Origin of the sequence: Acinetobacter sp. WCHAc010052, assembly GCF_002165295.2 — a bacterium.
Taxonomy (GTDB): Bacteria; Pseudomonadota; Gammaproteobacteria; order Pseudomonadales; family Moraxellaceae; genus Acinetobacter; species Acinetobacter chinensis.
On sequence record NZ_CP032143.1, the window covers coordinates 1,841,453 to 1,897,639 of the forward strand.

Below are 56,187 nucleotides of genomic sequence, written 5' to 3' on the forward strand. Positions count from 1 at the left end.
AGAACAAAGTCTGTGACTGCAGCAATATCAACAACTGCTGCACCCTCGCCGTTATACAACCGAGCCCACCTAGCCGTGCCAGCTTTGACAGCAACACCCGCTTCGGTTGCATGAAGTACAACTGCTGAGTCAGTTAATTCCTTAAAGCATGGTTTTGGAAAAGCCAAAGTTAGAAGTTTGTCTGCATCTGAAACTGATTCTGCAGTGCTCCCAGGCTTTATTGAATCAAAAAAAACCAGGGTTGCATTTGCGTCTCCGTGGTCTAAGTAGCTTGCAAGCCCTTGCAGCATCGTGACACTTGCTGCTATAGATGGTCTGCTCATTTTGGCACCACATTATCCTGAATAACTGCATTAAAAAGTCGCTTTGGGTGATGAGCAACCAGAAATTTATCTTCTTTATCGCGAACTGTTAGCTGGTAACTGCCATTCAAATCCGTGATTGCCTGACCAACCAGTGTTGCATCGCTACGTGCAAACAGTCGCACCAGCACACCGGCTGTATTCACATAGTTGGTCTTGATCACGCCCTTTACTTTGAATGATTGGACTGCAGTCTTGGGCGGCAAAAATGAGCGATTATTCGAAAGAACTTTTAATTGCATAATCAATCCTTTAATTCAAAAAAGAAACTTGAGATATTTGTATTGGCACCTATTAGGCTGTTAATCTCAACAAAATGATTTCCATTTGAATGCCTGAATACCTGTTGTGTATATACCCCCATTCTATTAGAAACATGTTGTCTCGATTGAAGGGCAATATGTACAAACGGCAACTCACCCTCTACAACCCCATCACTCTGCCTGGCAAAGGGAATTCTTAATAGACTAACTCCGGTCGTATCATCGAAAATATGTACCGGAGATATGCCACTCCCTGTTGGGTATTGGCCGGCATAGGGAAGTAAAGGAGTGATTCCTGTGCTGATACCCACACCGGTGCTGTCGGCAAGCAACTTACAATCAGAACGGAAATCATTCAGCAACCCGCCTGGATATAGAAACGTACTGTTGATATCCTGATAGTTGCCTGCAGCACTGCGCTTAAGATTTCCACAAAGCAGGTAATTAAAAGAGTTTTCAGTAAAACTTTGATATTTACCAAAATATTGGCAGACTGCACTTTTATTAGGGTTTGCTCCAGCCGGTGCACTGGCTGCACATAAATAAAAACCTTCATCATTACCGATGATCGACCAGGTGTGATTTCCCGCACTTCCAGAACTCAGGTGTGTGCTCACTCCTTGCGCCCAACACCCATAAACCACTTTAGCCCAGCCTGGTACAGCAGCACTTCCGGATCCAGACAACTGCCAGTTCTGATTCGGATTAGCTGCATCATATGGACATTGCAAACCAACAATCGTATTGATGTCTGTCATCTCAAATGCAATACCGACATTACAGATTTTTGCGTAGCTCGCAGACCAACCGGTCCAGAGATTATCATCAAAGATGTAGTACATTGCATTTTCAGGATTTAATGATTTATAAGCACGCTTAAATGCACCATCTGTAAATGCAATTTCATAACCTAGGGGTGCAACTTTTGCAGTGATTGTGCCTGAAGCTGTTTTTGCTCCAGGTAGTTTCTCAACAAAAGTCAGGCTATTAGACTGTGTTGTGTCTACACGAAACCGGCCATTGAATGCACTATCCGATCCTCCCTGGATCATCAGAATTTGACCGGGTTTAAAATTATGCGTCAGATTAAATGAGGCGGTAATAACGCCTTCATTATTTGCTACCAGGGTTGCAACAGCCTGACTGCCATATCCATTTACCAGAACTGCATCAAGTAGGGCGACCAATGCCCCCTGGCTGCTGATAAGTTGAGGTGCATTAGTATTTCCGTCAAATGTAAATTGAACACTTTTGCTTGTCGCCATGTTTTCATACTCATAAAAAAGACCGCATAAAGCGGCCATATCTGATTCAACTTTTAGATTACCCGGTCAATGTCACCGCGCAGCATGATCTGAAACTTGTCAGATATAACTGATGGTTCAGATTGTTTAACCGTCCGGATGCACCAGACAGGGAAATTAGCAGCAACAGTATTGAAGCGAAGTACATTTCCACTCACCCATCCTGCGCCCCATCCCTCTTTTTTGATCGTGAAATACGGAGCACCTGTAACCGGATTTGGTGGTGAGTAATCTGACATTGTAGTTCCGCGAATTGTTAGTTCACCGGTGTATTCGCCGATACACTTAAATGAGGTTGTATCAGTAGTAAATACAATAGCCCAGCGTTCCTGAATTGCACCCTGATTTGTGATGGCAATCGGGTATAGGGCATCATTGTAGTTTGCAGAAATTGCAGCGCCCGTGGGTTCGTCTGCCCAGATGCTATTCCACGTCTGCTGTACAAATTTACCCGTATAGCGTGACTGCATTTCACCAATCACCAAGGCTGTTCCAACAATTGTATTTTCAGCTTCGTAGTTGTGAGTCACTGGCTTTGTAAATGTGATTTGACCATTGATCTGAACATCACGAATTAAACCCATGTCCTGATAGCGATACTTTGCCTTGAATGGTGGGACCAAGGCATTTACAGCAAAATCACCGTTCAGTGTGAATTTACCGTAATCATAATCCACCACATACATGTCAAATGGGACTTTAACCCCGGCTGAATCTTCAAGCTCACACCAGGAAATCCGCTGATCTGGCAGACTGTAAGTTTTGCCCGCCACATGATCCAGCAAGTCCATTGATTTACTTGAGCTCACGATACCAATCCCACCGACACGGAAAATCGGCACACGCCCATCAAGTGGTAAACGGGTAGCAGACAACCCAAGGATCTCTGAATCGAGTGGGATATAAGTGTATGCCACGGCGTTATAACGTACAGAGTCCGGAAGCACCCACACCGGCACATTGACGTAACTTTTTTCCCCATCACTATATTCAAGTAATGGGTCATACCATTGCTGAGAAATAATTTCCGATCGATTAACTTCCGTCATTTCAGTTTTTGTGTAGAAGTAAATGTCTACAAAACCTGTGATGTAATTGATTCGACCGTGCGCCTGCACCGTTTCAATCACGCCATCTTCATTAAACCGGAGTGTCAGCTGACCATGAGCAACCGAAGCAATAACAACGGTCAGTGACCCTGGTCGTATCGGTACCACAGGGGTTCTGAAGCTGACATGGTTAATTGGCGGCAGATCAGTTGTAGTAATCAGCGATTCCAGTTTTAACGTATTGGCTACCCCCGGTGTCCATGATGCCAGCTCAATTTCACCACTACCATAATGGATCTGCCCCGAGCTAATTCCACTACCATTGCCTGGATCTACATTTCTTAAAACAGTCCCGGTGTTATCTACAAAAGTTTCATTTCCGAGCTTAAAACGTACAGATTTCGAGAGAATCTGCTCATTGAAACCGTATGTAAGATCAAACTTAAGCGAATCAGCCTGCTTAGTGTGTGTGCCACTGTTCACATCGGCTGAGTCCCGATAATGAGCTTTAATACCATTGGTTGGTGTAAAAGTTCGATATTCAGTTTGAGCAACATCAATATTGCTTGGTTGAGCCTGATAAATTGTCATAAGTGCTTATCCTGATACATATCCTGCCCATGGATTGCTGACCGGCTTGTATGTTGTTGTGTATTTTGGATTCAGAATATTTCCACCACCACTTGTACCGCCTGCTGAGGCAGAAAGTTCAAAACCTGTAACCGGCTTGGTGTAGAAGTAATTACTGTTGATTTTTGGCGATGCAACCACTTCACCGGTGCTGTAGTTGATGCTGCCCTGTTCATCACCAAAAGCATCAAGCAGCTTTCCACTGCCATCGTCACTCACTAAAAGAATCAAACTGTCATCAAGCATGGAGGTTAGTGGAATCTCAATCGTTACAGAGTTTGGTTTGATTGCTGCACCAGTTCCGATCGTAAATCTGATTTCATGAGCCTGGTTTGGGATGACCTGTTGAACTTCCTGAACCAGTCCTGCACCGTAATCGAATTCAAACTCAAACGATGTGCCTTTTTGTGGTAATAAGTTTGGTATTAAGCAACCTTTTCCGGTTGCATAGTTAATGAACCCTTTAGCATCACCGCTGAATTGCCCTTTGCTATCAGATGTCGCTGTTTTAGACACACCCTCAAGCATCCATGTGGCTTTAACACCCACCGCCACACCAGTCTTTCCAAGATCGAACTCAATCTTTGCAGGTAGAACCGGCAAACTGGATCTGACAAATGTTGCAATCGGCGTACCCCATAACAACAAGATCGGCGTATCCACATCAGGCAAGGCACCTGTGGTCAAAAGCCATGAACCGGTGCTGTAATCAATTCGACCCGAGCCGAATGACGTACTCACACCTTTAAGCTGCCCTGAGCCATCATCTTTGAGCTCATAAAATTTACCCTGGGACATATATGAAATACTCAGACTGCCTGGAGCAGGTGCCGGAACAAGCACACCTGTCCAATTTAAAGACTGGGTTTGTTGAGTCACAGGAAGCGAATAAGACTGAAAATACTGGTTGGGTGCAGATGCCGGCTTAAACGTCAGATTGACTGTAGCCCAGCCTGAACCTGCAGATGCCGTCCACTGAATAAGTCCTCGCTGGTAGTCAATTGTCCCAACCTGCAGACCTGAAGAGTTCTTCAGTAATCCACCCTGATCTGTAATCAAACTGCCAAACAGAGAAAATGACACACTGCCAGGCATCACACCAGACCCAATGTACATATTCTGGCTTGTTCCAACCGTCACGGTGAGACTTACAGTAATCGTGCCATCATTGCCTGGTACCAGCGCAATACCCTCACCAGCGGCATTCACATCAATAATCGGTGTTTCGGTTTGAGCGGACGGAATCAACTGAGTGAACATGCTCTCAGCATTTACAGTGAAGTCACCAACACTGATATCAGATGCCAGTGCGACAGATGAGTAATATTCCCCCGTATCAGCAACAATGGACTCACGTACAATCGTTAAAGACTTTCCATTGTTGTACCAGTCTTTTGCGGACAATCCCTGGTAATCCTGATCCAAAGGATCATTGATCGTGTATGTGACAACTTTGTACTCAATCTGCTTGCCATCAATCATCATTGATGCAATTCGTGTGTCCACCTTAGTGATACGCAAATACTGTTCATGCTGAAGTGGCTTACCCTCATTTGAAACAAGAACAATCGTCTCACCCACGGCGCTCTCGGCTTCAGATGGAAACATGGCCACCTGCAGTGTCTTCATACCCTGCCAGTGGGTGTCGAGTGGTGTTCCTGCGACCTGTGCGCCTTTAGCCAAATAGTTTTCAACTCGGTTCTGCGCAGATTTTCGCTGATCAGTCCATGACTTTGTACTGAATAACAGTGCTGAAACATTTGGGTCTTTTGGGTTTTCAGAGATGAAGACTGTCGCACCCATCAGCTTGTCGGTGTCAGCTGTTGTCACTGCTGGGAATATCTTTCGCATCGACACATCACCCATAGTTCGGTCCATTTCAGAAATGTCATCGAACAGGTTGTTGCTCTGACCATCTACAATGACCTGACCTGAATATTTGCCACCACCATCTGGGTTGTCTGTCAGTCGTTCCGACTTATAGATCACAAGATCCTTTGTTTCAATTGCCATTTTCTAACTCCAGGAGCCGCATTGTGATGTTGAAATAATCCTGCTCAGACACAGCAGGAATGTCTTTCACCGGCTTTGCTTCAAGCGCACCCGCTTCATGATTAAAAATCACAGTAAAAGTGCGTTTATCGTGTGGCCACTCGAACTGAATCAGAAACTTTTCCTGTGTCGTAGACCATTCATACAGGATTCTTAGATTCAGAAGTTTGATCCAGCCCATCGACCTGTCAGCCGGTTCCAATGTTATTGGTCTGCCGGACTTCTTTTTCCCCTCCTGAACAATCAGGGTTCCGTCAATAGCACGCTCCTGTTTCTGCTCAATCGGCTTCCACGAGAATTCATCAGTCCATAAAAAACCGTCTTCGATTGAGACGGTTTCAGATGTTTTTATACGGGTAATTTTCATTAAGTCCTCTTTTTAATCGTACCGAGCTGAGCCAGCATTTTTTCAAGTGAATCCTCAGCACCAGGATCTCCGTAAAGTGTGACATTTTCCCCACCGATGCTGATCTGATATGCCACTGATCTGGAGGTATCAGCCTCCGGCACCTTGTAGTTCGGTGACGCAATAGCAGGCTCAGAGTAATCAGGTTTTGGTGCTTTAGAACCGTTCGATGCAAGTGCGCTACCTCCGGTCAAATTACGCAGCAACTCATTCACTTTGTTTGTACCGTGCTGTGTGGTCTGTCCTTTTGCAGATGCATTATTGAACTCCTGCTCAATCATTTTCATCAGCGCCGGGTTACCTGCTTTACCCAAACTTTGAGATTTAGCATCACGGTCAGCACTCATTGCCTGAGACCAGATCGAGCCTGCCAGCCGCTCAGCTTCGTCATCGCTATAACCCATACTTTTAATCTGAGAAACGACCTCTCCTTTGTTGTATGAGTCATAGTTATAGATGCCGTTGCTGAGTGATTCGCCTTGCCGCTTCATCTCCTTATTCCACTCATCACGTGCTTTCGCAATAGCTGCTTTCCATGCATCAGATGCGCTTACAGCTTCTTCACGTGCAACACGTCCTGCATGCTTATAACCATCACCGATGCGCTCCGCTGAGTGTCTGACGCGGGTATTTGCTTCAGACAGCTCATCCATTGATTTGACTGAGGCTTTGCCGGTGGAGTCGATTTCGACCGCTAGACCATGACTTGCAGCCTTGGCTTGCGCAGCTGCAATTTGTGCCTTATCCCCTGATGCAATCGCAGCATTGAGCATGGTGGTGTAAGCCTGCTTAATACCATCGGCAGTAGCTTGTCCGCTCTTGCTTACAACTTCAAAATTTCTTTTGGCGCTTTCTGCTGCTTCATTAAGTTGCTCTTTGGTTTTTATTCCAAGTGCATTAAACGCCGCAATTGCAGGGTTTAGCGCATTAGGTAACTGCTGTGCTTTTTTCTCAATTAATCCGAGTCCTAAAGCCACCTGTTCGCCAGTGACTAAACCTTGTTTCTCAAGCTCAAGTAGTTTTGCTTTCGCATAATCCAGTTCTGCGCGTGTCTGAGCTGTATCTATAGCTTTGTTAAGATTGGATGCCAATGCCAATCCGGTATCAATGCCTTTTTGCTTGTATAGGTCAAGGTTACCAAGAATGACCTGTACATCATTGGATGCAGATTGAAAAGCAAGTGAGAATTTACCCTGCAACTGCTCTGTACTTAGACCGGTACGCTCCAATGCGGCTTTCAACACAGCTTCGGTTAGCGCTGCTGTTTTTTCTGCCTCTTTTGAAGTGCCGGCAAATGCTGCACGAGCATTGGTTTCAAATACAAGTAGATCTTTTCCATTTAGCGCCTTACCTAGCGCCAACTGAAGTTCATCACCAGTTATTTTCCCTTGATCCTTAAGCATAATTAATGCTGTAACAGCATCATTTATCCCTTTCGTGGAATCAAACTTCATAGCCTGTGAGATTTTATCCAGGGCGTCTTTTGTTGGCTCACCCTTTTTAATAATCTCGTCAAACTCGGTGACAAGCTGCTTCGATGCTTCTGTCAGCTGGTAAGTCTTGTCACGTGCCTTTTCTGCTGCAGCAGCCTGCTCTGCTTTAATTTCAGCTGAAACTTTTGCTCGCGCGGCTTCCAGTAACTGCTGCTGTTCGAGCTTTTCAAGCGCCTTGCCATAACCTCCCGCTTTAGCTATGGCTTCTCCAAGCCACGTCCCAAATGGAACTGCAACCGTACCCACCAAAACACCTACAGCGGTAACCGCCACACCAAGTGCCCCCAGTCTACTTATCAGGGTAGTTACCGATCCCCCCGTAGCGGCCATTGATGTGACTGAAGAAGCTGAACTTGCGGCAAGCTGGGTTTTAGCGGTCGCTGCGCCACGCGTAGCTGCCGCATTCGCCAACTGAGCTTGTGTATTGGCAACAACTGCCGTAGTTTCCTGTGCAATTGCAACTGATGCAGCTCTTACGCCGGCAGCCTTATCCAGGAAGACCTTCGCAATATTGAAAGCCTTATAAGCAATAAATGCCTGCCCCGCCAACATTAATGTAGAAACAATTGTGTCCAGGTTTTCAGCTACAAATTTGATTGCTTCTGCAACCTTAGCACTTGCACCTGTAGCAGCATCCGCCTCACCTATATAAACAGTCCATGCTGTCTTAAGATTTTCAATTGAGGCGCCAATGGTGGTTGGGAATTTGTTAAACTCCTCTGTGATTCTTTCAGACTGACTTAGTAGCGCCTGAGTAACTACATCAGTTGTCAGCTTGCCCTGTCCCGCTAGTTCTCTAAGTTCACCGGTGGTTACTCCCAACCCATCCGCCATAGCTTGCGCCAATCTTGGGGATTGCTCCATCATGGAGTTGAACTCATCACCACGCAAAACACCAGAACCGAGTGCCTGATTTAGCTGAGTAATCGCAGCTTCATTTGACGCTGCTGATCCACCACCCACCTGAATTGCTTTGTTAATGGTTTCGGTCAGGGCGAGCGCCTGTCCCTGAGTCCACTTCATCTCCTGACCAATTTTAGTCAGTCTAGAGTAAAGCTCACCCGTGGCCACGAGATTTGACCTGCTCTCAATTGCCACTCTGGTCACATCATTCATGGCCTGCTCAAGGTTGCCATGATCTCCAATTGCAATATTGACTCGTGCTGATAAGTTCTTGTATTCATCAGCTGTCTGAGCAATCTCCATGGCGGATGTACCAATACCAAGTGCAGCCAAAGCACCTGTTAAAGCTGAGAATCCAGTTTTAAGACCCCGAACTTCCTGACTTGCCTGCTCAGCAATTGATCTTGTCTGGCTTAACTCTTTATTGGTTTCTGCTATCTCAGTATCCAGTTTACCAATTTGAGCTGATGTTTCACCTGATTCATCACCAAGCTCATCTACAGAGCTGGAAGCTGATTCGGCAGCATTACTATAAGCATCAAATGCAATCCTGACCTGCTTTACACCTACCTCAAGCTCCCTGACTTCTTGTTGTGCATTCTGAATATCAGCCGGAGTGGCATTGGTGGCAGAAAGATAATTCAAGTGCAAGCGGGCTTGTTTAAGGTCATCCTGCAACCCCTTTAATGCCTGCTCACCATATACACCAAACTGTTTTAAATTATTTCCACTCAGCTGTGCATCATCACCAATACCTTCAAGCGCACTTGACGCATTGGATAGCTCCTGTACCAACTGACTGACTTTTAGTTTGATTTCAGATGGGATTAAATTACCAATTTGAGCTGATGTTTCACCTGAAGCAATTTTCAGCTTTTCTGCTTCACTTTCTATTGCCTTAAATAGATGCTTAGTAGTCTCTTCGGATTGTTTAGCAGCGGAGATTAACCCCTTACTATCACCATCAAGTACTAATTTAAATGTTAAGTTTTTACCTGACATCAGAGACCTCAAAATAATAATTTAAATGCGCTCATAGATGCGCAGGCATAAAAAAACCGACCTTATTCGGGTCGGTTTAATGGATTAATTGGTTTTTGATTATCATCCACTTATTCTCCATACAAGCAGAGCTATGGCAGTAATTACAGTGCCAAGACTTGCAAGTATTAATGATGTCGATTTTCCAATTGCCATAATGATGGCAACCCTTCCTGCATCCTGTTCGCTCATTTTACCCTCTATACTAATACCGGGTTTGGTGTTAAGATTTTCCTCAGATTGATTCATTAATAGTTAACCCTCCTTGACTGTTAATTAAAACCTCAGTGTTGGCGCACTGGGGTTTTTGCTTTTCTGAACCACTGTATCGGTCTGAGTTCAAAATTAAATGTGGAAATGCTTCCTAAAATTCAGGCATAAAAAAACCGTCAATTACGACGGTTCAGTTATTCCTATTTGTATGGAAAGGCTTTAAGGCACACATTGAGTTGTCATGTGAGGATAGCTCCTCTCTTATAAGCGTAACTCTAAATTAATTTTCTTCTCTTATGAGTGTAGCTCTATTACAAACCGCTGCGAATGAATTTCCTTACCTACTTAAGCGATAAGCCAAATCAGGAAAAAAACTACAACCAAACCAACAATAATATTTAAAATTGGACTTGAGTTGCCTTGTCCTGAACTGGATCTGTCATTTTGTTTGGCATGTGGCTTATACGAGGAAAATGACAAACCGGTACCGGGAGCACTCACTGTGCTCCTTGTACCTTTTTTGCTGATGTTCACTTTTGCACCGCGCCCACCTAGCGATACACTGCTTACACCTTTTTTACCAACATTCAATCTGATCCCGGGTGCAATTTTAAAACTTTTCCTGAATCTAAAACTCATATCTATGCCTTTCCACAAACCTTTTTAGATTGACTGACCGATCCATCATTACAAACAAACTTTGTCCCCTGACAATGGCTTATACCGCCCTTTTTACCCGAACATGGTTGACGTCCTTTTCCGGCCTCAACGATAGTTGAAGCGGATAGAGCCAATAAACTTAGAAACAAAACCTTTTTCATTAAAATCCCCTTGTAATTATAAAGTTGAATAATATTTATAACTTAAAATGTATATTTTTCAATCAATAATTACAGGCATCAAAAATTTCATAAAAAACCACTCCGAAGAGTGGTTACTTTTTGAGATCACTTTCAGTAAGCGGGCTTTCTTTCCACCTTAATGCGAGTAGCTCAAGATCTTTATAATAAGTAGCTTTTTGAGATTTGCTTCTTAAGTGAGTGACGGCAGGATTTACAACCTCCCACAGTTTAATCATGCTTGTGCAGTGCAATCGCTTAAAAAGCACTTCATCCATCAGGCAAGTGTTAACACCAATTGCATAAAATTCATGCCTATTTAGCACATGCATTAGATGGCGCCTAACATTTGACTCTTCATCTGTGAGCTTACTTGACTCGAATTCACATAGTTCCGAAAGAGATGTACAAGGTTCGCGTTTATACTTAATATAAAAATCCTCTTTGGATACCCCTAAAAACTTGTATGGCTCTTTATCAAAATTTAATGTAATTGTCTTGGATCTAGCTAATTCTATATCACTATTATCTTTCAAAATCGTATCGAGCGTAGCTCTTTCTCTAGACCTATCTCTTGTAGATTGAATAGTGTTGAAGGCAATGTAAGCAGAAATTGCAATTACAAGTAACTGGAAGAACAGCAACCAATCTGAAATTCCCCACTCTTTAAATTCATAAAAGCTAATCACGTCAGGCAGTGTGATTATTAAAACTATTAAAAAAGCAGACAACGCAAATATAAACGTTAGCCTGCTTTGTACTTCTTTATCTTTAAAAAATGGATTAGCCATCCCAACCTTCACGACACTTGCAACCTACTGAAATATGATTTTTTTTGAATAATATTTTCTTCATAATATAACCCCTTAGATCGGTGAATTCGACACAATGATCGGTGATACTGAAATAATATTCCAATAAGAATATATGATCAAGAAAATATAACCATTAAGTATATTGTTTTACCCGATGTATCAAAGTGCAAACCCTCATTTACCTAACCTTGCAATTGCCCAACAAACTTCTCAAACCCCTTCCTGTCTGCATGCTGAGCACAGCGAATCACATTGGACATTGCTCTGAGTTTTGAGCTGTACTCTTTTTGAGCAGCTTTCAGATATGCAGCAAATGCCCCGTAAGTCATATTCATGATGCTTTCAGGAGAATGACCTGCACTCACTAGCAACTGAAACGAATCGAACCATGTGTAATCATCAGCAGGTATAAACTGTGATTTCCGTACCCGCTTTTCTTTCTTGAAGTATGCTGTATTGATTGTCAGCATTGCTCTGATCAACCCGAGCAGATCATCACTGCTGAATAGATCCTCTGCCACAACACCACATACCATGGACAAAGACATAATGACAGCAAGCCCATTGGTTTCTAAAAGCGTTGTCAAAATTTCATCTGAATAATTTTCACTTTCTAAAGATGCTTTGATCAGCTTTGCATGGGCATCCCACAGATCAAACTCTTTCATTTGAATTTGTCGAACTTCAATATCTCCAACAAAGGCACTACGGTTCGCTGCAATAAAAAAATCATTCATGATGGAATCTCAAAAAAAGACAGGCACAAAAAAAGACGCTTATGCGCCTGTATTCTTTGTACCTGCTATGTTTAGGCTGCCACAGAGAAACGTTCAATATGGCCAAAGATACTCAACTCGGCATCATTTGCTTTTGAAATATCTGCAAGGCATTCACCTTCAAAGTCATAACTTGCAAAATCTTCATGGATTAAGTCGAATTCAGTTTCTGGTGAAAGTTCCAATCGCCACAGTGTTACAGCAACCTTGTCACCACTGAATGTGTCAACACCTTTGAAAAAGAATCGGTATACCTGTCCGATCTCTGTAGCAATACTGGTTCGATTGACAGCGCCTGACTGCCCAGACCACTTCACATCAGTACTGGCTTCATTAAAAATAACAGTGCCGAATACTGCATCCAGATTATATTTATCTGCTGTAATTTCAGCATCAGCAGGACCTTTAAACACCACATCAGATAAATTACGAATTCCGAGGTCGATCATCTCCCCGGCTTTGACTGCACCCAACGCTGTTTCAGTGATTGTAGCTTCTGGTACCGCCAGTGTTTTACCACTAAGCACCATTGCCAGGTTTTCTTTAGTCACTTCTTCCAAAGTCCCACTTACAGCTACACCTGTTTGCTTACGCAGTACAGCATCTTTAGCACGCAAACCTGTTTTGGATTCAAAGTGGTCCGTTGAATCAGATGTTATTTTCAGCTGAAGTTCAGGAGTGTTACCGACAGAGCGTAAAGCCGATGGCTCGCCATTTATCATTTTTGCCAAAAATAACTCACCCTGCAACGAGATTAATTCGGGTTTATTCGACATCGGTTTTCACCTCTTTTTCTGTTTTTGCGGGTACTGCTTGCTTAGCCTTGGCTGGTGTATCAGGCACATCTTCAATCACCTTGATAACACCACGCTGCAATAGATCCTGAATTTGAATATCGCTTAAACCGCCAACGATATCACCCTTACCAAAACGCCCTACGGGTTGCAGGGCGGTATATTGTTTTGCCATGAATGGCTCCTATATGAAAAATGAAGATTCAAAAACCATTGTGATGTAAACACACGTTGGGGAAAATTCCTCACCAATTCGCACCAGGGATAACGGACGTGTACTTGACTCAGGCTTCCATCCGCTCAGGAGCTTTATTACGCTTGAAGCCAGTTCCCCGGCTTTATCGATTGCCTTGGATCCATCTGATAATTGTGCTGCAGCATGCCGCTCAACAATTGTGATATCCCACTCCTGTTTCAATGCATTCACTCCTCCACGACCTGCATCATCCGCTTTGCGTATACGCAGATAGTTCACATGCGCACACGGGGTAAACTGAGATAATTCAGAAGTACTCCCAATGTTGATTGGTGTGTAAACCTTTTTGAATTCCAGGATTTCTTCAAGTTTTTTTGCGATTTCAGCCCTTACAGCAAAAAAATTACTCATCAAATATCACTCCCTCAATAGAGTTCAAGATACTTTGCTCCTCATCTTCAGTGATACCAAGCCATGGACGACGCGGCACATTGACAGAATAGGCTTTGCCCATTGATTCCTGCATAAAATTGGAGCGACTGCGTTTAACGAAGCGATTCCCTATTTCACCGGTGCGTAGGTTTTGACGGAAATAAGTTTTTCTTACTCCTGCCTCATGCTTAATCACACCACCAAAATGATGAATTGGACCATAAACAACATTGGTGCCAATTTCGACTCCATTCGGAAGTACGTTGTGAGTTACTGAATTCATCAACCTGGATGTATCCCGCAATGTAGTACCGCCCTTTCTCATAACTCTGATTGAGAGTGGCCATTTACCCTCCAGACCCTCCCCGCCAATCCAACGTGAGCGAATACCCTCAGTGACAATACTCCCGATATCATCAAAAAGTTCATTCTTTCTTTGGTCAAAATCTGACAGGTTTTTTAGTATTGCCAGAACAGGAGAATCACCATCAACTTCAATTGAAATTGCGACTCCACTCATCTACGCCTCACTTGATGCCAGGCATCATATCAAGCACCGCATCACCAAATACCCCGCCACGATACGTAGATCCAATTGGCATGGTACTTGGTTTATTTGCGGGTTCATCTTCAATGATTTCATTTGTCTGTTCGGACTGAATCTGGAGATGAGCTTTGTTATCTGCAACACGCTTTAAGAATGCAATTGCATCCTCATAGCGCTGACGAACTTCTTCTGTTGGTTGCTGAAAGTACAAACGATAGCGTGCAATATCGCACGCCATACGCTTTAAATTGCTTGGAGTGCTGTTGAGTGGCAAAGAATAACGACCACCAATGTGGCCGTTAATCTCCTCTGTGGCATCCTGAATTGCATCATTGACAGAACTGCCTGATGGCAACATTTCCTTCAATTGCTCAATTTCAGCTCCAAACCGAGCCAACAGATCAGCTTCAGTCGCATACATGGCATCACCTACTTAGATTCAGCAGCAGCTTTTTTCGCTTCAGCTGTGGCTTTTTTCAACGCGGCTTCCGATGTGGCCAAGGCTTTTTCAAGTTCTGCCACCTTCGCTTTGAGTTCAGCATTTTCCTGATCAGTCACAACCTTTTCATCCGTCATCGACTTATTTGCTGAAACCAAATCGGCATTTGCTTTTTCAAGTTCTGCCAGTCGCGCAGCTGCTCCATCTGCCTTTTGCTCCTGAGGCTCTTGATATTCCTCAATAGCCCCAGATGCTAAAAGGGCTTGAAGTTGGATTTCTTCAAGCCCTTTAATTTCCTGCCCTGGTCGAAAATGACCAATCGATTGTCTTGCAATGTACTTTGGCATTTATGCCTCCTTATACGAAACCACGTCCGCCGACCAAGCCGTTTTTGTTATTGGGAATGGCGAGTGGAGAAGATTCAGCAAGTAGATGGATACTTGATGGGTTCTTTTTCTGATCTTGGGTTAAGAAAAACTCAAGAGCCTGTCCAAATGCTTCTAAATTTTGAATTGCACAGTGCGCGATCCAACCATTTGCATCGTTAATCATGCCAAAGAAATCCTCAGGAATGAAACGACCCGCTGCACCATCCATATTATGCGCAACGTCATAAGTCCAGATTTCAATGTTATCGATAGCACCACGGAACTGCGGCTTATCTTTATGGTCGAATGATGGTGTGAGTGGCACACTAATGCCTGCATACGGCGCAATAAACTTAGCTTTGAATGCTGCATCCTGATTTAACACGTTAAAGACTTTTGAACTGGTTAAAATCATGTTTGGAGATGCACCACCATGCTCAATAGACAAGTCAATCATGGCTTGCATGTCGTCCATTGGCTTAGCACCAGCTTGCCCCCATTTGACCAGTGGTGAGAAGTTGCACGCAGGATTGCGGTCATAATCCACCTCATACACTGGGAAATCCGCAGATGCGAAAGTGGTTTTTCCGTAAAGCAGTACATCACGTGCAATGAGCAGCTTTCGGTTTTCGATAGACTGGCGCAAGTACAATGCTTTTTGCGCCTGATCAATGAGAAGTAAATCAGCATCACTTAAACGGTTCGATCCTGTTGCAATCACGCCAAATTTACGCAATTGAGAAACCAGTGCAGAGTTTTGCAAATCCGCAGGTGTCACAGTCATCATTGGTTTCAAATATGCTGGGTTTACAAACTTCACTTTACCAGACTCACCAACTTTAATTGGTCGAGCACCAGCAGTAGGTGTCACAAATGGCGCCAACGGAGTTGCTGTGTTTAACTCACCCACTGGCACTACAGTTTTGTTATATGACACACGCTGTGGGAAGAAGCGATCAATCAACCATGTATCTACTTTTTTCGTTGTATCAGTGAGCAAAACAAGTTGCGGCACATCAAGTAATTCAACAGGCGCACCCTGAAATTCAAATGTCTGACCCATATTTAGCTCCCCACTACTTTACGCAGTTCAATTTTGTTAGTTAATGCCTGTGCGCGAACCGCATCATATTGAGCGGTAGTTAATGGAGTTCCATTCACTGTAACCACTGCAATATCGAATGCCCCCTGCACATAAACCGGCATTTCCAGATTGTTGTTCGAATGGTATGTAGACTGCTCAGCAGTAAAATCTGACAAAGCAATCACATTCCAATCACCCACCTCACCCTCGGTAACGGTCGGGTGGTCTGCCAGGTTATCTTTTCCGACTTTTAATAAATCACCACGCTTATATGCTGTGGCAGTTTTAACTTTGGCGTTCTCTGTTCGTACACCATCACCAACTACAAGTTGAGTAGTGGTAATTGTCTGAGTGATTGTGCCCATTATTGTTTTGCTCCTTGTTGAGCTGCAGCAAATTGACTGAATGCCCGGTCTAAAGCCGAACCTTGCTGATTACCCTGACCCTGCTGCCCACCATTCGCCTGGTGAGTAAACAGATGGGCAAATGCAGGATTAACACCCGGTGCAGGTGGGACTGCAGGAGCCGGAGGTTGATTACCCACCGAGAACTGCTTTAATTGCTGAGTCATAAATGCAAAAGAGTTGTCATCCATATCTGTGTAGGATTTCTTTTCATCTGCACTGAACTGCTTATTCAAAGTTGTTTCGAGCGACTTAATGTCATCTTCACGCTTTGCAGCTTTAAATTGCTTAAGATCAGCCAATGCTGCATCACGCTCTGTTTCAGCCTGCTTTTGCGCAGCCTGGGCTTTTTCTAATTCGGTCACATCTGTGTCCTCTTGTTGATTAACCTTGCCGGCACCTGCAGAAAATGCATTTACCGAAGTTGTTCGATCCGCACCTGTTGAGCAGATCGTAAATTCACGGATACGGTTATTTCGAAATACTGCGACCGGTCCGGTGAATGTCTGCCCATTTACGACAACATTTACCCCTTGCCCGACTTCTTCAACAGAGCCGGGATCAATGAACATGGACATCTGAAACGGATAACCATCATCTGCATCATCCACAACCTCCTTTGCTTTTGAATTCCGCAGGAAGTTGCCACTGACTGTGATGTTTTGGTTGATGCCAACCTCTTTGACAACACCCACTCGGCTGGTACTGAAGTGCTCTTCCAGTAAAGGGGTTGGGGTTGGAATTTCAATTCCTTCAAGATCGAAAACAACACCATTTCTACCCCAGAACCAGTGGCCATCAACACGACCACCACCGTATGCAGTCCCTTTAAAGGTTCGCTTCTTTTCTCCCTCGGCCTGAGGAACTATGTCCACAGCAGAAAGTGAAAAAAGGTACTTACCTTGTTCTTCACTTGGATCTGACATTTTTCATGCTCCATAAAAAAACCGCCCTTCCGGACGGTTCGTTAATTATCAACTCACTCAGCTTCTTCAGCTCTTTCTTTCCACTTGTTTAAAATATCATCTGGCCAACGCCCTTTATGCTTAATCTGCACTGTACCACCAGAACCAATCTTCAATCCAAGCTCACCCAGCTCAACTGCATGATCAGTTTTCCAACCGTTATTTACAGCCCATCTACCAATCTCAACACTATCAAGATCAACTCCTTCTTTATGAAGCAGCTTGAACATCTCCTTTGCAGCAGACATGTCAGTGGGATACTTTAAACCTGTTGCAAGGTTAACTCTTACCGTTAGGCTTTTGAGCGCCACTTCAAGTAATTTATCCATTTGAATTCCAAAATTTATTTTAGGAATTCTGATGGTATGTGTCGTTTGCAGGCTTTCAAATAGCCAAAGGTTTTAATTTGTACACATATTGACCATTCACACTACTAATTTCAGTAACCACAAGTTTTAACCCAAGCTCAAGCAACACACCATTACCCGCATTCAACTCATTAAGATCAATCCCCAAACCTTTAGCATTCTCAATTTGGATCATGATGTTTGACTGATCGGATAAAAGTATTGGTGCATCAAGCGTCACCACTTTCCCAACCTCAAGCGAAGCAGCAAAAGTCAAAGTTGTTGCGCCAGAAATAACATCCGAAGTGTTGGCAGACACGGCGTGAATCTTTGCCATATCGTCTTTCACCCATCGTTTGAGAACGTCCTCAGCCAAACCAATTGCCGGTTGGTTAAGATATGCGGTTAAAGCAGTATCATTACCCTGCGCATAATCCAAAAAAGTCCGAATGGCACTCGGTCGAATCGTTGGATCTAATGGGATAACAGTATTGGCCACAGTATCAAATAGATCCCGAGTTTTTTCATCCATTGGAGCAAGCAGGCTTGTTAGTTTCTTTGAAGCAGTCCATTCAGCCTTAATCACCTGTTTTTGATTCAGTAGGTACTCTTTATCAAGAATTGAGTCTGCAATCTTTTGGTCGACGACCGACTCCATCTCACCGAATGTCAAAGGACTTGTAGACCACCCCGCTTCTGCTGCAACTTCCGGCAGATCTTCATCTGATGTAATACCGTATTTCTTCGCTTGAGCTTCTGTCAGTGCAATTACGGTACAACGGCACATAAAACCCCATGGTGGGTAATACAGCAACCAAAATGGGTCATCGATGTGCCTGATGATGCGGTTCAGTGCCAAGTGGCTCGGTCTGACACGCGTATCATCAATAGCTGAATAAATCAGATACGGACGCTTCTTTTTGTTTCTCTGTTGCTGTTGCCAGCGACCATGACCATAAGCTGTCTGAATATTTGTACGAAATACATTCTTCAGGTACGCGTCACTCAGAATGATTTCACTCTCTGCAACGAGCTTCTTAAAATCTTCGAATGTAGTTCCATCAGCAATCGCTTTATTTACAGCATTTACAACGGTTTCAATCTGCTGAATCCCAGACAGAAAACTCACTGTTGTAGCCATCTGTCTTGTTTTGAGATCCAATGAATAAAACTCATCAGGCAGTACAATTTTTCGGGAACGTGCAAATTGCAACGCTTCAAGAAAAGTTACAGGTTGCATATTTGGACATCCTAAATTACTTACTATTGCTTACTTTTTTCAGCTGAGACATAGCCCAGTACATCACCCGCATACAATGCTCTGTCAAGATTTACCGAAAAAGCAGTCTGATTTAACTCAGGCATCATCTGCATCAAGTTAAATGCAAGCTGAATGGGGTTATCACTTTTCTGCAGTAATTCATCTATCTGCCCCTGATTCAGCAACTCAACGGAAATTTGCGTATCTGCCAGCTCTTCAACTTCCTGCTGTTCTGCTGAAAGTTTATTTACTGAGGCTTTAAAGTTAAATGCCTGCCGAGGTAAAGCAGTGAACTGATTAAATCCGATATGCAATTCCTCAACAACATCACCATCTTCTAATCCATACTCGCGTTTGAAGTATTGTGGTGTTAAGACTGCACCAGCATTTTTTAACTTCACATCTCGATCCGCTTTAGGTTCTTCCAATGACTTCTCTTCACCAATGATGACTTGGTGACGTTCCCAACCATTAACATCGCATAATGCATTAATAATGGTCTGAATCGTCGGCATGATCATCCGAACATCAGCTTTATATTTCGAATTTTGAACTTCAAGATGTACATCACCTAGAGCGCGTGAACCCGAACCATCCGTACCACTGGTAAGCGTCTGACCAAGAATGACTTTTTGAATACGGCGCTCAAGGTTCTTATCAAAGGCTTCAAATGTGGCACTGCTATTACCGCTACCATTTCCAGAAGCACCTTCAATTTTCACATCATCAGTACCACTCAGGGCAATAACAGAGCTTGCATGTGCTCTTAACAGTGCGTCACGCATATCTGTAGTCTTACCAGTGGTCTTACCCACCAGCATTGGCAAACCAAATTTTTCAACAAATTTTGCCCAAAACTTAAAACCTGAACTCTTAAAAAACCAAACCCAATACAATCGACTTAATAAAGCTTCCCCCAACGGATTCTCATAAGTCGATTTACAGCGTGTCAGAAAGTGCTTGAAACTCTGATCCACTTCCTGATCCTGTCGAGAATTGTTGTAGTTGGCCAACAGGATAAGACGTCCATCATTCTTAGGCTCATACCACTGCATTGGTTTTTCACCAATCCACTTAAAGCCAATAAATGGCGTGATGGTATTGCCATCAATGTGTAAACATGGATCTTCAGGCTTGCTATAAATCGCCTCTAACACCGAGTAACCATACCAACGAGCATTCTGTGTACCCAATAAGATCTCGGACCACCACTCTCGTAAGTGATCCATGATAATTTTAGATTCCGGTCGATCTGCCGGCTCAATACGCCACGGCGCACTTTCAAGTTTGTCCTGACGTTTTTCAATCGCCTGATAAATCTCATCGTCGTACATCATGACTTTTAATCGAGGACGCGTGACACCAGCTTTGCGAAGGACTTCATCACCATCAGGCATTTTAGTCAGATAACTGATTAAGGCTTGTTCAGCCTCATGAGAATACAAAGCTCCCGATTCAGGTTTTGAGTTCTCAGGCTTTTTTCGTTTCTTAGACATAACTCGACCTTATGCAGCCGGTGGGCTGTAATTAATTGCGATTACTGCATCTTCAATTGCATCAATAAGCGTATCGACCTGATCGTCGTGATCATGGGTAAATGCAGCATTGAATGCTTCACACTCTTCAAAGAACTCACCGACCCAGTGTGCATCCTTCGGCACCACCACAAAACGATCTTCTGGCTTATCCTTGTAGTTCGCCTCAAGATGAACCTGTACATCCATAAACCGGGAAAGCTTGTCTGTGTTGCGCTGAACCGGAACCACAGCGACACCTGAATATGTACCTAGAGTCTGGATCAACTGGGTACCAGATGCCTTATCCTCCACTTTCATGTAGCGGATCGGCTTGGTGTGCCAGGAGTATTCTTTATGCTTATCCAGGAAGGCTTTTGCCTGACGATTAAGCTCAGGTGCCTCCCACTTACCACGTAAAAGATCTATCAGATACAACTTGCCATCCACTCCTAACCCAACAAGCAGGAATACGGAGTAATCATTGTGCTCTTTAGTTTTTTGCGCTGTATCAGCAAGTACGGCACGCCACTGAAGCTCCGGAAGCTCTTTGTAAAAGCCAAACCATTCAGACTTAATAAGATCACCACCAAGCTTTTTAGGCTGCTGCATGTACTGACTTGAAAATGTATAGCGGGATACTGTTGCACCCTCTTTATCCTTACCACCTTTTTCAAGCTGCAGCAGGGATTGTAAAGATTCCTTCTTTGGCCAATAGCTTTGACGACCTTTATCATCACGATCTACATCAAGTGGGACCAGCTTCTGTATGTGTTCAGGCAGGGTTGCAATGTATGCATCATCTATCAGAGCAGGGATAGAGATTTGAGTCCATTCACCTGGTAGATTACCTGTCGTGACGAAATTAGTCGGATCCTCAGTGTGAAGACGTTGCATGATCATAATGATTGGAGTGTCAGACTTTGCTTTTCGTGAGTTGACTGTGTTTAGTAGTTTACGATTCGCCGCATCCCGCTTGATCTTACTGAATGCATCTTCAGGCTTTAATGGGTCATCAATGATGATACAACCTGTAAACCCATCATCCGCCAGCGTCCCTGCTCGCCTTCCCGTTACCTGTCCTCCCATGGAGGCAACGTACACATGACCAACATCATAATCCTCGACAGTGATTTTCCACTCTTTCTTGGAGTCGGTACTGTTAGAGACTGTCAAATCCCACATTTGACGGTAGTCTTTAGACTTAACGATATCACGCGCTGTATCCGAAACACCTTCAACCAGAGATTGAGAAAATGACAAATACAGAAACCTTGAACGGGCATTTAAAGCCAAACCACGCGGAATGAGGTTTGTCGTCAGTTCGGTTTTTCCAGCACCTGGGGGTACATTGATAACAACGTTTGCAATCTCACCTGCAATGACCTGATCAATAATCCATGAGATATACACATGGTGCCAGTTCACCGTAAATTTAAAACCCATCCGTGGCTTAAAGAAACGTCGGGTGAAATATAAATGCTCATCTTCACACAGCTTCTTTTCAACCTGTGTCTGTAGATCCATTCAGTATTCCTCTTGAGCCTTCTTTACTGCCGCATCAACTTGCGCCTGGGTCGCATGCACAACAGTGGTCTTTAAAGACTCTCCATCCTTACCTGTAATTTCCTGGCGATTTGTGTATTTTCCACCCATATCCTCTGCAGCTTGCTTAAGAATACTCAAAGCAGCCACGCGGTTTTTCCAATGCTTTTGGTATTGGTTTTCCAGGCGCTGCAAGCGTACTGATAAATTGGCAATCGGAATGTTTTGCGGTTTATTCAAAAAATCATTACGGGTGGCTTCAAACTCAACCTTTAATTCAGCACTTAAATCCTTACCCGCCCTTTTTGTTGGGTCGTAACGCTCACACTGTTGTCGAGAAACACTTAAATTCTTATATTCTTCGTTGACGAGCTTTGCTGTTTCTTCGGGTGTATTAAACTGCGCAAGCGACCGAACAATAAAGAGTTTCACCTCTTTCCTGAGGGCTGCCATAAATATCCACCTGTCAACGTACGTCAACGTAAATAGCCCAAAAAAAAGAGCCTTCCGGCTCAATTGATCACACATGTCCCACAACACGCGGCCATACTTTTTTCAGATACAAACGGTGCATGCTTCGCAATTTCAATAAGTCGCTTAACATTTTCATCTGCGCCCCATCGTTTTGTCTCACCGAAAAACACTTCCACGTCGTGACCAGCTAAGTAGTGTTTTGGAAGTCCTGTTGAGTCGCTATAAAGCATTTCACCATCCGCATCACGTTCAACGCCAATGTGATAAAGCTCATGCTCAATCAACCGGCAGAAATCTCTGTCAGTTGCCTGCTCGCAATATGCAGCATCAATAGTGATCAGATAAACAGGAACATACCCAAACCATTCACGCATCTGTTGTTCCTGCCTGGCTTTCTTCCAACCGCCCTGGTTGAACATCACCTTTTCACACTGCCCAAGTACCATGCGTTTCTTAGACACGGCGGCGGATGAAGCCCAAGCGAATGATAAAAAGGTTTCATCATCATGCAGCAGCTCAGCTATGTGGTCATGATCTGGGTTATGAAGCTCTCCACCAATAGTCAACCAATTAGCAATCACCCAGTCTTTCAACTCCACGGCGGGTGCAAGCAGAATTGCTTCAACTTCCTCAGCCTGATCAATCAGTTCTGCTGATGGGAATGGTCTGATCTGTTCCATCGTCTAATCTCTCTAACTGCGACTTGATCCAACAAATCACACTGCCCGACTCAATTACATGTGGCTCAAAGCGCTGGATTTTGTACCCCATATCTTCAGCCAAATCATATTTATTAAATGCGTTTGCTATCTTTTTTCCACCACGGCCAACAGCCCAGGGACTGCCTGCTATTTCAATAAGTAGATTCAGCCGCACAATATAGAAATCAAACCGCCAGTTCTTTGTTGATTCAAATTGAAACTTACGCTCATATCCAATCAAGTGCTCTTCTAGCTCTTGAAATAGGGTTTCTTCAGCTTCTAAGTATTTTTCTTTTGCCTTAGGTAATGGTTTAGAACGTGGCTTTGTTTTAGGTGGGCGCTTTTTGGTTTTCCAGAAGTAGTCGTCTGCGTTCATTTAATGCACCCATAAAAAACCACCCGTAGGTGGCTAGGTTAAAAAGACTGGATATCCTTATAAATATTTATACTCTATATTTTCCGTAAAGCACTACGAATTTGACCACACTTTGCAGGATTTGTTAGCTTAAAATCCGTAACTAGACGAGTTTTAGGATCATAAGATATGGTAAGTTTACAATCTCGTGATACGATTCTATCTTCATATATAATACCTGTAGTCATACCTGGTCTATCTTGGTTGTAGTAAGCATATGTATCAGCCTCAACCGTGATTTTTTGATTATAAGATAGATTCCACATATAAGCTGGCTCACCATTCAATACTACCTCAACCTCCCTATTACGCCCAAAAGCATCTCGATACTTTTCTATACTTTTACCACGCACTATATTTTTTTCTATCAGATGAACACCTAAAGTAGAGCCTATCTCCGCAGCACAACCGCTTAAGCTCAGTACTACAAATACAGCTAAAAGTATTTTTGTAATAGGTATCATTTTGCTTCACTCCATAAAACATCACAAAAAATTATACCTATATTATTAAATAATAATAATATTTTTTAAATTTCGTAACACTTTTTTAATCAAAATAATATGGTACGAAATCGATCTAATTAACCTCTACAATTCCACACTTTCACAGCAAAGTTCACAACTTCGCGCTTAATAAGTTTTTTGTGTTTCATCACACACGACTTTGGCGCTTATATTTACGCCGCTTTGCTTGGCTTACACGATTGGGCTTTGAATTATGGTGAGGTGGTGTAATTAAACGCATTACATTGTTCAGCGCATCAAGACTCTTGATTGCTTTCTCTGTGCCATCAGCAAAGATTGCCGATCCCATAGATGCTAAAGCCACACCTAAACCCATTCGACTCATTCTCATACGAATCACCAATCAGAAAAGAAAACCCCTCAACATCTAGAATGCGAGGGGTTATATATGCCGTAATAAGTTCGGCGAAAGTCACTAAAGTGACGAGGGGGAATAACTTTGATGAAGCAATACCACTGAATTAATGTGGACTGTTTAACACGCTATTTAAGATAAAGTATTGCTTCTCGAAGTTATCAGACAACAAAAAACTGGAGCATTTGATTCTCCTTATGTGGTACCTTCATTAGTGAGGGCACCATCCAATCTATTTTAATTCCCTCGAATTCGAGGGAAATAAAGCTGGCAGATTCGCCATAATTAAAATTTGTGATTACGCCTGATTATTTCGAGACTCTACACATTTCTGTTTTAGTCGTTCCATTGCATCAGGTGGCATAGGGGCTGTCATCATCCCACGATAATTCATACACTCAGGCGTTTCTCTAAATGGCTGTGGTTGATTACTCATGCAACCTGTCAAAACCAGTGCTGAACATATAATGTATTTCATTATCTAATCCTCTTTTTCTATTAATTTTCAGCTTAAACAATTTTTACGGCATGTACTGTATTAAATCTGGCTCGCCATACAAGGTTCACAATTATCAATCCAATAGACAAAAAAATACCCACTTTGGAGTGAGTATATAAACTTTAAATTTTTTGGTTGGTAGCGGGAGCTGGATTTGAACCAACGACCTTCGGGTTATGAGCCCGACGAGCTACCAGACTGCTCCATCCCGCATCAACGAGTAATCGTTATACGCTTAAAATTCATACATAGCAAATAATTATCAAATATTAAGACCTAAGGTAAACTGTACATCAAAAATTATCTAAATATGACCACTGTTGGATTCGGTCACAAAAGTTGGATGTAAGTCTCTGTATTTCCGTAATCTGATTTTTTCACTCTTCAAAAAAGATTCTGGTTCTTCTGACCATAGTGATTTTCTTGAATCAAGAGCTGAATGACTTAATGCCCAATCCGAAATATTCCCATACACGAATGTATTGTCAGCGAATATAAATTTAGCTTTCCCATCTGAGTTGATTAAATAAACCTTGTGTGTAGGTAGTGAGCCAAATGTACTGAATTGAGTATAAATATAATTATGAGATTCTGACATAGCACCAACTGCCTTTGTTTTATTTTCATTATAGCATTTTAAGCATTAAAAAAAGCTCACCAATAGGCGAGCTTTCAATTAACTTTAGTGCTTTACATACACTTCGGTCACTATAGCAGAAATATATCAGGATACACCCTGACTTTCAAGCACCTATTATTCTACATCTGAATTGATATCTGGTAGCAAGTCGAACCAAACCCAGCATCTTATTCCGTGCAACCGTAAACTCAGAAATACCGAGCTTCCTGGCAATCGTTGCTTCAGATTTAAATTCCACATAAAACATTACTACAACTTTAAACCATTGCTGAACTTTAGAGTTTTCGTCTTTGAAAAGTGCAGTCAGCATATCTGCCACCGCATCTGCATGGGCGTCTTTAATCTTGCACACAGGAGCAATGCGCTCTCTCTTATCAATACAAACCCCATTTACAGTGTCAATTAAGTGACCAAGTACACTTGAAGCCCCTAAGCACACATAATTTTCATCAACAAGAAGCCATGAGCCGTACTGTTCTAAATGCCATTCAATCGGCCGCTCAGCCCAATTGATTGCTTGTAAAAAATGTTTTCTATCAATCGCCGCATTCATACCCATCACTCCATCAACCGCCTGATTTCTTCAATCGCCTTACCGCTTTTCACTTGCTCAGTGCTAAACCTCAGCACCGTATAACCCAACACTGCAGCTGAGTTATATTTCCCCATGTCTGCTATATATCCTTTACCTCGTGTATGCCTCCCATTGCTCCAAACCCCTCCCTCAACTTCTATCAGTATCTTTGTATCCACCAAGTGAAAGTCCGCCCGCCACTTCCGTTCAGAGTTAAATTGAAACTCCTGCACATATTCAATTTTGTGGGCTTTCAGGTGCTGAGATAGAACTGCTTCACCCTCACTCACTGCTTTTACTTTTTTCACCGATACACGGCGCTTCACACGTCGTGGTTTCAGATAATTTTCTTTGTAGTCAGCTATCGAGATCGACTTCACTACCACCTCTCAGAGCCACTTCAAGAGCAAAATAGTGTTCACAACAATCTGAGCATTCATTCGCCTCAACAGCGTCACTGAGCTTCTTCATAGCGCTCTCAATATCTCTTAGCTTCTTTTGTAATTTATCCACTTCAACCTGCTTTGACTCCTGACCCGCCTCAAAAAACTGCCTTTCCTTTTTAGGTTCACCCCAAAGCTCTACATGTGTATTTAACGGAACCATGCTTAATACTTTGAAAGCTTTCTCAAATTCATCCATTTCACTCATCTCCAAACCCTCCCCAGTTGCCTTCATCTTCAGCTCTTTGGGATTCCATATCAGAATGCAGCTGATTCCATTGCTCTTGCAGCAGTTCCTCATCTTCATTGTGCTGAATTGAGCCATTTAACTTGTCCCGCAGGTCTTTCAGTTGATGATTGTTATGAATTTTCATGCTGCCACCCTTTCATGCTTCGATCTGATGTTGTTTTTCCCTTTGATGCGCCCTGGTCTGTACCGAATGTCATAACAGGACTTGCATGCTGACACATAGCGCATTGAAATTTTCCCGTCTGGAAGCTTTACGTTTCTGCTGAACCAAAACTCATCATCGAGGGGCCAATAGTCACCGCACTGAATACACAGCTTCTCTCTACCTGATTCAGTTTCGATGTATTTTGGTTTTTTTAGATCGCTCATACTCCACCTTCCACCAACCACTGAACATCACTCAAGTTCGGTCTAAACACCACAACAGCACAACCAAATGGCGCATTATGCTTACACCCACCAAATTTTAAGCGCCCTTTAATGTAGTGAATTTCACGATGAATACAGTGTTCTTGCCACCACGCCACGTCCGTTCTAGCAGGAAGAAGTGCAACAACTGTATGTCCCGCATTGGCTGTATTTACAGCCTTGTTAATCCACAATGAAATTTCACGGCCATATGGTGGGTTCATCCAGCATGTGCCTGTCCACTCCTGCTTTAAGCCGTTCTGTTCTGGACTAAAGAATCGTTCACACTTTGCATTCTCAGCTAACGCGCAAACATCTAAATCAAACTTAAAAACAGCATTTAATTTATTGAATAAATCTTGAGGGGTTGCCCATACATCAGTGCGCCCCTCTGCATTTCCAAATAACCCTAATTTCGACATCGAGTTCATACACCACTCTCCATCTGCCTGCGGATCTCGATTGGCACAATTACTCCATCCAGGTCACATGCATTCAGGTAGGCAGCTTTGTCATCAAACGGATCCGGCCAGTACGTATCAATTTCAGGCTGCTTAGCTTTGGCTTTCAGCTTCTGCGGTTTATGAATCTGCCGATTATTAACGTTCAGCTTCTGCTTCAGTGCTTCCAGTGCACGTTGTGCTTCTTCTCTAACAACAGGTACATGCTCTTTTTTTTCATTATTCCAGGTCAGTTGTTGTGGCTCCTGGTACCATTGCTGCACCCGTCCCTTCAGCTGCGCCTCAGCAAGATACTCATCATAGAGACGAACAAACTGACGCTTTGCTTCGTGCATTTCGCCATCAGTGATCAAAAGCATGACCTGGTCCAATGCAAATTTTGCAATCGTAGTAATTTCCTGATATTGAAAAACGTCGTCTGAAATCTGCACTGGTTTGTGCTTCATGATCCGAGTGTATTCACAGGCTTTGACCCAGGCTTTCTGACTGTTCCACCAGTCCTGACCTACGCACAGCTCCTTGAACTCAGCAAAGCTCGGCATGAATTTTTTACCTGTCGTGCTGAGTAAAACAATTCCACGGTCAAACTGCTGTTTTGTTACCCCTGTCAGCGAGTTGGCAACAATCTGCTCAACCATGGTCAATGGCACAGCATTAGGTCCATCAAACGGGAAGTTTTTATTGAACTGCGATGCATACAGCGTGCGCAGAGTTGCAATCAGAAACTTGATGTCTCCCTGGTTTAACTGATTCATGGCTGATATACCCCCATCTGATAAGCATCCGGAGTGACATCAATCACATCATCCGGCTGATGGCCATTGAACATGCTTGCAAAGTAACCTGGTTCAGAATGACCGGATGGCTGAATAGGAGTCTGTGTAAATTCAGGCTTGGGCTGAAATACTCCCTGATAATTCCCAATGATTGAGTTTTCCAGGGACTGATTTGCTAGTACTCCAAATGATTCCAGTTTTTTCAGAATCAGTTTCACGGCGTTTTCAGAAAGTGGTTTTTTATTGCTGATGCGCATCTCAACAAACTGAGTCCACAAATCACGATTTACGTTTCCAGGTAATTCTGCCTGAGCGGGATCATAAGAATTTCCAGATTCAACTTTTGGATTTTCAGAAACGCTCTGACTTTTTTTATTTATTTTTTTATTCTTTGTAGAGTTGTTTTTGATAGTGATACTTTGTGTGTAAAAATTTTTTACTAGCAGGGGTAAAGATTTTTTACTGGTGTAGTTAAAATTTTTAACCAGCAGGGGTAAAGATTTTTTACTATCATTTGCCTGTTTTTTAGCTAGTAAAAATTCTTTACCAGGGAATTTCAGCACCAGTCCAATGCTCGTTTCTTCACCAAGTTTATAGGTGTTACCGTGAAATGTGCTTTGAAGCTCAACCACCAGTCCCACCTTTACGAGTTCACGAAGGCACTTGATTACAGTCGGTCTGGACTTGCCTGTTATCTCTTCAAACTGAGTTAAAGAGATGGAATCCATCTCCTTGTTCCAGCCACGGGTCTTGCGACAGATCACAAGATACAGCTTGCATGCCGCATCAGATATTTTCCCAAGCACTTCGTCTACAAAAGCATTGGGTACCTGGAATGAATTTGGAACAAACTTACTCATACCTCACCAACCTTGGGCTTCAAATAGCCACCAAATGCTATAACCCGATTAGCCTTAACGAGACTCGATATCACCTGCTCTGCCAACCAGATTGTGATTCTGAAACGGGATGCCATTTTTTGAGACAGTTCAACTTTTGTCACGGCGGCATTGTTTTCGTCATAGCCTTTGCTTCTCAGATTGCTCTTTTTGCGTTCATAAACCTCGCTGAGCAACCGCAAGGTCGGCTCATAGAAAGACTGGATCTGAGCCTGCTGACGGTGATCAGCCTGTTTTTGAAAATGACTGTTCATGACACCTCCGCTAAAGCCTGTTCAGCCTTGGTTAAGCGACGTTTTGCATTCAACTCCACAGCAGATGCAGTGCGTATCAGATGGCTAAGTGCAAAGTTTCTATTGCCATCCAGCAGCACACCGTCACCCTGCACTTTGTGTACAGTCATTAAGACATCTGGTTTATGTGGATCAGTGAAAACAACAACATCACCGGCAATAAAATCCTGTTGATTGTCTTTACTATTTTGTTGTGCTAAAGTTGATTCCATATTCAATCCCCGCAAGTGTTTGAATTACTAAAAGCCTGATTTCCGATATCAGGCTTTTTCTTTTTCCAGGTCTGCTACATATTTTGCTGCTTGCGATTCAAGTGCTTTGCGTAACTTCCGCAAATCTTCTTCAAGCTTTTCCAGTGTTGTTGCTGTGTCTGCTAGTTCAGCTGGCGTAATCACCCCGTCAGCCCAGGCATCGAGCACGTGCTGATTGACATGCCCACTCCCGACATTGAAGTTCAGCAATGATTCGATCACGCCGATTTGACGCGCATTACACAATGTGTGTTCGGATGGAATCAGCATGTAACCGATTTCATGCGCCCAAACTTTCAGTACTGCAGGATTGCGGGTGTAATAAAGAATCTGCTCAAACTTTCTTAAGCTCGGCAGATGATTCGGCATATTCACGTTTGCATAGTTGCTGATTGTGTTCTGAACATCACCTACCACTTGAGCGATATCTGTTGTTGAAACACCGTCAGTATTACGGATCATTTGAAACAGACCGTTTTGAGCTTCTTTGCTTATTGTCTTTTCTCGCATGTGTGAATCCTTGAAATTGTTCACGTTTCGCTAAGCCATCTGCTGAGCAATAATTGTTATGCAGAAGCAGGTTGACTTCTTAGGTAATTAAAGTCAGCTTCTGGACAAAGTGAGTCGCAGGGAATTTCCCCATTGCTTGCTTTATCAATTCGGATCGCTAAAGGAGCACCACATTTTTTGTTTACATAAATAATTTGCTGAAGATTTCCAACGGTTGTTGAGCACTCTTTTGCGAATTTTTCACGTGCTTCTGGGGTGAGACCCAAAAGATAATTTTTAAGCAATTCAACATTTGAAGCTGACATAAAAATCTCTCTAATCAATATATTTAGTAAATACTAATTTTTATTATTAAACATGTCAACAAATCATTAGTTTTTACGAATTTACTTTTTACTAAAAACTAGGTGAAATACTAAATATGGATAAAATTGCATTACGACGCAGAAACCTGCGAACAGCTATTGATGCTGAAAATAAAAAACTAGGATTTAAGTCAGACATCTCTTTTTGTGAGCATTTTGATTTAAACCCTAGCCACATCTCTCAACTCATTAATGGGCATGGGAGCTTTGGTGAGCGTGCTGCCCGAAACCTTGAAAAAAAGATTGGGTGGATTGAGGGATTGCTTGATGAGATGGATATAAATGATTCATCGACTGAAAGTATGAGTCTCGATAACAATATCAACCTGAGTAATAAGATATATCTTGATGGGCAACCTATCCCTGTCATTTCGTGGGTGGCAGCAGGATCATTTTCACCAATTGAAACTGTGCTTAAAGGTGTTGAAGTTGCAGAATATCTTCCGCCTAACAAAGATTGCGGGAAAAATGGTTATGGGCTTATCGTGACGGGTAGTTCCATGTCGCCAAAGTTTGAACCCGGCGATAGGATCTATATCAATCCGGATATCCAAACATTTGACTTACAAACCGATGATCTTGTAATTGTGGCATGCGCCGGGGAATCTGAAGCAACGTTTAAAAAATTAATTATTGAGGGTGCAAATCGATACCTTGAACCTCTCAACCCTGATTGGCCTGATAAGATAATTAAACTTAGTGAGGACTGTCGGCTTGTTGGTAAGGTTGTTGGATTGTATCGAAAGATCTAAATACTGAAAACAAATTTATATTTTGGGGATATAAGCTTATGGTCCTAGATCGCGACCTACAACTCGAATTATTAAATAAAATTGCAGAATGCTACCCATTTGTATGGATGGATTATGAAAGAAAACCAGACACAGAAGAATATTTTAAAATTGCAACTAATCTCAACTACTTAAAGGGACATGGTTTGTTGAGTGAGGATTCAACATCTATTAGACATAGCATGTCAGGAAATGGCGGCGGTAACTTATTAATACTGAAACCCAAAATTACCGAAAAAGGTTTGGATTTTTTGAAAGATGATGGTGGTTTATCTGCAATTCTTGGTGTTGTAACAGTACGATTTGAAGCAGACACCATACGCACTATTCTACAATTTAAGGTGGATCAATCTGATCTATCTCCTGCTGATAAGCAGAAATTACGCGGTGTGCTTCAAGAGCTGCCTGCCGAGAATATAAAACACCTGTCAACGAAAATTGTGGATATGGGTTGGGATAATCTAGGTTCTCTAATGAACTTAATTCAAAACAGCCTTTTTTAGCAATATTCTTAAATTTTAGATAGCCAATTGGTTTTTTGAAGTCCCCAACTGGCACAAAAAATTCTGGCTCATCTGTCTGAATGTGCTCCAGATAAATCTGCGTGGAATTTTCATGAAGACGGTTTTCCATTAAAACAAGTGTTTCTAATTTCATAAAATTACCTTACTGCGAACCCGACGTAGTACTTTGAATCGGGTGGAGATAATAGTGGCCGTATACTCTATAACTTACGATTTAATTAAAGAAAAAGATTACGAAAAAGTAATTAATGCAATTAAATCAATATCAGGCCTTTGGGCTAAACCCACAAAATCACAATGGCTTGTCGATACGACTATGAGTGAAATCGAAATCAGGAAGTACTTACAGGGTTATATTGATAGTGATGATATAATCTTTGTTTGCAAAATTGATATGCCTAACTGGTCCTCTAGTAAAGTTCCGAGCGATGTTTTAGATTGGCTACACGCTCACAAGCACTCCAATTAAAGATGGTTTATTACCAACAACACATAACCCATTTTCAAAATCACTCTGAACTTTTAGTACATAGTCAAGGTAGTTCTGAATACCCTCTACCTTGACATCCTCTAGCAGAAGATATGAACAGCCCATGATTTGAACTTTAGTGCCTTTTGGTATTACCGCAACACTCTCACTCATGACAAAACTCCATCCAACCCACCACTACGGTGGGTTTTCTTTTGCCTATTAAAACATAAAAAAATAAAGTCACTAATTTTTTCGCTAATTTTATTTAGCAAAAGTGTTGACTAATTATTTAGTAAACACTAAATTACACCTCACAGACAACAAAAAAGCACACCGACCGTCAAATCATGTGTGCTTTTACAGAAACTGCGAGATCAATTATGAACGTAAATTCCAAACCAATCAACTTTATTGCTGTAGCTACTACAGCAGCAATATTCACCGCAGGTGCAATCGCATTTGCATATCCACCTGAATACAGTCGCCCTGCTGCTGTTGTTCCAGACGTACAACCTGCCGTTACTACTATTGCTGCTATGCATCTTGCAACTGACACAACAGGTACAGCTGTCGTTCGCCTGGATGGCTTCACACTTGATGTCAGCTTTGACTTTGAACGTATTGACGATTCATTCGGTGTACCAGGCAGTGAGTTCACCAATGCTGAAATCACAAACCTCGCTATAGACAACGTCACTGATGAATCAGGCTACAAAATCCCTGATTTCACAGACTTCAATGATCATCGGGCAATCAATCAACTGCTCGTTGCTCACATGCTGCAGTTCAAGCTTCTGGAGACTGTCTGATGAATACAGAACAACCTAAATTTGCTGAGTTCATCAGTGAAGACGAAGACCTGAACATCCGCATGCGCCTTGGACAGTCTGAATATCAGCAACGTGGGAAAGAAATTTACCGTGTCGCTAAATCAGGGCGTGAATACCTGGTGACCGAAGAAGAACATGCAGCTAAGCAGTGGATCCGTGACAACTTTAAACGTGAACGCGCATATCAAAACCGGGTATTTGCTGCCAGGAAACTGTCGGAGCTCTACAGTGGTCCACGTTATTCAAAGAATCAGCGTATTGCATTCAACATTGCGAAATATAGTTAGGGGGTGAGTCATGAGTATATCCACCTTTGTTCTGGGACAGTCCGGAACAGGCAAAAGCACCAGCCTCCGCAATCTTGATCCGCGTCGAGTGTTGCTGATTCAAGTTATCCGTAAGCCACTACCTTTTCGTTCAGCAAACTGGCAGTACATCACCAGTGAAACGCCGAATGGCTCAATACTCGTATCTGATAATACTCAGGAAATTATTCACCATATCCGCATGACGCGTAGACCAATCGTGATTGTTGATGATTTCCAATATTTGATGGCGAATGAATTTATGCGCAGAAGCACTGAGCGTGGTTTCGACAAGTTCACTGAAATTGGATTTAACGCCTGGAGTGTTATTACCGAAGCAAATAATGCTCACCCACAGAAGCGTGTCTACATCCTGAGCCACACAGAAGAAGATCAGCACGGCAAAACCAAGATCAAGACCATTGGAAAGATGCTGGACGAAAAAGTAACACTTGAAGGCATGGTCACAATATGTCTTCAGACCGCTGTTGTTAATGATCAAAACCTATTTATTACCAAAAACAATGGTAACACCACGGTTAAATCACCGATGGGGCTTTTTGAGTCAGAACATATCGAAAATGACCTAAACCTTGTCGACAAGGCGGTCTGCGAATACTACGGAATTAATGTTCCGCAACAATCAAACCAAAACCCGCAGCAAGTCGCAGCACACGCATAATTGGAGAGATAATAATGAATGCTCAATACAAACCATTTGGATTTAACCCTGAATCTGCAGCAAAAGCTGACTCAAGTAACCGTATCGAAGAAGCGGGCAAATATGTTGGTGTTATCAAACACATGGAATTTGTTACGTCTCGTAATACCGGAACCGTGGGTTTTGAAATTGAATTTGAAACTGACAGTAAAGAATCTACCACCATATCTGTGTGGACAGCTGGTGTAGACGGCAAACCTTTTTCAGGAACCAATAAAATTAACGCCTTGCTCGCTTGTGTGGGTTTGAAAGGTTTGACCCCAACAAATGGGCAACTTGAAAAATACGACTTTGACTCTGGTGAAAGAAAACTCCAGAACTGCATCATCGCTCCTGAAGTTGCAGGTCGTCGAGTTGGTTTTTTATTACAGCGCGAAAACTACAAAAACAGCAAAGGGGAAAACAAGCATGTAATGAATTTTTTCTCTGTTTTCCATCCTGATTCAGAATTAATGGCTAAAGAAATACTTGATCGTAAAACAGTACCGGAAGCTTTGCCAAAATCACTGCATGCCTTGATGTCGAACCCTGTTACAACCCGCAAGCCTAAAAATAACAATGGTAGTTTCCAGCAGAATAATAGTGGTTATGGTGGCTATCAACAGAACAATGGGGGTTATGGTCAGCAAAGTGGTTATCAGGATGATGGGTTCCCACCTGTACTGGATGACCACCAATTTGGCGGTGGTTACGGAAATTCAAACAACAATGATTTCCCATACTGAGGTTAGCTATGAGCGCATTAATTCTCGACACTGAAACAAATGACCTGCACGGCTACCCGATTGAAATCGCTCACGTTCCTTGTGCTTTTGCACAGGGAGCACTGGAAATAGATCAAAGCCAGGCTTTTGATGAATATTACTCCTGCCCCGCACCTATTGCCCTAGGAGCAATGGCAGTTCACCACATCCTGGAGTCAGACATTGCAGGAAAGCCGAGTTTTGAAACTTTCCGCTTACCTAAAAATACGGCTTATCTGATTGGCCATAATATTGATTATGACATTGCTGCTATAAAACTTTGTGATCCAAAAATTGAAGTTAAAGGCATCTGTACCCTGGCTCTTTCACGCATGGTCTGGGATGACCTGGAGACTCACAACCTTACAGCTCTTTATTATCACGTCATGCCTGATCGTGAACTTGCACGAAAACATTTACGTAATGCGCATAACGCACGTTGGGATATCTATTTTACAGGTGTAATCCTGATGGCCATCGTGGAGAAACTGGCGATCAAGGATATGGCATCACTGTTCCAGATGTCTGAAATTGCACGTGTGCCCAAGCGTATGCAGTTTGGAAAGCATAAAGGTGAGCTGATTTCTCAATTACCTGGTAGTTATATTTCATGGCTTTTAAAACAGCCTGATCTGGATCCATACCTCGTTAAAGCATTAAAAGGATAATAATTATGAACATTTTAAACAGCAGTGAAGCATTTGCAGCCCTGATGGCCGGTAAAAATATCCTGTGTCGTGCTGTCGGCGAACTAATGGATTTTGATGATCTGAACCAGTTTCCTGCCACTGTCTTTGCTATGTCAGGTTATGAATACTGTATCAAGCGTGATTCATTATCTTTGGCTGATATTCTTTTTACCAAACCAGTTGAACCTCATGAGCTTGAAAGTGGCCAGGAGATCTACATTGTCATGCCGACATGCATTCTACGCACGACATACGACAGTGAACATGCTGATATTCGACTCAGTGTGGCCAATGGCTTTGCTCAACTTGATGAAGAAAATGCAAAGCTTCAGTTGCAGGCATTCGGTAAGACTTTCGGCAATATGATTTCTGAGATTGAAGTAAAGGATGGCTTTAACGATAAACCAAAGAAACGCAGCCGCAGAACCAAAGCGGAAATCGAAAATAGCCAAAATTCTACATCAAATGATGTAGAAGAAAAGACTTTTGAGAGCCAGTCAAATATCCAGATTATTGAGCAAGGTCCCGTTACTGCAGTTGAAGAAAGCTTGATTGAAGAAATCGAAACAGTTGATAGATCAAAATGGCCTGTATCTCAGATACCAAGTCAGAAATATATCGATATGTGGTTAAGTCGTGCCAAGGATGAGCCTACGCGCCGAAATCTTGATCTAATGAAAGCCAGCATGGATCACAACTGGGATAAGCTGGATCATGATCATCAATTACAAGCCCGTCAAATATGTGCTGATTACGAGGCTTTAGTAGAACAGGCAGAAGGCGAAGCTATTGAGACTGATCCTGCAATTGAAGCAAAAACACCTGAACAGTCCGTGCAATCAATTAAGAATGCTGAATATGAATCACTGTTCGCTGAACTTGAAGAACGTGCTCGGAATGCAACTTCTCCCGCAGAAGCCAATGCTTTGTATAAATACACAATGAAATGGACTGAGGAACAAAGAAAGCCGTTGATGACCGTCATCAATGCCCGACTACTTGAGCTTGATCAGCAGAATAAAACTGAACCTACTACTCCACCATCACTGATGGTCCAGATTCAGAATGCACCGGATCTGACAGCACTGGATGCTCTTGAGATAGATGTTTACTCTCGTCACCCAGATATACAGTCAAAGTTGATGGGGTATGTAAAACAGCGCCGCTTTGAATTACAGAATCAGGCAAGCGAGGTGGTGTCATGATCTGTCCAGCACAACTGATCCCTGCTTTTACTATGTTTATTGCAACTGATGGCTACAAATGTGTCATCAACAAGATTGTCGGTGAGGCTGTATTCACTAAAGCAAATAAGCCTGGTCTTAAAATTGACAGATTTGGAAACATGAATGAGCCAGCTCAAAAACGTTATGAGTTATTTCTTAAATTATGGCTAAAGAATGGCAAGGCTTTTGTGCTTCGCCTTCAGGCTCAAGCGATTATGTTGAAGGTGGCGTGATGGAAATTCAAAAAGATTTTTTAGAAATGCAAATAGCATACGAAAAAAACTGCGCTATACGTTGCAATTGCTCATATGAGGAACTTAAAGCCCAATTGGATAATACTGAGTCATTATTTGGTACTCGTTATTTAGAGGGTAGCCCACGTCATGAAAACTGGTTGCTATGGGTGCAGGCATGGCAAGCAGCACAAATACGGACTGTGCCAGATGGCTATGTTTTGATACATAGAGAGTTAAGCGATAGCATCTGCAAACAACTAACCAATAAAAAATTCGAAACAATCAAACCACTTTGGCTTCGAGAAAACTTTGGTTCTACTGAGGAGGAATTAGAACTGGCAAAGGTTCGTTGGATTTCACTTTATATCAACAGACTTAAATATTGGCATAAAGAAATAATTGAAGTACAGGAGCAAATCCATGGATGAAAAAAATTATCAAATCCAACCTGTCGATATTCCTGAAGATTTAAACAGTTGCTGGTTTCACCCAGATATTGCTGAACACGACACTATTGATGATGGTGCTGAATACTACACTAAGGAACAGTGGGAGCAGCTTCAGAAAAATTTGAGTGTTGAAATCATTTATCATCGATGTGAATACGAAGATATTCCTGAGATTCCGAAAGAAGATTCTTCTGATTGGTCAAAGTGGAAACCTACTGCGCCAAAGGAGGGTTTATTTTTGATTGCAGCGTTCGATACTGAAGATGGACCGGTGCTGTGGTGGGCGAAGCAAAGGGAGAATAAATAATGGCTCTAATAAATTTGTCAGATAAGTCTGAAAATGAAAAACAAGAACTTTTAGACCAATTCATTAAAGCACCAGATGAACAAAAATTTGGTCAAGAAATAGTTGCGCTTTATCTTGGTTGTTCAACTTGGACTCTTGCTCGAATGAGATGTGATGATTCCTCATTGCAATACACTAAAATTGGTCGGCGTATTGCGTACAAGAAATCTCATGTACTTGAATTTGAGAAAAGCCGTACAGTTACCTGTACAGCTCAATACACATAAATGAAGCGGGTTTAACCCGCTTCTATTTGTTTTAGACGTTCATCCCAAACACTTTCGTAATTGAAACAATCAATTTTCTGCTGATATACAGCTTCAATCATATTCATTGAGGATCTTAATTCTTCAATAGGGATTTGAACATATCCCCCAGTCACGTCAATTCTTGGTTTAGCGGTATGATTTAATAACCGCTTTGTAACATAGATATTAAATCTCAATAAATTACAGATTGTTGCAAAAGTTCTTCTAAAATCATGCATTGAAACGTAGTAATCCACTTCTGCACCGACTTTTTTTAAAATAGTATCAACTTGAGTAGCATGAACATTAGATGAAGTGGGCATTTTTGTTGCAGGGAAAACCCAATCATTTTCTCGAAGAAGATAACGATCTTTTAAAATTGACAATAAATGATTACCTACAGGAAATAAATGATCTGTACCATTTTTAGTATCAGCAAATAGAATTAGACCATCATTAAAATCTATATCTTGCCATTTTAGTTGGCACACTTCCTGTTTTCTACATCCTGTATACATTGTAAAAAGTATAATATCCCGATGGGTATTAGATCTCGCAGTATTCTCTAAATTCAGTTCATCTTGATAGTTAATTACAGCATTATAATATTTAAATATGACATCTTTGTGCAAATATCTTTCACGTCTTTTTATTACATTCCAGCCATTTGTAACTGAAATAACATCAACGGGATTCAAGCGATTTAACTGCTCTTTGTCAGTTGAATAAATAATATTGATATACTTCCATAGTGTACCAATTAATGAAATCGAGCCGTTAGCCGATGACTTACTGATTAAAGAAATTTCAATAAATTTATTCAATACTGCCTGTCGAGTAATACTAAATAATTTCATATTCCCCCATTTAAGGTATAAATCTACAAATTTTTTATACTGACGTATTGTTTTTGGTTTAAATTCATTTTTTTCAATATAAATATTTAATGCCTGATCAACAGTTATTAATTTTAAATCAATATCAATACTATTTTTAGTAGCTTTCGTATATTCACCGTTTGATATTTTAGCCAGTAACATTTGAGCTTTTGCTCTTGCTGAAGCAACAGAAATATCTGTGGTTTTCCCAATAACAACTCTATAAAGCTCTCCTTCATGGCGTCGTTCGACAATATATGATTTTGACTTTTTTGTAACTCTTACAGCAAAGCCTGATAGTTCACTATCCCTAATAATCTTTTGACCATTGTCTATTAATTCAATACTATCAATATTAGATTTATTCAGTTTCATTTTGAAAATCCAGTAGCAACTTTCACGTACTTAACCACTAATCTGTAAAGTCTACAAATAGTCTACATGAACAATTTTAAGCAAGTAATTAGAACAACAAATTATCATAAACAATTGTAATATATAGTTTTTATTATAGCACATTAGCCAAAGTACTACTATAAAAAAAGTAGAAGCCACTTAACCTGTACTGTATTGGAAAAGATTGCATATAGTTGCATACTCTTGCATTTTCAAAGAGTTATAAATTTAAAAGGTTGCATATAATTGCATACTTTTGGCATCAATTGTATTTCATCAGTCTACAAAAAAATTTATAAAACCCACATATAATAAAATTCTTAAAAATATAATGCCAAAAATTATGACATAGCTATTTGTTTTTCGTGATTCATATTCCTCACTATACAAGAAATCAGATATTTTCTATGTATGCTTTTTTATCCTTAGACAATAACTAAAATACGAACATAAAGACTAATTTCCAGACCGCCTGTAAATGAAAGCATTACAGGCAAAACACTTACACCACTTTTATGAATAACTTTCCGAATTTCTGTCAGTACAATTTTCTGCCCAGAAGCCTTTTCTAAAGCTGTTTTAATTTTTTTAATATATGGAGTTCCTACTTTAACTCTCAGTAAATTAAGTGCATACATGAAAATAGCCCTAAATATATTAAAGCTATTATTTCAAAAAAATTTATTAAATTTTATAAAAGTTCCAATTGAGTTTTAATTTTTATTCAACTTGTTTTTCAGGTAAATCATATAACCAGGATGGGAAAGCATCACGTTCATAGTAATAAATTATTAGTTCACAAAATGTCTCATCACTCATAATATATTCATCAGCCATGTCAGTCAGCATCTTAATATCTACAAGATCCAGAATTATTTCATATCCTTGTTCCGAGTACTTCTTTGGGATTGGAGCATCTCCAACAAGTGGAATAAAAAAAGCTTCACATCCATAAAGGTTATCCGGTTGCAAAATAAGAACTACAAATGTCTCAGACTGCAAAATATCTTCGACTTTTCCACAATCACCAAGATCACCATTCTTAAATAGATCCATCGCTTCTATAAAATTCATAATTACTTTCTCCAATTAAAAAAACTGATAAGTTTTACCCCATTGTGCAACGCCACTATGTTTTATGGTGGAAAAAGTATTCAATAGGTTTTTTATTGTATTTTTTTGGAACAAATATCTTTATCCCTTTTCTTCAAATAATGAAAATCAAAACCAATTGAGCCATTACATTCAATTTTTAGATTTTAATTCTGCTTCCGTTAAAAACATATCCAGTCAATCTCCGTTTAGTTGTTATGAATTATTTTATTAAAATACAAATCCTTCTCATTACCCGAAATGACAGCTCCTATCTGGAACAGCAGAAAAATTTGAAGTCACAACCACCCTAGCCTGCCTGATGATACTAGAGAATATCCAATCCTGGACAAAATATATTTTTGTAAATACCGGTGCAATCAGATGAAAGAATGTCTGAAAAACTACAGAATATAAACTCCTTACACCTGAGATGCATGAACAAGGAACAGGGGGTGTTCACAACCGCATGAGCTGCTAAAAAAGCTCCCTGGTTGAGCTCATATATTCAGACAACCTTATTAGGTATGGACTCGACTCACAAAGCCACTACATGGGTGACTTTGCATTGATAAGCAATATTTTTGTACGTGACTGAAAGAAAAATACAGTTTATACATCGATAATATCAGCAAAATTTGCACCCAGAACCTTAGCTAAATCACAGGGATTTATTCCGATATCCAGACCACGTTTACCGCCACTAACATAAATTTTTGCTAATTTTTCTGCTGATACATCAATTACAGTTTTTAAACGCTTTTTTTGCCCGACAGGACTGATTCCCCCGACCAGATAACCGGTAAGCCTTTCAGCATCTTTAGGATCGGCCATATGCAGTTTTTTACACCCAAAAGCATTGGCAACTTTCTTTAAATTCAACTGATAATTTACAGGTAATACAGCAATATAATAATTCTTATCATCTGTAACCATTAATGTTTTAAAGACTTCATGAACGCACAGCCCCAGTTTTTCTGCCGCTTCAAGCCCAAAGCTTTTTGCTGAAACATCATGTTCATATTCATGAACAGTAAATGCAATCTTTTGAGTACTTAACAACTTGCATGCAGGCGTCATTCTTCTTTCCAGTTAAAACAGTCAATAAAGTAGAAAATGTCTAAAATTACTTTGAGTCATTATATCTGAGAAAGAGCTTTGTTAATTTCACATCCGAACATAAACCATCCAAAGCCTTTAACAAAATTAATCACTTAGACTATAAATACTCACTTGACTCAATCAGTATCAATTACTAGCATGATAGCAACACAATCAATAAAATCATTTGATTTTTCATATATTTTATCAATAGGCTATGACTTCACTTAAATTTCTTAATATCCAGACTGTTTTCTTATCAGTGATAATGATCAGTCTTGCTGGCTGCTCATCATTGGGTGGTGGTTCTATACAAAAGCGGGCATCAAAGCTATCGAATGGAATACAGAATGCCTATTCCGTTGCACCAGAAACAGCGAACAGGATATCCCCTATCATTGTACAGAATGCTGAAAAATACAGTGTTGATCCACTATTATTAGCTGCAATGATCCAGCAGGAATCAAGTTACAGAAACTATGTGGTTTCCCCTGCAGGAGCAGTGGGTCTGACTCAGGTTATTCCCCGATACTGGCAAAAAACATGCCCTGGAGACCTGTTTGAAGAAAACACTAATATTAATTGTGGAACATATATCCTGGCAAAATACAATGATTCAGCAGGAAGCTGGAAGAAAGCTTTAGCCTGGTATAATGTCGGTCCGACAGGTTACAGCAACAGTTGGAAAATGAAAAGACAAGGTAAAAAATATGCCCGACAGGTAAAAGCACATCAAAAAAATCTTAAAAATGCGCTTTGATCTTTCAGACATTACACCTTTACACTTTGGTCAGTTTTTATTCTAAAAATCAATTAAATAACTGACCAAAGCTATAGACCATAAACATCAGCATACATGCTGAAGATAACAAAAATAAAAATTCAAACGTCTTCATATTCCACCTTTTTTAATTTAATTGAGGGGCTGAGATATTTTTATACGACTAAAGGAATTTTAGACTAAAACCTATAAATTCAATAACTTGTATAATATAAAATGCTTAAATAGAATTTACAGATACAATTCAGATACCAACATTACAAATAGTATCAATTAATTCATCACACATCAACATAATTATACTTTTTGTGATAAAAATCACAATATAGATTTTTCAATAAAAAAATCCACCTCTTGGTGGCCAGATGAAAGACTGTTCGACTATGCGGGATTGATTAAGTAAAAATAAACGACCAAAGAAAGTAAGAGCATACTGGCAAAGGCAAGATATGTTCCACTTGTATTAAAACTTTTTAAAAATTTAAAAATATCCATAAGAAAGAAGACAACCTAAAAACAATTTTGCAATTATAAAAGTAATCTCATGTGAACAACAACATTGAATGCAGTATTTATTTTTATTAAAAAGTAAAATTTGTATTTATCATTTACAAATGACAACCCCACTCTATTAATTAGTATTATTAAACAATAACTTAGACAACCATTCAACAACTGTTGTAAATATAGAGCAATAAATCATATGATCCATTGCTCCATTGTTTATTTCAATTAACTGACCATTGCTATAACTTTTACTAAAATTGTCTGGCTTTCAGTATTTTCATCAATATTATGTAATCGGGTAAGCTCTTTACTTAGCACTTTAAAACTATGGCTTTGATATTTGATGACCTCAGGAATTCGATCAAAATATGTTGAATCTTCTTTCAATTCTTCCTGAAATAATGGTGTCCCCAACTGATAATCTTTACTTTTCAAGACAATATATTTTACAGTTGTATCCATAATTAAACCCATACTATTTAAATTCTTTCTTTCTAGTAATAACAGTTTTTTTAAAATAAATAAACTATTGATCTAACAGAACCGTTTATTTGCTGTACAAACAATGATTCACCGACACAACTGCTTTACAATTATAAATCAATAGCCTGTAAACAATTACAATCATGTCCTAAACTTATTTAAGTTAATTCAGTAAGAATCTGAACATTTAATTTCAAAGATTTTTTCGTAACAGTTTTAATAATTCAAATATAAATTCATTATGGCTATAATTACATTTCTCTCACTTAAAAATAAGAAGTGTTTTTTTATCTACTTTAGAATAGCTAAACAGATTTTGCATAACTCCCAATAAAGTAATGCTGTTGATCTGCTCATAGATATTATACTCTACTGTATTGATCGTAACTGATTCTGACCATCCCACGACATCCCCATGCATTATTAGTTCTGGTGAAAGAAGCAAAATTTTCTTCCAGGCTCACTAAAGTAAAACGTTACGCACTGCACTACCATGATTCACTCCAAATGAAATATATCAGACCTATACTTTTTCAAACCTTAGATTAACATTCAAGCTATCTATTGTTTGTAGAAAAATTAGACGTAATCCAGAACAGAAATCTCTACTTCACTCCAGCAGACTAAAGATGCCAAATCATAAAACTATTTCTTTTATACTTTATAAAAGCAACCTTAAAGTTATCTCTCTGCAATGGAGTCCGGAACAGATTGCTTAATATTTCACTGTCAGTATGCAATTGATTTAATAATATATTTACTTAAAAAAATAAAAGATTTTCTATCCTTATTTCTACGTAAGAGACCGACCATATGAATGCCATGAAACTCTCGTAGAAGTGTTCATGTAGCTTATTGATTATCTATTTTTTAGTAGTCTTGAAGTAGACACTATCAATTGGCTTAACTCTGTTTCAATTGTGTATAGGAAAACAGACTTTTTTTAGTTAATCAGCCCCTTTCAGCTCGAGTCCATACCTTAAAAAGCTGTGGTTTTCCCCCACTGTTCTTTGAAGTATAGGGAGACTACATGAAGGAACTGATTCCAAAACGGACTGCACTGATGAATTTTGTACAGCAGCGCTTAGGCTATAAAACCGTAATGTACGGGGAACTCTGTATAGCTCAGCACCCGGACAATCAGATCTTTGAAATCAGCTACAGTAAAGCAGCAGGTTTAAGCATGACCCGACTGAAATAGCTTTTACTTTTCTTTTCATTCCGGCAATAAAAAACACCCTCAATCAAATGATTGAGGGTGTTTAGGAATAATGAGCTGGCGATGACTTACTCTCACATGGGTAACCCCACACTACCATCAGCGCAAAGAGGTTTCACTTCTGAGTTCGGGAAGGGATCAGGTGGTTCACTCTTGCTATTGTCGCCAGCACAACTGTTTATGGATACTTGCTTTGGTCTTATTTAGATGCCAATGCTTTTTCCAAATGAGTTATTAACAGCTCTATCTGAGTTGGAACATTGTCATACTGTTGCGATTCTGAATCAAGTCATTCTGATGAATATCGAATCAACTGAGCTTCATACAACAACTGTTTGGGTGTTGTATAGTCAAGCCTCACGAGCAATTAGTACTGGTCAGCTTCACACGTCACCGTGCTTCCACATCCAGCCTATCAACGTCGTAGTCTTCAACGGCTCTTTAGAGGACATAAAGTCCTAGGGAAATCTTATCTTGAGGTAGGCTTCCCGCTTAGATGCTTTCAGCGGTTATCCCTTCCGAACATAGCTACCCGGCGATGCGACTGGCGTCACAACCGGTACACCAGAGGTTCGTCCACTCTGGTCCTCTCGTACTAGGAGCAGATCCTCTCAAATTTCCAGCGCCCACGGTAGATAGGGACCGAACTGTCTCACGACGTTCTAAACCCAGCTCGCGTACCTCTTTAAATGGCGAACAGCCATACCCTTGGGACCTGCTTCAGCCCCAGGATGAGATGAGCCGACATCGAGGTGCCAAACACCGCCGTCGATATGAACTCTTGGGCGGTATCAGCCTGTTATCCCCAGAGTACCTTTTATCCGTTGAGCGATGGCCCTTCCATACAGAACCACCGGATCACTAAGACCTACTTTCGTACCTGCTCGACTTGTGGGTCTCGCAGTTAAGCGCGCTTTTGCCTTTATACTCTACGCGTGATTTCCGACCACGCTGAGCGCACCTTCGTACTCCTCCGTTACTCTTTAGGAGGAGACCGCCCCAGTCAAACTACCCACCAGACATGGTCCTCGTCCCGGATAACGGGACAGAGTTAGAACCTCAATATTACCAGGGTGGTATTTCAAGGATGGCTCCATAGCAACTGGCGTCACTACTTCAAAGCCTCCCACCTATCCTACACAGGTAAGATCAAAGTTCAATGTCAAGCTGCAGTAAAGGTTCACGGGGTCTTTCCGTCTAGCCGCGGGTACACCGCATCTTCACGGCGAATTCGATTTCACTGAGCCTCTGCTGGAGACAGCGCCCCCATCATTATGCCATTCGTGCAGGTCGGAACTTACCCGACAAGGAATTTCGCTACCTTAGGACCGTTATAGTTACGGCCGCCGTTTACTGGGGCTTCGATCAAGAGCTTCGCTTACGCTAACCCCATCAATTAACCTTCCAGCACCGGGCAGGCATCACACCCTATACGTCCACTTTCGTGTTTGCAGAGTGCTATGTTTTTAATAAACAGTTGCAGGGGCCTGGTTTCTGTGGCTGCTGGCCGCTCAGGGAGTAAATCCCATCACCGCCGGCAGCGTACCTTCTCCCGAAGTTACGGTACCATTTTGCCTAGTTCCTTCAGCAGAGTTCTCTCAAGCGCTTTGGTCTACTCGACCTGACCACCTGTGTCGGTTTCGGGTACGATTCCTGTGTAACTGAAGCTTAGAGACTTTTCCTGGAAGTATGGTATCAGCCACTTCACTGTACAAGTACAGCTTGCTATCAGATCTCAGCATAGAGTACCCCGGATTTGCCTAAGATACATGCCTACATCCTTCCACCTGGACAACCAACGCCAGGCTGACTTAACCTTCTCCGTCCTCTCATCGCATTACACACAAGTACTGGAATATTAACCAGTTTCCCATCGACTACGCCTCTCGGCCTCGCCTTAGGGGTCGACTCACCCAGCCCCGATTAACGTTGGACTGGAACCCTTGGTCTTTCAGCGAACGGGTTTTTCACCCGTTTTGTCGTTACTCACGTCAGCATTCGCACTTCTGATACCTCCAGCAGACTTCTCAATCCACCTTCATCGGCTTACAGAACGCTCCCCTACCACTTGCAATAAATTGCAAATCCGCAGCTTCGGCATATAGTTTTAGCCCCGTTACATCTTCCGCGCAGGCCGACTCGACTAGTGAGCTATTACGCTTTCTTTAAAGGGTGGCTGCTTCTAAGCCAACCTCCTAGCTGTCTATGCCTTCCCACATCGTTTCCCACTTAACTATAATTTTGGGGCCTTAGCTGGCGGTCTGGATTGTTTTCCTCTTGACTACGGACGTTAGCACCCGCAGTCTGTCTCCCGGATAGTACTCATTGGTATTCGGAGTTTGCATCGGTTTGGTAAGTCGGGATGACCCCCTAGCCGAAACAGTGCTCTACCCCCAATGGTATTCGTCCGAGGCGCTACCTAAATAGCTTTCGGGGAGAACCAGCTATCACCGAGTTTGATTAGCCTTTCACCCCTATCCACAAGTCATCCCCTGGCTTTTCAACGACAGTGGGTTCGGTCCTCCAGTTAGTGTTACCCAACCTTCAACCTGCTCATGGATAGATCACCCGGTTTCGGGTCTACACCCAGCAACTGAACGCCCTATTAAGACTCGGTTTCCCTACGGCTCCCCTATACGGTTAACCTTGCTACTGAATGTAAGTCGCTGACCCATTATACAAAAGGTACGCAGTCACCGAACAAGTCGGCTCCCACTGCTTGTATGCATGCGGTTTCAGGATCTGTTTCACTCCCCTCACAGGGGTTCTTTTCGCCTTTCCCTCACGGTACTGGTTCACTATCGGTCAGTCAGGAGTATTTAGCCTTGGAGGATGGTCCCCCCATATTCAGACAAGGTTTCACGTGCCTCGCCCTACTCGACATCATCATATAAGCCCTTTCGCGTACAGGACTATCACCTACTATGGTTGCACTTCCCAGAGCATTCCACTAAAGCTTATATGACTTAATGGGCTGTTCCCCGTTCGCTCGCCGCTACTGAGGGAATCTCAATTGATTTCTTTTCCTAAGGGTACTGAGATGTTTCACTTCCCCTCGTTCGCCTCGCAACACTATGTATTCATGTTACGATACCTGCCTTATAGCAGGTGGGTTTCCCCATTCAGAAATCTCCGGATCAAAGGATATTTGCCGCCTCCCCGGAGCTTATCGCAGGCTATTACGTCTTTCATCGCCTCTGACTGCCAAGGCATCCACCACATGCACTTAATTACTTGACTATACAACCCCAAACAGTCGTTCATCCCTACAAGTAGGATGAGCAACAGATCGCGACGATTTCTCATCACTCTCATACAGTTGGCGTCTGTGAAATTAATCACTGTACAGCTTCAATTAGATTCATATACCAAAACGCTTGATTCAGTTTAATCGCTAGTTTCTCATTTCTTGTAGTTGCCTACTTGAAACGAGTATGAACAATTTATTTCAACTCAAATATATGCTGTTAATGATTAACTACCGCCTCGTCAGCAGGTAGCAAACTGTGATAAATCACAGAACTTAATAAACTGAAATCAGATGATGTCATATTCACTAAATTCTATAATTCAGAACTTCACTTAATGTGATGGTGGAGACTAGGAGAGTCGAACTCCTGACCTCCTGCGTGCAAAGCAGGCGCTCTACCAACTAAGCTAAGTCCCCAGTTAAGATCCCGATATATCTGTTTCTGTGCTGATTCGTCAGAATGGTGGGTCTGACAAGACTTGAACTTGTGACCCCACGCTTATCAAGCGTGTGCTCTAACCAACTGAGCTACAGACCCTCAGATACATCAATGAAGAACAACTTGTTGTGGATTCTTACCAATCGTCAATCTTTCGTTAAGGAGGTGATCCAGCCGCAGGTTCCCCTACGGCTACCTTGTTACGACTTCACCCCAGTCGTCGGCCACACCGTGGTAAGCGTCCTCCTTACGGTTAGACTACCTACTTCTGGTGCAACAAACTCCCATGGTGTGACGGGCGGTGTGTACAAGGCCCGGGAACGTATTCACCGCGGCATTCTGATCCGCGATTACTAGCGATTCCGACTTCATGGAGTCGAGTTGCAGACTCCAATCCGGACTACGATCGGCTTTTTGAGATTAGCATCCTATCGCTAGGTAGCAACCCTTTGTACCGACCATTGTAGCACGTGTGTAGCCCTGGTCGTAAGGGCCATGATGACTTGACGTCGTCCCCGCCTTCCTCCAGTTTGTCACTGGCAGTATCCTTAAAGTTCCCACCCGAAGTGCTGGCAAATAAGGAAAAGGGTTGCGCTCGTTGCGGGACTTAACCCAACATCTCACGACACGAGCTGACGACAGCCATGCAGCACCTGTATGTAAGTTCCCGAAGGCACCAATCCATCTCTGGAAAGTTCTTACTATGTCAAGACCAGGTAAGGTTCTTCGCGTTGCATCGAATTAAACCACATGCTCCACCGCTTGTGCGGGCCCCCGTCAATTCATTTGAGTTTTAGTCTTGCGACCGTACTCCCCAGGCGGTCTACTTATCGCGTTAGCTGCGCCACTAAAGCCTCAAAGGCCCCAACGGCTAGTAGACATCGTTTACGGCATGGACTACCAGGGTATCTAATCCTGTTTGCTCCCCATGCTTTCGTACCTCAGCGTCAGTATTAGGCCAGATGGCTGCCTTCGCCATCGGTATTCCTCCAGATCTCTACGCATTTCACCGCTACACCTGGAATTCTACCATCCTCTCCCATACTCTAGCTTCCCAGTATCGAATGCAATTCCTAAGTTAAGCTCAGGGATTTCACATCCGACTTAAAAAGCCGCCTACGTACGCTTTACGCCCAGTAAATCCGATTAACGCTCGCACCCTCTGTATTACCGCGGCTGCTGGCACAGAGTTAGCCGGTGCTTATTCTGCGAGTAACGTCCACTATCCCTGGGTATTAACCAGAGTAGCCTCCTCCTCGCTTAAAGTGCTTTACAACCAAAAGGCCTTCTTCACACACGCGGCATGGCTGGATCAGGGTTCCCCCCATTGTCCAATATTCCCCACTGCTGCCTCCCGTAGGAGTCTGGGCCGTGTCTCAGTCCCAGTGTGGCGGATCATCCTCTCAGACCCGCTACAGATCGTCGCCTTGGTAGGCCTTTACCCCACCAACTAGCTAATCCGACTTAGGCTCATCTATTAGCGCAAGGTCTAATGATCCCCTGCTTTCCCCCGTAGGGCGTATGCGGTATTAGCATTCCTTTCGGAATGTTGTCCCCCACTAATAGGCAGATTCCTAAGCATTACTCACCCGTCCGCCGCTAAGATCAGTAGCAAGCTACATCTCTCCGCTCGACTTGCATGTGTTAAGCCTGCCGCCAGCGTTCAATCTGAGCCATGATCAAACTCTTCAGTTTAATACTTGCTAGCACCTTAAAGGGTGCCAATCTTGGCTCATCAATTTTCTGACAAATTCTCTCAAATAAACTTCGAGTAATTTAAACCATCAATCAATGAAAATAATTTCGATCGATCAATCAGTAAAAATCCACACAAGTTGTTCTTCATATTCTCTTAATGAATCATTTATCACCTCGTCAGCGATAAATAAGACGCAATAAACATTTAACAACTTAACCCTCTAAGCTAAGTTCGTTTGCTGTATCGCGTCGGGATGAGTGCATTCTATAGAATATAAAAATGAATGCAACCCTTAGTTTCGGATAATTCAAAAAAATATGACTGTATGATTATTTTTTAATCCAACTTAACAATTTCCGTATATATTTACTTCAATTAAAGCAAGAATATTACTGTTCAGCCAGCCAGGTCATAAATTTCTGGCGTTCTGACTTGGATGCACTTTTCCATATCTGGATCAGCTGTTGGTCTGCAGTAGATACTGAGACAGCTGTTTGAGACTGTTTCTGTTTTTGAGAGTCTGCTACAGCCTTATCACTGACAGGATAAACAGCAGAAGGTTGTTCATTTACACTTTGTTTTTTCTGAGTGAGATCAACATCGGTACCAAACAGTCCTTTGCCTAACCATGATTTTTGTGCTGTGTTTGCACCTGTCTGCTGCACAAGCAACTGTTGCTTACTGTTAAAAAGAGCAACCGTAGGCTGTTCAGCATATTTTTTTGCAGCTTCAAACTCAGTCGGTACATTTACAGTTTTAAGAGTATATTTTTCCCCATCCATGAGTTCCGGGGTATTTAATGTCAGCACACCTGATTTCACAATATCGTGCTCACCGTTGCGATGCTCAAAATACTGAACGTAACGCATACTGATCGAATTCTTTCCTGCGTCGACTTTATACTGACTGGCAGCCGCCCGTAAAAATCCTGAACTGACTTCCTGATCATTTACTGCCAATACTTTAATATCCTCAGGAACAGTAATTGTCACGGCGGCAAAAGCATCAGCTCCCATCATCAGTCCCGCAACCAGCAGCGCAGCTCTTGATTTCATTGTCATTCTCTAATTGAATTTATATATTGCAGCACTATGCTACCAGTTGATGACATTTTTATGACAAAGCCTTAACCCTGTTCAGGCTCAATTTATCTGCATAAATAAAAAAGGCGCTCAAAGCGCCTTTTTAAAACTCAGTTGAAAGTTTTAAAACGTTCAGAGTTTTCCATATATGTTTTTTCACCGGCTGGAGCTTCAATTGAACCGAATACCAGCTGTGCACGCAGTTTCCAGTTGGAAGGAATCTCATAAACATCTGCCACTTCTGCATCTACAACTGGGTTGTAGTGTTGCAGTGATGCACCGATATTCTGTTCTGCCAGCGCTGTCCATACAGCAAACTGAGCAATACCTGTTGAATGTTCAGACCATACAGGGAAGTTATCTGCATACAGTGCAAACTGTTCCTGAAGGGATTTTACAACATCCTGGTCTTCATAAAACAATACTGTTCCATACCCTGCTTCAAAACTGCTGATTTTGGCGTCAGTGCCTGCAAATGCTTCAGCAGGCACCAGTTTACGTAATGATTCACGAACAATTTCCCAGAATTTTTTATGTGACGCACCATAAAGCGTTACAACACGTGAAGTCTGTGAATTAAAAGCTGATGGGCTTAAACGAACTGTTTTCTGAATCAGTTCTTCTATTTCTGCTTGTGACGCTGATACATTTTTACCGATCGCATAGATACTGCGGCGTTTTTCAAGTTGATTCAGGAATGACATAGTAAAACCTCTTTTAAAATATTTGAATTATTCCATACACACAGCATATTGATTCCTACTCATGCAATCAGCACTAAATCAGTGACAGTCTGTTTTATTTTTGGAACAATAACTTTTATTTATCATCAATTTTATTTCAGGAATATATCAAATCACTGTTTCAGAACAGATTGCTACAATTCAGCAACCTGTTTTCAGCCCATAAAAAACTCCACTGAAAAGTGGAGTCCCGATTAAGCATAACTTAAACAATCAATGTTCTGACTGCTTTTATTTATCTGTTTCAAACAGAGCAGCAACAAATGATTTCGCTGAAAATGGACGCAGATCATCAATTTTTTCGCCGACACCAATGAAACGGATTGGCACATGAGTACGACTGGCAATATTAAACAGTACGCCACCTTTAGCTGTACCATCCAGTTTGGTAATTGTAATTCCTGTCAGTCCAACTGCTTCATCAAACATTTCAACCTGGTTGATTGCATTCTGACCTGTACCAGCGTCAACCACCAGCATCACTTCATGTGGAGCAGTCGCATCAATTTTCTGCATGACACGTTTAACTTTGGTCAGCTCATGCATTAAATTACTTTTGTTATGTAAACGACCTGCCGTGTCTGCAATCAGTACATCAACACCTTTTGCACGCGCACTTTCAAAAGCATCAAAAATCACTGAAGCACTGTCTGCACCATGCCCCTGGGCGACCACGGCGATATTGTTACGTTCGCCCCAGATCTGAAGCTGTTCAGTCGCTGCTGCACGGAAAGTATCACCTGCAGCCAGCATGACTTTCTTGCCTTCACCCTGTAAGCGTTTTGCCAGTTTACCAATGGTGGTTGTTTTACCCACACCATTTACACCTACAACAAGAATCACAAACGGGTTTTTATTTGGATCAATATGTAACGGCTTTACCCGTGGTGCCAGTAATGCAACCAGTTCTTCCTGCAATGCTTTATACAATGAGTGTGAATAAATCAGATCACCACGTGCAGTACGTTCAGTCAGATTGGCAATAATGGTTTTAGTCGCTTCGACACCAATATCTGCAACAAGCAACTGTTCTTCAACTTCCTCAAGCAGCTCATCATCAATCTCTTTACCACCGATCAGGATATTGACCATACCATCGGTAAAGTTACGACGGGTTTTGGTCAGACCATCCTTCATTCTGCCAAAGAAACCTGTTTTCGGCTGTTCATTCTGCTGAGTATTCTCTGCAACTTCAACAGAGTTTACTTCAGGTTCTTCCTTTTTAATTTCAACCTGAGTTTCAGTGATAGGAACATTTACGACCGGTAGACTCGGTAAAGTAACATCGTCATCACCGATATCAGCATCAATCAAAAATTTATTCTGCACATTAGATTGCTGTTGCATGCCGAATCCTTGAAAAGCATTGCGTTTAAAAAATCGGATTCTATCATAAAGCTGAATGCTTTGCCTGTAATTCAGCCCTGCGCTTAAACACTAAAAAGCAACACGTTAATGTTGCGTTCAGGCATTTATCTTCTGAGAATAGAAATATGAATTTATTGACAGGTTGTAACTGTGCCTTATAAAAAATCATCCTCTTTACTTTACTCAACACTAAAAAAAGCAGGATTTTTGTCAGGTCTGTTTGTCTTTGCATTACATGCTGCACCCAGTCATGCAGAAACACGCAGTGAACTTTCCAGAACAACTTTTGAAACAACGCTGAAAAACGGATTAAAAGTCATTATCCGTGAAGACCATCGCTCGCCAATGGTCATGACTCAGATCTGGTACCGTGTTGGTAGCAGCGATGAATCGGGCAATATTTTAGGCGTTTCACATGTCCTCGAACACATGATGTTCAAAGGCACAAAGAAAGTTCCAGATGATGAGTTCACCCGGCTGAGCCGAATGTATGGTGGAAGTATTAATGCTTCAACGTTCACCAACTACACTAATTATTATCAACTTTATCCTAAAAACTACTTTCCGATGGCACTGGAACTTGAAGCGGACAGAATGACTGGACTGCAGCTCAGACAACAGGATTTTGATCCTGAAATTCGGGTGGTCATGGAAGAACGCAGACAACGTACAGACGACAGTGCCAGAACACTCGCCTTTGAACGGTTTAAATGGATTGCTTATCCGACCAGCCATTACAGACAACCTGTCATTGGTCATATGAAAACCCTGCAGAATATCCAGCTTCAGGACATAAAAGACTGGTATAAAACCTGGTACAGCCCAAACAATGCAATTTTAGTTATTGTCGGAGATGTCGATTCAGAGCAAGCCGTAAAGCAGGTACAGTCTTATTTTGACAATATTCCTGAACGAAAGATTCCCGCCCGTAATGATGTCCTTGAGTTTGATCGTGCCGGTTTTCGCCACATGGAGCTGCATTATCCCGTTCAGGTCGGAAACCTGTTCATGGCATGGAATGTTCCTTCATTACCCACTGCCAAGAACCCTCAGGACGCCTATACCCTGACCATTTTAAAAAGCATTCTGGACAGTGGTATTTCTTCAAGACTGCAACAACGGCTGGTCAGAGAACGAAAATTGCTGACTGCTGTCAGCGTATCTTATGACCCCTATAACCGAGGCGACAGTCTTTTCAGTATTTCAGCACTGCCTGTCAATGGTGTCAGCCTGGAAGATGCGGAAAAAGCCATCCTCAATGAAATAAATAATCTGAAGAAAGAACAGATACAGCCCCATGAGGTTGAACGCATTACCGCAAAATTTGTTTCAAACCTGGTCTATGGGCAGGATGATATTGTCGGTCAGGCAAGGATGATCGGCAATCTGGAGGTGAATGGTCTGAGCTACCGACTGATGGATGAACTCCCAAAACATTTTGAAAATGTCACACCCGAAGATATCCAGCGGGTTGCCTCATTTTATCTGACCAGAGACAACCTGAGTACCATGTATCTGCTGCCTGAACAGAACACAAGTAAATAAAAGGAACTGCTCATGAGATTTTTCATTACAACATTGACCGCAGTTCTGCTTTCAACATCCACTTCCTATGCAAATGTCATCCAGGAACAGTCAAGTGAAGACTCTGTTTCGGATATGCATTCGATTCCCCTGCTGAACAGCCTGAAAAATATCAGTAAAAATAATACTTATCGTGCTCCTTATATCCACGACTTAAAAAACCGTTATGACGTACGGACACTTTTTGCAGAATCGCAGGATTTACCCATCATTGATATCCAGCTGACATTCAACGCAGGTGCAGCACGTGATACTGAAATGCAAGGCAGTCTGTCAGGCGTTGCCAATATGGCAGCCAATCTGCTTGATGAAGGTACAAAACGGTACAATGCTGAAGAAATTGTGACTGTCTTTGAACAGACAGGTGCCAGTTTCAGTGCAAAAGCTTACCGTGATATGTTTATCGTAAAACTCAGAGTCCTGGCTGATCCTCAGAAAATGGAAACAGCACTGGCAATGATGATCGAGCTGCTAAATAATGCAACTTTCAAAAAATCCAGTATTGAACTGGTACTCAGCAACACTCAGGTCGGTCAGAAACAGCTGAAAGAAAATCCTTCCAGACTTATGGGCATACAGTTTCAGCGGGCGATCTATGGCAAACATCCGTATGCAGAACCTGTTACAGGAACCAACGGAAGTATTAAAAATATCACACCTGAACTTTTACAAAAATTTCGTGACAGATATCTGGTCAGTCAGAATATGAATATTGCCATTACCGGTAAACTGACACCCAGACAGGCTTTAAAATTATCTGAAAAAATTACACGCAATCTTAAACAGGGAGAAAAAGCAGCACCTTTGCCCTCCACTCAGCTGCAGACAGGATTCAACATCCAGCATATCCGTTATACATCAAACCAGGCACATGTCATGATGGGGCATCTGGGCACTGTTTATTCCGATCCCGATCGGCTTGCTTTAAACATTGCCAACCAGATGTTCGGTGGCTCTGGTTTTAACTCAGTTCTGATGAAAGAATTACGTATCAAGCGTGGTTATACCTATGGCGCTTACAGTTCATTCGGTTTTTCTCAGGCACCTGGGACATTCAGCCTCAGTTATTCAACACATCAGGATCAACTGATCAACAGTATTC

General features: G+C 41.9%; 67 protein-coding genes, 3 tRNA genes and 3 rRNA genes (2 of these 73 only partly in view). 16 read left to right on the forward strand and 57 right to left on the reverse strand.

What is annotated here, in order from left to right:
- The 43 genes from CDG61_RS09155 to CDG61_RS09370 form a co-directional block, all read right to left on the reverse strand.
- Positions 1–323, reverse strand: the 5' portion of a protein-coding gene (locus CDG61_RS09155) for a hypothetical protein (RefSeq protein ID WP_087551436.1). The gene continues 67 nt to the left of window position 1, outside the view; only the first 323 of its 390 coding nucleotides appear in the window; the start codon lies at positions 321–323; its stop codon lies beyond the left edge, outside the window.
- Complete coding sequence (locus CDG61_RS09160) at positions 320–604, reverse strand: hypothetical protein (protein WP_087551435.1); 285 nt, start codon at positions 602–604, stop codon at positions 320–322. The genes CDG61_RS09155 and CDG61_RS09160 overlap by 4 nt, the downstream gene beginning before the upstream one ends.
- 2 nt (positions 605–606) lie before the next feature.
- Complete coding sequence (locus CDG61_RS09165; protein ID WP_087551434.1) at positions 607–1,929, reverse strand: hypothetical protein; 1,323 nt, start codon at positions 1,927–1,929, stop codon at positions 607–609.
- A 14-nt stretch (positions 1,930–1,943) separates the two neighbouring features.
- Positions 1,944–3,569, reverse strand: a complete 1,626-nt coding sequence (locus CDG61_RS09170; protein ID WP_087551433.1) for a hypothetical protein — start codon at positions 3,567–3,569, stop codon at positions 1,944–1,946.
- A 6-nt stretch (positions 3,570–3,575) separates the two neighbouring features.
- On the reverse strand, positions 3,576–5,621 hold the full coding sequence (locus CDG61_RS09175; RefSeq protein ID WP_228199561.1) for a hypothetical protein: 2,046 nt from the start codon (positions 5,619–5,621) through the stop codon (positions 3,576–3,578).
- A complete protein-coding gene (locus CDG61_RS09180; RefSeq protein ID WP_087551432.1) occupies positions 5,611–6,027 on the reverse strand; it encodes a hypothetical protein in 417 nt (138 codons plus the stop codon). Before CDG61_RS09180 ends, CDG61_RS09175 begins: the two co-directional genes overlap by 11 nt.
- Complete coding sequence (locus tag CDG61_RS09185; protein ID WP_087551431.1) at positions 6,027–9,464, reverse strand: tape measure protein; 3,438 nt, start codon at positions 9,462–9,464, stop codon at positions 6,027–6,029. The genes CDG61_RS09180 and CDG61_RS09185 overlap by 1 nt, the downstream gene beginning before the upstream one ends.
- Before the next feature lie 102 nt (positions 9,465–9,566).
- Positions 9,567–9,752 (reverse strand): hypothetical protein, encoded by a 186-nt coding sequence (locus tag CDG61_RS09190; protein WP_087551430.1) that lies wholly within the window; start codon positions 9,750–9,752, stop codon positions 9,567–9,569.
- Between the two features lie 309 nt (positions 9,753–10,061).
- The gene (locus CDG61_RS09195; RefSeq protein ID WP_087551429.1) at positions 10,062–10,355 is read right to left on the reverse strand and encodes a DUF4236 domain-containing protein; all 294 of its coding nucleotides are present in this window, start codon (positions 10,353–10,355) and stop codon (positions 10,062–10,064) included.
- Positions 10,356–10,357: 2 nt separating this feature from the next.
- Positions 10,358–10,537 carry a hypothetical protein gene (locus tag CDG61_RS17650; RefSeq protein WP_087551428.1) on the reverse strand — a complete coding sequence of 60 codons (180 nt, stop codon included), beginning with the start codon at positions 10,535–10,537 and terminating at the stop codon, positions 10,358–10,360.
- A gap of 113 nt (positions 10,538–10,650) precedes the next feature.
- Complete coding sequence (locus CDG61_RS09205) at positions 10,651–11,346, reverse strand: DUF4760 domain-containing protein (protein ID WP_087551427.1); 696 nt, start codon at positions 11,344–11,346, stop codon at positions 10,651–10,653.
- Between the two features lie 206 nt (positions 11,347–11,552).
- On the reverse strand, positions 11,553–12,107 hold the full coding sequence (locus CDG61_RS09210; protein ID WP_087551426.1) for a hypothetical protein: 555 nt from the start codon (positions 12,105–12,107) through the stop codon (positions 11,553–11,555).
- Between the two features lie 71 nt (positions 12,108–12,178).
- A complete protein-coding gene (locus CDG61_RS09215; protein ID WP_087551425.1) occupies positions 12,179–12,922 on the reverse strand; it encodes a hypothetical protein in 744 nt (247 codons plus the stop codon).
- Complete coding sequence (locus CDG61_RS09220; RefSeq protein ID WP_087551424.1) at positions 12,912–13,115, reverse strand: hypothetical protein; 204 nt, start codon at positions 13,113–13,115, stop codon at positions 12,912–12,914. Before CDG61_RS09220 ends, CDG61_RS09215 begins: the two co-directional genes overlap by 11 nt.
- Positions 13,116–13,124: 9 nt before the next feature.
- A complete protein-coding gene (locus tag CDG61_RS09225; protein WP_087551423.1) occupies positions 13,125–13,547 on the reverse strand; it encodes a hypothetical protein in 423 nt (140 codons plus the stop codon).
- The gene (locus CDG61_RS09230; protein ID WP_087551422.1) at positions 13,540–14,088 is read right to left on the reverse strand and encodes a phage virion morphogenesis protein; all 549 of its coding nucleotides are present in this window, start codon (positions 14,086–14,088) and stop codon (positions 13,540–13,542) included. The genes CDG61_RS09225 and CDG61_RS09230 overlap by 8 nt, the downstream gene beginning before the upstream one ends.
- Positions 14,089–14,095: 7 nt before the next feature.
- Positions 14,096–14,536 carry a gp436 family protein gene (locus tag CDG61_RS09235; RefSeq protein WP_087551421.1) on the reverse strand — a complete coding sequence of 147 codons (441 nt, stop codon included), beginning with the start codon at positions 14,534–14,536 and terminating at the stop codon, positions 14,096–14,098.
- Between the two features lie 8 nt (positions 14,537–14,544).
- Positions 14,545–14,901 carry a hypothetical protein gene (locus CDG61_RS09240; protein ID WP_087551420.1) on the reverse strand — a complete coding sequence of 119 codons (357 nt, stop codon included), beginning with the start codon at positions 14,899–14,901 and terminating at the stop codon, positions 14,545–14,547.
- Between the two features lie 10 nt (positions 14,902–14,911).
- Positions 14,912–15,985, reverse strand: coding sequence for a major capsid protein (locus CDG61_RS09245; RefSeq protein WP_087551419.1), 1,074 nt, complete (start codon positions 15,983–15,985; stop codon positions 14,912–14,914).
- A gap of 2 nt (positions 15,986–15,987) precedes the next feature.
- Complete coding sequence (locus CDG61_RS09250) at positions 15,988–16,371, reverse strand: hypothetical protein (protein ID WP_228199562.1); 384 nt, start codon at positions 16,369–16,371, stop codon at positions 15,988–15,990.
- The gene (locus tag CDG61_RS09255) at positions 16,371–17,336 is read right to left on the reverse strand and encodes a hypothetical protein (RefSeq protein ID WP_087551417.1); all 966 of its coding nucleotides are present in this window, start codon (positions 17,334–17,336) and stop codon (positions 16,371–16,373) included. Before CDG61_RS09255 ends, CDG61_RS09250 begins: the two co-directional genes overlap by 1 nt.
- 53 nt (positions 17,337–17,389) lie before the next feature.
- On the reverse strand, positions 17,390–17,704 hold the full coding sequence (locus CDG61_RS09260) for a DUF1889 family protein (RefSeq protein WP_087551416.1): 315 nt from the start codon (positions 17,702–17,704) through the stop codon (positions 17,390–17,392).
- A 55-nt stretch (positions 17,705–17,759) separates the two neighbouring features.
- Positions 17,760–18,962: a phage minor head protein gene (locus CDG61_RS09265; RefSeq protein ID WP_087551415.1), complete on the reverse strand. Its 1,203-nt coding sequence runs from the start codon at positions 18,960–18,962 to the stop codon at positions 17,760–17,762.
- A 23-nt stretch (positions 18,963–18,985) separates the two neighbouring features.
- The gene (locus tag CDG61_RS09270) at positions 18,986–20,479 is read right to left on the reverse strand and encodes a phage portal protein family protein (RefSeq protein WP_087551414.1); all 1,494 of its coding nucleotides are present in this window, start codon (positions 20,477–20,479) and stop codon (positions 18,986–18,988) included.
- Between the two features lie 9 nt (positions 20,480–20,488).
- Positions 20,489–22,024, reverse strand: a complete 1,536-nt coding sequence (gene terL / locus CDG61_RS09275; protein ID WP_087551413.1) for a phage terminase large subunit — start codon at positions 22,022–22,024, stop codon at positions 20,489–20,491.
- The gene (locus CDG61_RS09280; RefSeq protein ID WP_087551412.1) at positions 22,025–22,495 is read right to left on the reverse strand and encodes a DUF2280 domain-containing protein; all 471 of its coding nucleotides are present in this window, start codon (positions 22,493–22,495) and stop codon (positions 22,025–22,027) included.
- 59 nt (positions 22,496–22,554) lie between these two features.
- Positions 22,555–23,196 (reverse strand): putative metallopeptidase, encoded by a 642-nt coding sequence (locus tag CDG61_RS09285; protein ID WP_087551411.1) that lies wholly within the window; start codon positions 23,194–23,196, stop codon positions 22,555–22,557.
- Positions 23,156–23,593, reverse strand: a complete 438-nt coding sequence (locus CDG61_RS09290; protein WP_087551410.1) for a hypothetical protein — start codon at positions 23,591–23,593, stop codon at positions 23,156–23,158. The genes CDG61_RS09285 and CDG61_RS09290 overlap by 41 nt, the downstream gene beginning before the upstream one ends.
- 74 nt (positions 23,594–23,667) lie before the next feature.
- On the reverse strand, positions 23,668–24,096 hold the full coding sequence (locus tag CDG61_RS09295; RefSeq protein WP_087551409.1) for a hypothetical protein: 429 nt from the start codon (positions 24,094–24,096) through the stop codon (positions 23,668–23,670).
- A 190-nt stretch (positions 24,097–24,286) separates the two neighbouring features.
- Positions 24,287–24,475, reverse strand: coding sequence for a hypothetical protein (locus CDG61_RS09300; protein WP_087551408.1), 189 nt, complete (start codon positions 24,473–24,475; stop codon positions 24,287–24,289).
- 337 nt (positions 24,476–24,812) lie between these two features.
- Positions 24,813–24,992, reverse strand: coding sequence for a hypothetical protein (locus tag CDG61_RS09305; RefSeq protein WP_087551407.1), 180 nt, complete (start codon positions 24,990–24,992; stop codon positions 24,813–24,815).
- Between the two features lie 157 nt (positions 24,993–25,149).
- Positions 25,150–25,226 (reverse strand) — tRNA-Met (locus CDG61_RS09310).
- A 530-nt stretch (positions 25,227–25,756) separates the two neighbouring features.
- Positions 25,757–26,206 (reverse strand): hypothetical protein, encoded by a 450-nt coding sequence (locus CDG61_RS09320; RefSeq protein WP_087551485.1) that lies wholly within the window; start codon positions 26,204–26,206, stop codon positions 25,757–25,759.
- Positions 26,207–26,211: 5 nt separating this feature from the next.
- Positions 26,212–26,607, reverse strand: coding sequence for a DUF559 domain-containing protein (locus CDG61_RS09325; RefSeq protein ID WP_171405591.1), 396 nt, complete (start codon positions 26,605–26,607; stop codon positions 26,212–26,214).
- A complete protein-coding gene (locus CDG61_RS09330) occupies positions 26,585–26,878 on the reverse strand; it encodes a hypothetical protein (RefSeq protein ID WP_087551404.1) in 294 nt (97 codons plus the stop codon). The genes CDG61_RS09325 and CDG61_RS09330 overlap by 23 nt, the downstream gene beginning before the upstream one ends.
- A complete protein-coding gene (locus CDG61_RS17465; protein WP_171405592.1) occupies positions 26,871–27,044 on the reverse strand; it encodes a hypothetical protein in 174 nt (57 codons plus the stop codon). The genes CDG61_RS09330 and CDG61_RS17465 overlap by 8 nt, the downstream gene beginning before the upstream one ends.
- A gap of 241 nt (positions 27,045–27,285) precedes the next feature.
- Positions 27,286–27,759 (reverse strand): DNA N-6-adenine-methyltransferase, encoded by a 474-nt coding sequence (locus CDG61_RS09340; protein ID WP_087551402.1) that lies wholly within the window; start codon positions 27,757–27,759, stop codon positions 27,286–27,288.
- Positions 27,756–28,544 carry a hypothetical protein gene (locus CDG61_RS09345; RefSeq protein ID WP_087551401.1) on the reverse strand — a complete coding sequence of 263 codons (789 nt, stop codon included), beginning with the start codon at positions 28,542–28,544 and terminating at the stop codon, positions 27,756–27,758. The genes CDG61_RS09340 and CDG61_RS09345 overlap by 4 nt, the downstream gene beginning before the upstream one ends.
- Entirely contained in the window at positions 28,541–29,425 is an 885-nt protein-coding gene (locus CDG61_RS09350) for a replication protein (RefSeq protein WP_118847371.1), read from the reverse strand. The genes CDG61_RS09345 and CDG61_RS09350 overlap by 4 nt, the downstream gene beginning before the upstream one ends.
- Positions 29,422–29,718, reverse strand: a complete 297-nt coding sequence (locus tag CDG61_RS09355; RefSeq protein ID WP_087551400.1) for a hypothetical protein — start codon at positions 29,716–29,718, stop codon at positions 29,422–29,424. Before CDG61_RS09355 ends, CDG61_RS09350 begins: the two co-directional genes overlap by 4 nt.
- Positions 29,715–29,969 carry a hypothetical protein gene (locus tag CDG61_RS09360; protein WP_087551399.1) on the reverse strand — a complete coding sequence of 85 codons (255 nt, stop codon included), beginning with the start codon at positions 29,967–29,969 and terminating at the stop codon, positions 29,715–29,717. Before CDG61_RS09360 ends, CDG61_RS09355 begins: the two co-directional genes overlap by 4 nt.
- Positions 29,970–30,017: 48 nt before the next feature.
- Positions 30,018–30,518, reverse strand: a complete 501-nt coding sequence (locus CDG61_RS09365) for a phage regulatory CII family protein (RefSeq protein WP_087551398.1) — start codon at positions 30,516–30,518, stop codon at positions 30,018–30,020.
- 56 nt (positions 30,519–30,574) lie between these two features.
- A complete protein-coding gene (locus CDG61_RS09370) occupies positions 30,575–30,823 on the reverse strand; it encodes a hypothetical protein (RefSeq protein ID WP_087551397.1) in 249 nt (82 codons plus the stop codon).
- Positions 30,824–30,939: 116 nt separating this feature from the next.
- On the opposite strand from CDG61_RS09370, the gene CDG61_RS09375 reads away from it, so the two are divergent.
- Together CDG61_RS09375 and CDG61_RS09380 are read left to right on the forward strand one after the other, a co-directional pair.
- Complete coding sequence (locus CDG61_RS09375) at positions 30,940–31,635, forward strand: LexA family protein (RefSeq protein WP_171405593.1); 696 nt, start codon at positions 30,940–30,942, stop codon at positions 31,633–31,635.
- A gap of 38 nt (positions 31,636–31,673) precedes the next feature.
- A complete protein-coding gene (locus CDG61_RS09380; protein WP_087551396.1) occupies positions 31,674–32,177 on the forward strand; it encodes a hypothetical protein in 504 nt (167 codons plus the stop codon).
- 463 nt (positions 32,178–32,640) lie between these two features.
- On the opposite strand, the gene CDG61_RS09390 is transcribed toward CDG61_RS09380, so the two are convergent.
- The gene (locus tag CDG61_RS09390; protein ID WP_087551394.1) at positions 32,641–32,841 is read right to left on the reverse strand and encodes a hypothetical protein; all 201 of its coding nucleotides are present in this window, start codon (positions 32,839–32,841) and stop codon (positions 32,641–32,643) included.
- A gap of 209 nt (positions 32,842–33,050) precedes the next feature.
- Here CDG61_RS09390 and CDG61_RS09395 point away from each other — a divergent pair, with 209 nt between their 5' ends.
- From CDG61_RS09395 to CDG61_RS09440, 10 genes are read left to right on the forward strand one after another with little or no spacing between them, the layout of a single operon-like run.
- Entirely contained in the window at positions 33,051–33,479 is a 429-nt protein-coding gene (locus CDG61_RS09395) for a hypothetical protein (protein ID WP_087551393.1), read from the forward strand.
- On the forward strand, positions 33,479–33,787 hold the full coding sequence (locus CDG61_RS09400) for a hypothetical protein (protein ID WP_087551392.1): 309 nt from the start codon (positions 33,479–33,481) through the stop codon (positions 33,785–33,787). Before CDG61_RS09395 ends, CDG61_RS09400 begins: the two co-directional genes overlap by 1 nt.
- A 10-nt stretch (positions 33,788–33,797) precedes the next feature.
- Positions 33,798–34,487: an ATP-binding protein gene (locus CDG61_RS09405; protein ID WP_087551391.1), complete on the forward strand. Its 690-nt coding sequence runs from the start codon at positions 33,798–33,800 to the stop codon at positions 34,485–34,487.
- A 14-nt stretch (positions 34,488–34,501) separates the two neighbouring features.
- On the forward strand, positions 34,502–35,251 hold the full coding sequence (locus CDG61_RS09410; RefSeq protein ID WP_087551390.1) for a hypothetical protein: 750 nt from the start codon (positions 34,502–34,504) through the stop codon (positions 35,249–35,251).
- Between the two features lie 8 nt (positions 35,252–35,259).
- Positions 35,260–35,937 carry a putative quorum-sensing-regulated virulence factor gene (locus tag CDG61_RS09415; protein WP_087551389.1) on the forward strand — a complete coding sequence of 226 codons (678 nt, stop codon included), beginning with the start codon at positions 35,260–35,262 and terminating at the stop codon, positions 35,935–35,937.
- Between the two features lie 5 nt (positions 35,938–35,942).
- Positions 35,943–37,163 carry a hypothetical protein gene (locus tag CDG61_RS17655; RefSeq protein ID WP_228199563.1) on the forward strand — a complete coding sequence of 407 codons (1,221 nt, stop codon included), beginning with the start codon at positions 35,943–35,945 and terminating at the stop codon, positions 37,161–37,163.
- On the forward strand, positions 37,160–37,417 hold the full coding sequence (locus tag CDG61_RS09425) for a hypothetical protein (protein WP_087514157.1): 258 nt from the start codon (positions 37,160–37,162) through the stop codon (positions 37,415–37,417). Before CDG61_RS17655 ends, CDG61_RS09425 begins: the two co-directional genes overlap by 4 nt.
- Positions 37,417–37,848 carry a hypothetical protein gene (locus tag CDG61_RS09430; protein WP_087551388.1) on the forward strand — a complete coding sequence of 144 codons (432 nt, stop codon included), beginning with the start codon at positions 37,417–37,419 and terminating at the stop codon, positions 37,846–37,848. Before CDG61_RS09425 ends, CDG61_RS09430 begins: the two co-directional genes overlap by 1 nt.
- On the forward strand, positions 37,841–38,176 hold the full coding sequence (locus CDG61_RS09435) for a hypothetical protein (protein ID WP_087551387.1): 336 nt from the start codon (positions 37,841–37,843) through the stop codon (positions 38,174–38,176). Before CDG61_RS09430 ends, CDG61_RS09435 begins: the two co-directional genes overlap by 8 nt.
- Positions 38,176–38,442, forward strand: a complete 267-nt coding sequence (locus tag CDG61_RS09440; protein WP_087551386.1) for a DNA-binding protein — start codon at positions 38,176–38,178, stop codon at positions 38,440–38,442. The genes CDG61_RS09435 and CDG61_RS09440 overlap by 1 nt, the downstream gene beginning before the upstream one ends.
- A gap of 11 nt (positions 38,443–38,453) precedes the next feature.
- Here CDG61_RS09440 and CDG61_RS09445 read toward each other — a convergent pair whose 3' ends face one another.
- The 4 genes from CDG61_RS09445 to ybaK form a co-directional block, all read right to left on the reverse strand.
- Positions 38,454–39,716: a tyrosine-type recombinase/integrase gene (locus CDG61_RS09445; protein ID WP_087551385.1), complete on the reverse strand. Its 1,263-nt coding sequence runs from the start codon at positions 39,714–39,716 to the stop codon at positions 38,454–38,456.
- 446 nt (positions 39,717–40,162) lie between these two features.
- Positions 40,163–40,375, reverse strand: coding sequence for a hypothetical protein (locus CDG61_RS09450; RefSeq protein WP_087551384.1), 213 nt, complete (start codon positions 40,373–40,375; stop codon positions 40,163–40,165).
- An 82-nt stretch (positions 40,376–40,457) separates the two neighbouring features.
- The gene (locus tag CDG61_RS09455; RefSeq protein WP_087551383.1) at positions 40,458–40,811 is read right to left on the reverse strand and encodes a hypothetical protein; all 354 of its coding nucleotides are present in this window, start codon (positions 40,809–40,811) and stop codon (positions 40,458–40,460) included.
- Between the two features lie 630 nt (positions 40,812–41,441).
- Positions 41,442–41,909 carry a Cys-tRNA(Pro) deacylase gene (ybaK, locus tag CDG61_RS09460; RefSeq protein WP_087551382.1) on the reverse strand — a complete coding sequence of 156 codons (468 nt, stop codon included), beginning with the start codon at positions 41,907–41,909 and terminating at the stop codon, positions 41,442–41,444.
- Between the two features lie 289 nt (positions 41,910–42,198).
- On the opposite strand from ybaK, the gene CDG61_RS09465 reads away from it, so the two are divergent.
- Complete coding sequence (locus CDG61_RS09465; protein ID WP_227542865.1) at positions 42,199–42,690, forward strand: lytic transglycosylase domain-containing protein; 492 nt, start codon at positions 42,199–42,201, stop codon at positions 42,688–42,690.
- A gap of 753 nt (positions 42,691–43,443) precedes the next feature.
- On the opposite strand, the gene CDG61_RS09470 is transcribed toward CDG61_RS09465, so the two are convergent.
- The gene (locus CDG61_RS09470) at positions 43,444–43,680 is read right to left on the reverse strand and encodes a hypothetical protein (protein ID WP_087551483.1); all 237 of its coding nucleotides are present in this window, start codon (positions 43,678–43,680) and stop codon (positions 43,444–43,446) included.
- Positions 43,681–44,731: 1,051 nt separating this feature from the next.
- Here CDG61_RS09470 and CDG61_RS17470 point away from each other — a divergent pair.
- Positions 44,732–44,902 carry a hypothetical protein gene (locus CDG61_RS17470; RefSeq protein ID WP_171405594.1) on the forward strand — a complete coding sequence of 57 codons (171 nt, stop codon included), beginning with the start codon at positions 44,732–44,734 and terminating at the stop codon, positions 44,900–44,902.
- Between the two features lie 73 nt (positions 44,903–44,975).
- Here the strand turns inward: CDG61_RS17470 and rrf are convergent.
- The 8 genes from rrf to ftsY all read right to left on the reverse strand — a co-directional run bounded on the left by rrf (position 44,976) and on the right by ftsY (position 53,480).
- A 5S ribosomal RNA gene (gene rrf / locus CDG61_RS09475) occupies positions 44,976–45,090 on the reverse strand.
- Between the two features lie 176 nt (positions 45,091–45,266).
- Positions 45,267–48,160, reverse strand: a 23S ribosomal RNA gene (locus CDG61_RS09480).
- Positions 48,161–48,511: 351 nt separating this feature from the next.
- Positions 48,512–48,587, reverse strand: a tRNA-Ala gene (locus CDG61_RS09485).
- Positions 48,588–48,631: 44 nt separating this feature from the next.
- Positions 48,632–48,708: transfer RNA gene (locus tag CDG61_RS09490), tRNA-Ile, on the reverse strand.
- Positions 48,709–48,767: 59 nt separating this feature from the next.
- Positions 48,768–50,304 (reverse strand): 16S ribosomal RNA (locus CDG61_RS09495).
- The 16S, 23S and 5S rRNA genes sit together here with 2 tRNA genes alongside, the layout of an rRNA operon.
- Before the next feature lie 393 nt (positions 50,305–50,697).
- A complete protein-coding gene (locus CDG61_RS09500) occupies positions 50,698–51,363 on the reverse strand; it encodes a DUF2057 family protein (RefSeq protein WP_416240684.1) in 666 nt (221 codons plus the stop codon).
- A 137-nt stretch (positions 51,364–51,500) separates the two neighbouring features.
- Positions 51,501–52,094: a nitroreductase family protein gene (locus CDG61_RS09505; protein ID WP_087551062.1), complete on the reverse strand. Its 594-nt coding sequence runs from the start codon at positions 52,092–52,094 to the stop codon at positions 51,501–51,503.
- 270 nt (positions 52,095–52,364) lie between these two features.
- Positions 52,365–53,480, reverse strand: coding sequence for a signal recognition particle-docking protein FtsY (ftsY, locus tag CDG61_RS09510; protein ID WP_087551061.1), 1,116 nt, complete (start codon positions 53,478–53,480; stop codon positions 52,365–52,367).
- 228 nt (positions 53,481–53,708) lie between these two features.
- Here ftsY and CDG61_RS09515 point away from each other — a divergent pair, with 228 nt between their 5' ends.
- Together CDG61_RS09515 and CDG61_RS09520 are read left to right on the forward strand one after the other, a co-directional pair.
- Positions 53,709–55,046, forward strand: a complete 1,338-nt coding sequence (locus tag CDG61_RS09515) for a M16 family metallopeptidase (protein ID WP_087551078.1) — start codon at positions 53,709–53,711, stop codon at positions 55,044–55,046.
- 12 nt (positions 55,047–55,058) lie between these two features.
- Positions 55,059–56,187: the 5' portion of a M16 family metallopeptidase gene (locus tag CDG61_RS09520; protein ID WP_087551060.1), read on the forward strand. Its footprint extends 449 nt past the window's final position; 1,129 of the gene's 1,578 nt are visible here — the first part of the coding sequence; the start codon lies at positions 55,059–55,061; the stop codon falls past the right edge of the window.

Coding starts and splice junctions, on each gene's coding strand:
- CDG61_RS09435 (WP_087551387.1), top strand. CDS start 37,841: ATGGATGAAAAAAATTATCAAATCCAACCTGTCGATATTCCTGAAGAT.
- CDG61_RS09415 (WP_087551389.1), top strand. CDS start 35,260: ATGAGCGCATTAATTCTCGACACTGAAACAAATGACCTGCACGGCTAC.
- CDG61_RS09350 (WP_118847371.1), bottom strand. CDS start 29,425: ATGAGTAAGTTTGTTCCAAATTCATTCCAGGTACCCAATGCTTTTGTA.
- CDG61_RS09285 (WP_087551411.1), bottom strand. CDS start 23,196: ATGGAACAGATCAGACCATTCCCATCAGCAGAACTGATTGATCAGGCT.
- CDG61_RS09210 (WP_087551426.1), bottom strand. CDS start 12,107: ATGAATGATTTTTTTATTGCAGCGAACCGTAGTGCCTTTGTTGGAGAT.
- CDG61_RS09425 (WP_087514157.1), top strand. CDS start 37,160: ATGATCTGTCCAGCACAACTGATCCCTGCTTTTACTATGTTTATTGCA.
- CDG61_RS09280 (WP_087551412.1), bottom strand. CDS start 22,495: ATGGCAGCCCTCAGGAAAGAGGTGAAACTCTTTATTGTTCGGTCGCTT.
- CDG61_RS09225 (WP_087551423.1), bottom strand. CDS start 13,547: ATGAGTAATTTTTTTGCTGTAAGGGCTGAAATCGCAAAAAAACTTGAA.
- CDG61_RS17470 (WP_171405594.1), top strand. CDS start 44,732: ATGAAGGAACTGATTCCAAAACGGACTGCACTGATGAATTTTGTACAG.
- CDG61_RS09245 (WP_087551419.1), bottom strand. CDS start 15,985: ATGGGTCAGACATTTGAATTTCAGGGTGCGCCTGTTGAATTACTTGAT.
- CDG61_RS09430 (WP_087551388.1), top strand. CDS start 37,417: ATGGAAATTCAAAAAGATTTTTTAGAAATGCAAATAGCATACGAAAAA.
- CDG61_RS09270 (WP_087551414.1), bottom strand. CDS start 20,479: ATGTCTAAGAAACGAAAAAAGCCTGAGAACTCAAAACCTGAATCGGGA.
- CDG61_RS09465 (WP_227542865.1), top strand. CDS start 42,199: ATGATCAGTCTTGCTGGCTGCTCATCATTGGGTGGTGGTTCTATACAA.
- CDG61_RS09470 (WP_087551483.1), bottom strand. CDS start 43,680: ATGGATACAACTGTAAAATATATTGTCTTGAAAAGTAAAGATTATCAG.
- CDG61_RS09290 (WP_087551410.1), bottom strand. CDS start 23,593: ATGAACGCAGACGACTACTTCTGGAAAACCAAAAAGCGCCCACCTAAA.
- CDG61_RS09455 (WP_087551383.1), bottom strand. CDS start 40,811: ATGAATTTTATAGAAGCGATGGATCTATTTAAGAATGGTGATCTTGGT.
- CDG61_RS09345 (WP_087551401.1), bottom strand. CDS start 28,544: ATGAATCAGTTAAACCAGGGAGACATCAAGTTTCTGATTGCAACTCTG.
- CDG61_RS09405 (WP_087551391.1), top strand. CDS start 33,798: ATGAGTATATCCACCTTTGTTCTGGGACAGTCCGGAACAGGCAAAAGC.
- CDG61_RS09190 (WP_087551430.1), bottom strand. CDS start 9,752: ATGAATCAATCTGAGGAAAATCTTAACACCAAACCCGGTATTAGTATA.
- CDG61_RS09240 (WP_087551420.1), bottom strand. CDS start 14,901: ATGCCAAAGTACATTGCAAGACAATCGATTGGTCATTTTCGACCAGGG.
- CDG61_RS09375 (WP_171405593.1), top strand. CDS start 30,940: ATGGATAAAATTGCATTACGACGCAGAAACCTGCGAACAGCTATTGAT.
- CDG61_RS09355 (WP_087551400.1), bottom strand. CDS start 29,718: ATGAACAGTCATTTTCAAAAACAGGCTGATCACCGTCAGCAGGCTCAG.
- CDG61_RS09360 (WP_087551399.1), bottom strand. CDS start 29,969: ATGGAATCAACTTTAGCACAACAAAATAGTAAAGACAATCAACAGGAT.
- CDG61_RS09500 (WP_416240684.1), bottom strand. CDS start 51,363: ATGAAATCAAGAGCTGCGCTGCTGGTTGCGGGACTGATGATGGGAGCT.
- CDG61_RS09175 (WP_228199561.1), bottom strand. CDS start 5,621: ATGGCAATTGAAACAAAGGATCTTGTGATCTATAAGTCGGAACGACTG.
- CDG61_RS09395 (WP_087551393.1), top strand. CDS start 33,051: ATGAACGTAAATTCCAAACCAATCAACTTTATTGCTGTAGCTACTACA.
- CDG61_RS09230 (WP_087551422.1), bottom strand. CDS start 14,088: ATGAGTGGAGTCGCAATTTCAATTGAAGTTGATGGTGATTCTCCTGTT.
- CDG61_RS09215 (WP_087551425.1), bottom strand. CDS start 12,922: ATGTCGAATAAACCCGAATTAATCTCGTTGCAGGGTGAGTTATTTTTG.
- CDG61_RS17650 (WP_087551428.1), bottom strand. CDS start 10,537: ATGAAAAAGGTTTTGTTTCTAAGTTTATTGGCTCTATCCGCTTCAACT.
- CDG61_RS09185 (WP_087551431.1), bottom strand. CDS start 9,464: ATGTCAGGTAAAAACTTAACATTTAAATTAGTACTTGATGGTGATAGT.
- CDG61_RS09370 (WP_087551397.1), bottom strand. CDS start 30,823: ATGTCAGCTTCAAATGTTGAATTGCTTAAAAATTATCTTTTGGGTCTC.
- CDG61_RS09260 (WP_087551416.1), bottom strand. CDS start 17,704: ATGGATAAATTACTTGAAGTGGCGCTCAAAAGCCTAACGGTAAGAGTT.
- CDG61_RS09445 (WP_087551385.1), bottom strand. CDS start 39,716: ATGAAACTGAATAAATCTAATATTGATAGTATTGAATTAATAGACAAT.
- CDG61_RS09265 (WP_087551415.1), bottom strand. CDS start 18,962: ATGCAACCTGTAACTTTTCTTGAAGCGTTGCAATTTGCACGTTCCCGA.
- CDG61_RS09220 (WP_087551424.1), bottom strand. CDS start 13,115: ATGGCAAAACAATATACCGCCCTGCAACCCGTAGGGCGTTTTGGTAAG.
- CDG61_RS09450 (WP_087551384.1), bottom strand. CDS start 40,375: ATGTATGCACTTAATTTACTGAGAGTTAAAGTAGGAACTCCATATATT.
- CDG61_RS09160 (WP_087551435.1), bottom strand. CDS start 604: ATGCAATTAAAAGTTCTTTCGAATAATCGCTCATTTTTGCCGCCCAAG.
- CDG61_RS09330 (WP_087551404.1), bottom strand. CDS start 26,878: ATGAGTGAAATGGATGAATTTGAGAAAGCTTTCAAAGTATTAAGCATG.
- CDG61_RS09170 (WP_087551433.1), bottom strand. CDS start 3,569: ATGACAATTTATCAGGCTCAACCAAGCAATATTGATGTTGCTCAAACT.
- CDG61_RS09250 (WP_228199562.1), bottom strand. CDS start 16,371: ATGGGCACAATCACTCAGACAATTACCACTACTCAACTTGTAGTTGGT.
- CDG61_RS09380 (WP_087551396.1), top strand. CDS start 31,674: ATGGTCCTAGATCGCGACCTACAACTCGAATTATTAAATAAAATTGCA.
- CDG61_RS09235 (WP_087551421.1), bottom strand. CDS start 14,536: ATGTATGCGACTGAAGCTGATCTGTTGGCTCGGTTTGGAGCTGAAATT.
- CDG61_RS09365 (WP_087551398.1), bottom strand. CDS start 30,518: ATGCGAGAAAAGACAATAAGCAAAGAAGCTCAAAACGGTCTGTTTCAA.
- CDG61_RS17655 (WP_228199563.1), top strand. CDS start 35,943: ATGAACATTTTAAACAGCAGTGAAGCATTTGCAGCCCTGATGGCCGGT.
- CDG61_RS09255 (WP_087551417.1), bottom strand. CDS start 17,336: ATGTCAGATCCAAGTGAAGAACAAGGTAAGTACCTTTTTTCACTTTCT.
- CDG61_RS09300 (WP_087551408.1), bottom strand. CDS start 24,475: ATGGGTTTAGGTGTGGCTTTAGCATCTATGGGATCGGCAATCTTTGCT.
- CDG61_RS09180 (WP_087551432.1), bottom strand. CDS start 6,027: ATGAAAATTACCCGTATAAAAACATCTGAAACCGTCTCAATCGAAGAC.
- terL (WP_087551413.1), bottom strand. CDS start 22,024: ATGGATCTACAGACACAGGTTGAAAAGAAGCTGTGTGAAGATGAGCAT.
- ybaK (WP_087551382.1), bottom strand. CDS start 41,909: ATGACGCCTGCATGCAAGTTGTTAAGTACTCAAAAGATTGCATTTACT.
- CDG61_RS09205 (WP_087551427.1), bottom strand. CDS start 11,346: ATGGCTAATCCATTTTTTAAAGATAAAGAAGTACAAAGCAGGCTAACG.
- CDG61_RS09195 (WP_087551429.1), bottom strand. CDS start 10,355: ATGAGTTTTAGATTCAGGAAAAGTTTTAAAATTGCACCCGGGATCAGA.
- CDG61_RS09505 (WP_087551062.1), bottom strand. CDS start 52,094: ATGTCATTCCTGAATCAACTTGAAAAACGCCGCAGTATCTATGCGATC.
- CDG61_RS09305 (WP_087551407.1), bottom strand. CDS start 24,992: ATGAAATACATTATATGTTCAGCACTGGTTTTGACAGGTTGCATGAGT.
- CDG61_RS17465 (WP_171405592.1), bottom strand. CDS start 27,044: ATGAAAATTCATAACAATCATCAACTGAAAGACCTGCGGGACAAGTTA.
- CDG61_RS09320 (WP_087551485.1), bottom strand. CDS start 26,206: ATGAATGCGGCGATTGATAGAAAACATTTTTTACAAGCAATCAATTGG.
- CDG61_RS09400 (WP_087551392.1), top strand. CDS start 33,479: ATGAATACAGAACAACCTAAATTTGCTGAGTTCATCAGTGAAGACGAA.
- CDG61_RS09295 (WP_087551409.1), bottom strand. CDS start 24,096: ATGATACCTATTACAAAAATACTTTTAGCTGTATTTGTAGTACTGAGC.
- CDG61_RS09440 (WP_087551386.1), top strand. CDS start 38,176: ATGGCTCTAATAAATTTGTCAGATAAGTCTGAAAATGAAAAACAAGAA.
- CDG61_RS09410 (WP_087551390.1), top strand. CDS start 34,502: ATGAATGCTCAATACAAACCATTTGGATTTAACCCTGAATCTGCAGCA.
- CDG61_RS09390 (WP_087551394.1), bottom strand. CDS start 32,841: ATGAGTGAGAGTGTTGCGGTAATACCAAAAGGCACTAAAGTTCAAATC.
- CDG61_RS09340 (WP_087551402.1), bottom strand. CDS start 27,759: ATGAACTCGATGTCGAAATTAGGGTTATTTGGAAATGCAGAGGGGCGC.
- CDG61_RS09165 (WP_087551434.1), bottom strand. CDS start 1,929: ATGGCCGCTTTATGCGGTCTTTTTTATGAGTATGAAAACATGGCGACA.
- ftsY (WP_087551061.1), bottom strand. CDS start 53,480: ATGCAACAGCAATCTAATGTGCAGAATAAATTTTTGATTGATGCTGAT.